Source organism: Streptosporangium sp. NPDC023615, assembly GCF_040640155.1.
In the GTDB taxonomy this organism is placed as follows: domain Bacteria; phylum Actinomycetota; class Actinomycetes; order Streptosporangiales; family Streptosporangiaceae; genus Streptosporangium.
In genome coordinates, this window is sequence record NZ_JBFABE010000005.1 from 1 (window position 1) to 57,536 (window position 57,536).

At 69.9% G+C, this 57,536-nt stretch carries 48 protein-coding genes, 4 tRNA genes and 1 pseudogene (1 of these 53 running past the window's edge); 32 read left to right on the forward strand and 21 right to left on the reverse strand.

From position 1 onward, the window contains the following. Nucleotides 1-327: hypothetical protein (locus AB0G16_RS05400; protein ID WP_362798978.1), on the forward strand; the 327-nt coding region annotated here is incomplete at its 5' end. A gap of 341 nt (nt 328-668) precedes the next feature. Here the strand turns inward: AB0G16_RS05400 and AB0G16_RS05405 are convergent. Further along, on the reverse strand, nt 669-1,805 hold the full coding sequence (locus AB0G16_RS05405; protein ID WP_362798981.1) for a pentapeptide repeat-containing protein: 1,137 nt from the start codon (nt 1,803-1,805) through the stop codon (nt 669-671). Between the two features lie 478 nt (nt 1,806-2,283). Here AB0G16_RS05405 and AB0G16_RS05410 point away from each other — a divergent pair, with 478 nt between their 5' ends. From AB0G16_RS05410 to AB0G16_RS05430, 5 genes are all read left to right on the forward strand, one after another. Next, the gene (locus AB0G16_RS05410; RefSeq protein ID WP_362798983.1) at nt 2,284-2,715 is read left to right on the forward strand and encodes a plasmid replication, integration and excision activator; all 432 of its coding nucleotides are present in this window, start codon (nt 2,284-2,286) and stop codon (nt 2,713-2,715) included. Nucleotides 2,716-2,823: 108 nt separating this feature from the next. Next, nucleotides 2,824-4,260, forward strand: a complete 1,437-nt coding sequence (locus tag AB0G16_RS05415) for an FtsK/SpoIIIE domain-containing protein (protein ID WP_362798986.1) — start codon at nt 2,824-2,826, stop codon at nt 4,258-4,260. Then, nucleotides 4,251-4,463 carry a hypothetical protein gene (locus AB0G16_RS05420; protein ID WP_362798989.1) on the forward strand — a complete coding sequence of 71 codons (213 nt, stop codon included), beginning with the start codon at nt 4,251-4,253 and terminating at the stop codon, nt 4,461-4,463. Before AB0G16_RS05415 ends, AB0G16_RS05420 begins: the two co-directional genes overlap by 10 nt. Continuing rightward, nucleotides 4,451-6,157, forward strand: coding sequence for a replication initiator (locus AB0G16_RS05425; protein WP_362798992.1), 1,707 nt, complete (start codon nt 4,451-4,453; stop codon nt 6,155-6,157). The genes AB0G16_RS05420 and AB0G16_RS05425 overlap by 13 nt, the downstream gene beginning before the upstream one ends. A 320-nt stretch (nt 6,158-6,477) precedes the next feature. Continuing rightward, entirely contained in the window at nt 6,478-6,933 is a 456-nt protein-coding gene (locus AB0G16_RS05430) for a hypothetical protein (RefSeq protein WP_362798995.1), read from the forward strand. A 953-nt stretch (nt 6,934-7,886) separates the two neighbouring features. Here AB0G16_RS05430 and AB0G16_RS05435 read toward each other — a convergent pair. After that, nucleotides 7,887-9,425, reverse strand: a complete 1,539-nt coding sequence (locus AB0G16_RS05435) for a recombinase family protein (protein ID WP_362798998.1) — start codon at nt 9,423-9,425, stop codon at nt 7,887-7,889. Between AB0G16_RS05435 and AB0G16_RS05440 the strand changes: the two genes are divergently transcribed. The 10 genes from AB0G16_RS05440 to AB0G16_RS05485 all read left to right on the forward strand — a co-directional run bounded on the left by AB0G16_RS05440 (nt 9,351) and on the right by AB0G16_RS05485 (nt 20,564). Continuing rightward, complete coding sequence (locus tag AB0G16_RS05440) at nt 9,351-10,280, forward strand: ATP-binding cassette domain-containing protein (RefSeq protein ID WP_362799607.1); 930 nt, start codon at nt 9,351-9,353, stop codon at nt 10,278-10,280. The genes AB0G16_RS05435 and AB0G16_RS05440 overlap by 75 nt on opposite strands. A 197-nt stretch (nt 10,281-10,477) precedes the next feature. After that, a complete protein-coding gene (locus AB0G16_RS05445; protein ID WP_362799001.1) occupies nt 10,478-11,194 on the forward strand; it encodes a hypothetical protein in 717 nt (238 codons plus the stop codon). A gap of 114 nt (nt 11,195-11,308) precedes the next feature. Then, on the forward strand, nt 11,309-12,022 hold the full coding sequence (locus AB0G16_RS05450; RefSeq protein ID WP_362799004.1) for a response regulator transcription factor: 714 nt from the start codon (nt 11,309-11,311) through the stop codon (nt 12,020-12,022). Continuing rightward, nucleotides 12,019-13,611: a HAMP domain-containing sensor histidine kinase gene (locus tag AB0G16_RS05455; RefSeq protein WP_362799007.1), complete on the forward strand. Its 1,593-nt coding sequence runs from the start codon at nt 12,019-12,021 to the stop codon at nt 13,609-13,611. The genes AB0G16_RS05450 and AB0G16_RS05455 overlap by 4 nt, the downstream gene beginning before the upstream one ends. A gap of 93 nt (nt 13,612-13,704) precedes the next feature. Further along, the gene (locus AB0G16_RS05460) at nt 13,705-14,139 is read left to right on the forward strand and encodes a hypothetical protein (RefSeq protein ID WP_362799010.1); all 435 of its coding nucleotides are present in this window, start codon (nt 13,705-13,707) and stop codon (nt 14,137-14,139) included. Between the two features lie 500 nt (nt 14,140-14,639). Then, the gene (locus AB0G16_RS05465; protein WP_362799013.1) at nt 14,640-16,988 is read left to right on the forward strand and encodes a rhamnogalacturonan lyase; all 2,349 of its coding nucleotides are present in this window, start codon (nt 14,640-14,642) and stop codon (nt 16,986-16,988) included. A gap of 239 nt (nt 16,989-17,227) precedes the next feature. After that, complete coding sequence (locus AB0G16_RS05470; protein ID WP_362799016.1) at nt 17,228-17,944, forward strand: ABC transporter ATP-binding protein; 717 nt, start codon at nt 17,228-17,230, stop codon at nt 17,942-17,944. Next, nucleotides 17,941-18,663 carry an ABC transporter permease gene (locus tag AB0G16_RS05475; protein ID WP_362799019.1) on the forward strand — a complete coding sequence of 241 codons (723 nt, stop codon included), beginning with the start codon at nt 17,941-17,943 and terminating at the stop codon, nt 18,661-18,663. The genes AB0G16_RS05470 and AB0G16_RS05475 overlap by 4 nt, the downstream gene beginning before the upstream one ends. Next, nucleotides 18,657-19,922, forward strand: a complete 1,266-nt coding sequence (locus AB0G16_RS05480) for a sensor histidine kinase (RefSeq protein WP_362799022.1) — start codon at nt 18,657-18,659, stop codon at nt 19,920-19,922. Before AB0G16_RS05475 ends, AB0G16_RS05480 begins: the two co-directional genes overlap by 7 nt. Before the next feature lie 15 nt (nt 19,923-19,937). After that, nucleotides 19,938-20,564: a response regulator transcription factor gene (locus AB0G16_RS05485; RefSeq protein WP_362799025.1), complete on the forward strand. Its 627-nt coding sequence runs from the start codon at nt 19,938-19,940 to the stop codon at nt 20,562-20,564. 138 nt (nt 20,565-20,702) lie between these two features. Here the strand turns inward: AB0G16_RS05485 and AB0G16_RS05490 are convergent, their stop codons facing one another. After that, nucleotides 20,703-21,182 (reverse strand): MarR family transcriptional regulator, encoded by a 480-nt coding sequence (locus AB0G16_RS05490; protein WP_362799027.1) that lies wholly within the window; start codon nt 21,180-21,182, stop codon nt 20,703-20,705. Nucleotides 21,183-21,257: 75 nt separating this feature from the next. On the opposite strand from AB0G16_RS05490, the gene AB0G16_RS05495 reads away from it, so the two are divergent. The 7 genes and pseudogenes from AB0G16_RS05495 (at nt 21,258) to AB0G16_RS05525 (ending at nt 31,344) form a co-directional block, all read left to right on the forward strand. Beyond that, nucleotides 21,258-23,486: an MMPL family transporter gene (locus tag AB0G16_RS05495; protein ID WP_362799030.1), complete on the forward strand. Its 2,229-nt coding sequence runs from the start codon at nt 21,258-21,260 to the stop codon at nt 23,484-23,486. Between the two features lie 143 nt (nt 23,487-23,629). Then, the gene (locus AB0G16_RS05500; RefSeq protein WP_362799034.1) at nt 23,630-24,613 is read left to right on the forward strand and encodes a BtrH N-terminal domain-containing protein; all 984 of its coding nucleotides are present in this window, start codon (nt 23,630-23,632) and stop codon (nt 24,611-24,613) included. Nucleotides 24,614-24,703: 90 nt separating this feature from the next. Then, nucleotides 24,704-25,669: a serine hydrolase domain-containing protein gene (locus AB0G16_RS05505; protein ID WP_362799037.1), complete on the forward strand. Its 966-nt coding sequence runs from the start codon at nt 24,704-24,706 to the stop codon at nt 25,667-25,669. Between the two features lie 489 nt (nt 25,670-26,158). After that, nucleotides 26,159-26,802 (forward strand): annotated as a pseudogene (locus tag AB0G16_RS05510) (response regulator transcription factor). An 82-nt stretch (nt 26,803-26,884) separates the two neighbouring features. Beyond that, nucleotides 26,885-28,519, forward strand: coding sequence for a nitrilase-related carbon-nitrogen hydrolase (locus tag AB0G16_RS05515; protein WP_362799040.1), 1,635 nt, complete (start codon nt 26,885-26,887; stop codon nt 28,517-28,519). Between the two features lie 192 nt (nt 28,520-28,711). Then, the gene (locus tag AB0G16_RS05520) at nt 28,712-30,478 is read left to right on the forward strand and encodes a hypothetical protein (RefSeq protein ID WP_362799043.1); all 1,767 of its coding nucleotides are present in this window, start codon (nt 28,712-28,714) and stop codon (nt 30,476-30,478) included. 239 nt (nt 30,479-30,717) lie between these two features. Continuing rightward, complete coding sequence (locus AB0G16_RS05525) at nt 30,718-31,344, forward strand: signal protein (protein ID WP_362799046.1); 627 nt, start codon at nt 30,718-30,720, stop codon at nt 31,342-31,344. Between the two features lie 312 nt (nt 31,345-31,656). On the opposite strand, the gene AB0G16_RS05530 is transcribed toward AB0G16_RS05525, so the two are convergent. Beyond that, on the reverse strand, nt 31,657-31,905 hold the full coding sequence (locus AB0G16_RS05530; protein WP_362799049.1) for a hypothetical protein: 249 nt from the start codon (nt 31,903-31,905) through the stop codon (nt 31,657-31,659). Nucleotides 31,906-32,723: 818 nt separating this feature from the next. On the opposite strand from AB0G16_RS05530, the gene AB0G16_RS05535 reads away from it, so the two are divergent. Then, a complete protein-coding gene (locus tag AB0G16_RS05535; RefSeq protein ID WP_362799610.1) occupies nt 32,724-32,960 on the forward strand; it encodes a tyrosine-type recombinase/integrase in 237 nt (78 codons plus the stop codon). Between the two features lie 107 nt (nt 32,961-33,067). Here AB0G16_RS05535 and AB0G16_RS05540 read toward each other — a convergent pair whose 3' ends face one another. From AB0G16_RS05540 to AB0G16_RS05565, 6 genes are all read right to left on the reverse strand, one after another. Further along, on the reverse strand, nt 33,068-33,250 hold the full coding sequence (locus tag AB0G16_RS05540) for a hypothetical protein (protein WP_362799613.1): 183 nt from the start codon (nt 33,248-33,250) through the stop codon (nt 33,068-33,070). Nucleotides 33,251-33,441: 191 nt separating this feature from the next. Then, on the reverse strand, nt 33,442-33,924 hold the full coding sequence (locus tag AB0G16_RS05545) for a hypothetical protein (protein WP_362799051.1): 483 nt from the start codon (nt 33,922-33,924) through the stop codon (nt 33,442-33,444). Between the two features lie 50 nt (nt 33,925-33,974). After that, nucleotides 33,975-34,048: transfer RNA gene (locus AB0G16_RS05550), tRNA-Phe, on the reverse strand. Nucleotides 34,049-34,076: 28 nt separating this feature from the next. Further along, a tRNA-Asp gene (locus AB0G16_RS05555) sits at nt 34,077-34,151 on the reverse strand. A gap of 101 nt (nt 34,152-34,252) precedes the next feature. Next, nucleotides 34,253-34,325: transfer RNA gene (locus tag AB0G16_RS05560), tRNA-Glu, on the reverse strand. A 91-nt stretch (nt 34,326-34,416) separates the two neighbouring features. Further along, nucleotides 34,417-35,931 carry a metallophosphoesterase gene (locus AB0G16_RS05565; RefSeq protein ID WP_362799054.1) on the reverse strand — a complete coding sequence of 505 codons (1,515 nt, stop codon included), beginning with the start codon at nt 35,929-35,931 and terminating at the stop codon, nt 34,417-34,419. 35 nt (nt 35,932-35,966) lie between these two features. Here AB0G16_RS05565 and AB0G16_RS05570 point away from each other — a divergent pair, with 35 nt between their 5' ends. Further along, nucleotides 35,967-36,317, forward strand: coding sequence for a metallopeptidase family protein (locus AB0G16_RS05570; RefSeq protein ID WP_362799057.1), 351 nt, complete (start codon nt 35,967-35,969; stop codon nt 36,315-36,317). Between the two features lie 169 nt (nt 36,318-36,486). Beyond that, entirely contained in the window at nt 36,487-37,782 is a 1,296-nt protein-coding gene (locus tag AB0G16_RS05575) for an MFS transporter (RefSeq protein WP_362799060.1), read from the forward strand. A gap of 1 nt (nt 37,783) precedes the next feature. Here the strand turns inward: AB0G16_RS05575 and AB0G16_RS05580 are convergent, their stop codons facing one another. Then, nucleotides 37,784-38,239, reverse strand: a complete 456-nt coding sequence (locus AB0G16_RS05580; RefSeq protein WP_362799063.1) for a PspC domain-containing protein — start codon at nt 38,237-38,239, stop codon at nt 37,784-37,786. A 118-nt stretch (nt 38,240-38,357) separates the two neighbouring features. Here AB0G16_RS05580 and AB0G16_RS05585 point away from each other — a divergent pair, with 118 nt between their 5' ends. Next, the gene (locus AB0G16_RS05585; RefSeq protein WP_362799066.1) at nt 38,358-39,515 is read left to right on the forward strand and encodes an acyl-CoA dehydrogenase family protein; all 1,158 of its coding nucleotides are present in this window, start codon (nt 38,358-38,360) and stop codon (nt 39,513-39,515) included. Nucleotides 39,516-39,583: 68 nt separating this feature from the next. Here the strand turns inward: AB0G16_RS05585 and AB0G16_RS05590 are convergent, their stop codons facing one another. After that, nucleotides 39,584-40,144 (reverse strand): 3'-5' exonuclease, encoded by a 561-nt coding sequence (locus AB0G16_RS05590; RefSeq protein ID WP_362799069.1) that lies wholly within the window; start codon nt 40,142-40,144, stop codon nt 39,584-39,586. Nucleotides 40,145-40,341: 197 nt separating this feature from the next. On the opposite strand from AB0G16_RS05590, the gene AB0G16_RS05595 reads away from it, so the two are divergent. Next, a tRNA-Lys gene (locus AB0G16_RS05595) sits at nt 40,342-40,414 on the forward strand. Between the two features lie 515 nt (nt 40,415-40,929). Here the strand turns inward: AB0G16_RS05595 and AB0G16_RS05600 are convergent. From AB0G16_RS05600 to AB0G16_RS05625, 6 genes are read right to left on the reverse strand one after another with little or no spacing between them, the layout of a single operon-like run. Further along, nucleotides 40,930-42,549 carry an ATP-binding cassette domain-containing protein gene (locus tag AB0G16_RS05600; protein ID WP_362799072.1) on the reverse strand — a complete coding sequence of 540 codons (1,620 nt, stop codon included), beginning with the start codon at nt 42,547-42,549 and terminating at the stop codon, nt 40,930-40,932. A 40-nt stretch (nt 42,550-42,589) separates the two neighbouring features. Further along, the gene (locus AB0G16_RS05605) at nt 42,590-43,933 is read right to left on the reverse strand and encodes a TldD/PmbA family protein (RefSeq protein ID WP_362799075.1); all 1,344 of its coding nucleotides are present in this window, start codon (nt 43,931-43,933) and stop codon (nt 42,590-42,592) included. Beyond that, nucleotides 43,930-45,318 carry a hypothetical protein gene (locus AB0G16_RS05610; RefSeq protein ID WP_362799078.1) on the reverse strand — a complete coding sequence of 463 codons (1,389 nt, stop codon included), beginning with the start codon at nt 45,316-45,318 and terminating at the stop codon, nt 43,930-43,932. Before AB0G16_RS05610 ends, AB0G16_RS05605 begins: the two co-directional genes overlap by 4 nt. Continuing rightward, the gene (locus AB0G16_RS05615) at nt 45,315-46,328 is read right to left on the reverse strand and encodes a ThiF family adenylyltransferase (protein WP_362799081.1); all 1,014 of its coding nucleotides are present in this window, start codon (nt 46,326-46,328) and stop codon (nt 45,315-45,317) included. Before AB0G16_RS05615 ends, AB0G16_RS05610 begins: the two co-directional genes overlap by 4 nt. Then, nucleotides 46,313-47,641 (reverse strand): ABC transporter substrate-binding protein, encoded by a 1,329-nt coding sequence (locus AB0G16_RS05620; RefSeq protein WP_362799084.1) that lies wholly within the window; start codon nt 47,639-47,641, stop codon nt 46,313-46,315. Before AB0G16_RS05620 ends, AB0G16_RS05615 begins: the two co-directional genes overlap by 16 nt. Then, nucleotides 47,631-48,614: a cupin-like domain-containing protein gene (locus AB0G16_RS05625; RefSeq protein WP_362799087.1), complete on the reverse strand. Its 984-nt coding sequence runs from the start codon at nt 48,612-48,614 to the stop codon at nt 47,631-47,633. Before AB0G16_RS05625 ends, AB0G16_RS05620 begins: the two co-directional genes overlap by 11 nt. A gap of 312 nt (nt 48,615-48,926) precedes the next feature. Between AB0G16_RS05625 and AB0G16_RS05630 the strand changes: the two genes are divergently transcribed. The 3 genes from AB0G16_RS05630 to AB0G16_RS05640 are packed head-to-tail and all read left to right on the forward strand — an operon-like array spanning nt 48,927 to nt 52,901. After that, on the forward strand, nt 48,927-50,384 hold the full coding sequence (locus AB0G16_RS05630; protein ID WP_362799089.1) for an FAD-dependent oxidoreductase: 1,458 nt from the start codon (nt 48,927-48,929) through the stop codon (nt 50,382-50,384). After that, nucleotides 50,384-51,634 carry an MFS transporter gene (locus tag AB0G16_RS05635; RefSeq protein ID WP_362799092.1) on the forward strand — a complete coding sequence of 417 codons (1,251 nt, stop codon included), beginning with the start codon at nt 50,384-50,386 and terminating at the stop codon, nt 51,632-51,634. The genes AB0G16_RS05630 and AB0G16_RS05635 overlap by 1 nt, the downstream gene beginning before the upstream one ends. Next, a complete protein-coding gene (locus tag AB0G16_RS05640) occupies nt 51,624-52,901 on the forward strand; it encodes a tetratricopeptide repeat protein (protein WP_362799094.1) in 1,278 nt (425 codons plus the stop codon). The genes AB0G16_RS05635 and AB0G16_RS05640 overlap by 11 nt, the downstream gene beginning before the upstream one ends. Before the next feature lie 176 nt (nt 52,902-53,077). Here the strand turns inward: AB0G16_RS05640 and AB0G16_RS05645 are convergent, their stop codons facing one another. Further along, complete coding sequence (locus AB0G16_RS05645) at nt 53,078-53,353, reverse strand: hypothetical protein (RefSeq protein WP_362799097.1); 276 nt, start codon at nt 53,351-53,353, stop codon at nt 53,078-53,080. Nucleotides 53,354-53,893: 540 nt separating this feature from the next. On the opposite strand from AB0G16_RS05645, the gene AB0G16_RS05650 reads away from it, so the two are divergent. Further along, a complete protein-coding gene (locus AB0G16_RS05650) occupies nt 53,894-54,700 on the forward strand; it encodes a cellulose binding domain-containing protein (protein ID WP_362799100.1) in 807 nt (268 codons plus the stop codon). Between the two features lie 238 nt (nt 54,701-54,938). Here AB0G16_RS05650 and katG read toward each other — a convergent pair whose 3' ends face one another. Further along, entirely contained in the window at nt 54,939-57,209 is a 2,271-nt protein-coding gene (gene katG / locus AB0G16_RS05655; protein ID WP_362799103.1) for a catalase/peroxidase HPI, read from the reverse strand. 15 nt (nt 57,210-57,224) lie between these two features. Next, nucleotides 57,225-57,536: the 3' portion of a Fur family transcriptional regulator gene (locus AB0G16_RS05660; protein ID WP_362799106.1), read on the reverse strand. It continues 120 nt past the right edge of the window; 312 of the gene's 432 nt are visible here — the last part of the coding sequence; its start codon lies beyond the right edge, outside the window; the stop codon is at nt 57,225-57,227.

Sequence of the window (57,536 nt, forward strand, 5' to 3'; positions counted from 1 at the left end):
CTGGCGGGGGGTAGTTGCCTGGATGAGGACTTGGCGCGGGTGATGAAGCGGCACGGCTACCGCCTGCGTCAGGTGATGACGTGGCGGGCCTATGACGATGAGTGGGCCTCTGACCTTGAAGGGGCGCTGCTGGCGGTGCGTGATCCTGACTTGCGGCATGGGTCGGTACACGTAGCCAAGACGGTCAAGTGCAGATGTATTGAGTGCCGCGTGCTGCTGCATCCCCCGGCGAAGAGGGCGGGTTATCTGGAGCGGGGTAGACCGTATCGGGAGTACGGAGCGGAGCGGGCCGGCGCCAATCCGCAGGACCCCGGAGGGGCCGCGTAGCGGTTGGGGCCTGCCAGTCGAAGCGGCCCCACATCGGGTGTTGGCTGTGATGGGGGTCGGTACGTCTTATGGGTGACGTACTGGGCGGGTGTATGTCATCGCGTCGGCTTGGGCCTGGGGCGGCTGCGCGTTCCCGGTCGGCGGGTGCGTTCGGTGCGGCGGGGGCTGGTGCGGTGGGCGGCGGGGTCTGCCCGTTCCCGGTGGGCGGGCGCGGGGCGGGACCGGCGGCCACGCCGCATGCCCGGTCCCGATGTCTGCCCGGCGGGGGCGGGCACGCCCCGCCGGGCGGCGGCGCGGAGCGCTGCCGCCCGTCTTGATACTGATAAGAACAATTCGGCAATTCAGAACTTGGTATCAGCATCGGTGAGGGCCTGAGCCCTGATCTCCTCCGAAGTCATTCCTTTAACGCCTCTCAGGTCCGCGTGCCTCAGGTCCGTGCCGATCAGGTTCGCGTGGCTCAGGTCCGCGCCGATCAGGCTCGCGCCTCTCAGGTTCGCGTCCCTCAGGTTCGCGTAGCTCAGGTTCGCGCGGCTCAGGTACGCGCCGAACAGGTCCGCGCCGAACAGGTGCGCGAGGCTCAGGTTCGCATCGCTTAGGTTCGCGTAGCTCAGGTTCGCGCGGCTCAGGTCCGCGCGGCCCAGTTTCGCGCGGCCCAGGTCCGTCTCGTTCATTTTCGCGTCCCTCAGGGTCGCGCCGAACAGGTCCGCGCCGAACAGGTTCGCGTAGCTCAGGTACGCGTAGCTCAGGTGCGCGTAGCTTAGGTTCGCTTGAATCAGGGTCGCATCGAACAGGTCCGCGCCGAACAGGTCCGCGCCGCTCAGGTTCGCTTGAATCAGGTTCGCATCGAACAGGTCCGCGCCGAACAGGTTCGCGCGGATCAAGTTCGCGCGGATCAAGTTCGCGTCCCCCAGGTCCGCGTTAGGGAAGCGTATTTGTGAAAAGTCGAGTGGTGTGTCATTGGAGGCGGTAAGGGTTTGTGCGGTGGTGAGGGCTGCATAGACATCGGCGGCCAGTCGCGTTTTGGGTGTTGTAATAAATTTTTTCGATGACCTTTTGTGGCACTGTTTTGGTGGTTTCTTCGTTGAGCAAAAGTCGTGGTTGCGGACGAATGCGGTGAGGAGATTGCGGATGGGGGGGCGGTCACGTTCGGAGTCTTTGGCGGTGCGTTGGAGGGCGTAGATGGCGCCGAGTCGTACGTCGGTGGCAGGGGAGGCGAGTTGTTCGACGGCCTTGGTGTAGCGGTCGGTGATCTGGCCTTCTTGGGTGGCTCTGAGGGTTTGGGCGGTGTAGGTGAATCCGTAGCCAGTGAACGTGACACCCAACAGCACACCGGCTACGGTGACGAGTGTGGTGAGTGTTTGAAGGGGGCGTTGGCGGCGGGCGTCGATGAGTTCTTGGCGTTCTTTGGCAGAGAGGGCATCGAGTTCTGCGCGGGTTGGTGGGGTAATGGGCGAGCGGCGGCTGAAAATGCGGCCCAACCATGGCGCGGTGGGTGGTGGCGGTGATGAAGTGGGCGGCTTGTTGTCTATTGGAATTGGGCGACGTGACAGGTTCGTGAAAGTGCGGGTGACTCTGCGCTGCGGGACTGGGCGGCGTGACAGGTTAGGGAAAGTACGGGGGGCGCGACGGTGCGGGCGCGGGTTGGACATGGTCCAACGGTAGGGAATGGGTGATCGGTAGGCATGGGAAGTGGTCATCCCGTTTGGGACGGATTGACTCGCGCCTTTTCGGATGGGGTGTGATGTGCATCACAGGGCAATCCCGTACTAGTAGGGGGTTGTGTATACCCCTGGTGAGGGCGACGCCCACTGTTACCGATGGGTCACATATCGGTCATGAGGGCGTCTACGGCACTTATGGATGTCCGTAACCGCAATCGGTACGCCGTGGGAGGAACCGGCGATAAGGCGTGGCCGTTGGATCATTCACACGTCGCCGATCAAAGGAGAGTCGCAATTGGCACTACAGGGACGCATCCCTGTACGGTTCGAAGACGTTTTTCCCTACGGTTGTTTCGTCGTCGGTCCGGTTACACCGGTCAACGACTACGACGCGAGCACGCCGGGTAAGCCGGTGCCCTCGCGTGACAAGGTGTCCGGTATGCCGGAGTGGAGTGTCCCGGTGCTGGACGCGGACCCTGAGGCCAGGGCCGCTAACAAGACGATCCCGATCAAGATCAGCGCACCTGAGATGCCGGTGCTGCCTGAGCTTCCCCCGGAGATGGCCGCTTTGGGCCTGTCGTTCATTCCCGTGGTTTTCGACGGGATGACAGTGACGCCGTGGATCAGTAACGAGCGGATCGCGTACTCATATCGCGCGACGGGGGTTCGGCCGGTGTCTCCGCCTGTCAAGGCAACCCCGAAGGGCCGCGACCCTATTAACCCGTAAGCGGGTTGGGCGGGGGCCGTCGATGGATGAGGGCGGCCCCCGCATTGTCGGCTCTTTCGTGATCCTGCGGCCTGTCCGCATTTCTCACCGACGATAGGAGGGGTTGTTTTGCTGCGCCGATTGCCGGGCTCGGAAGAGGTCGGCCTTGTTTCGACCACGCCTGAGACGGCGGTGGTGTTCGCGCCGACCGTAGTTCGCACTCCGGCCGTTATCACGCTGCTGATTCTGTTGTGGCGTTTGGTGGTGGGGGTGGTGCATCTGGTGGTGCGTCACCCGGTGGTGTGTTCGCTGGTGGCGGTGACCTCGGGGATGGTTTACGCGCTGGGGGCGCGGACGGCGCTGATCCTGGTGGGGGCGGTGATCTGCGCGGTTAGTACGTGGGCGGGGTTTTGGCCGGTGCTGGGTATGCGGGTGCTGGGCTGGCCGTTGGTGGCGTGGTGGCGGTGGGGGTGGGTGTATCGGCGTCGGTGGGGGTCGGTGCTGGCGGTGACGGGGCTGCGCCGCTCGATCGGCGGGCGCACCTACACGCCGGACCTGTTGCGGGTGTCGTGCTCGTCGTGGGCGGATGTGGTGACGGTGCGGATGCTGTCGGGGCAGTCGGATGAGGACTGGACGGCGCGGGCGCCCAACCTCGCGCATGGTTTCGGTGCGCCTTGGTGTCGGGTGTCGTCGCCTCGGCCGGGTCGGTTGACGCTGACCTTTCCCCGGCGTGACCCGTTGGCCAGGGTGTTGCAGGCGCGGCCGATTCCGGCGCGGCCGGTGGTGGGCACGGTGGATATCGGCTTGTGTGAGGACGGCACCCCGTACCGGCTGAAGGTTCACGGCACACACGTTCTGATCGCCGGGGCGACGGGTGCGGGTAAGGGCTCGTGGTTGTGGGGCACGGTGCGGGGCCTGCTGCCCGCGATGGATGCGGGACTGGCGCAAGTCTGGGGCCTGGACCCCAAGCGCATGGAGTTGAGTTTCGGCAAAGACCTGCTGAACGAGTTTGCCGCGACTCCATTGGAGTGCGTGGAGCTGCTGGAACGCGCGGTGGCCCTCATGCAGGAGCGGGCCAGCCGGTATGCGGGGGTGCGGCGCTCGCACGTGCCGACCGTCGATGACCCGTTCATCCTCGTCATGGTCGATGAGGTGGCGTTCTTGACCGCCTATCAGCCGGACAAGGGTCTCAAGGCGCGCACCATGGCGGCGCTGGCGACGCTGACCACACAAGGCCGCGCGGTCGGCGTCGGGGTGATGGCCGCGTTGCAGGACCCGCGCAAAGAGGTCATGAACATCCGCAACCTGTTCCCCGACAAGATCGCGCTTCGCCTGGATGAGGCCGAACAGGTGGACATGGTTCTCGGCGACGGCGCGCGGGACCGGGGGGCGCTGGCCGACCAGATCCCACACGATCCGGCAGACCCGTCGATCGGGGCAGGGATCGCGTTCGTGCGGTTGGAGACCTCGCCGACTCCGCTGCGGGTGCGGTCGGCCTACGTCAGCGATGACGACATCAAAAACATGATCTTGCGGTACTCGGACGTACGGGAGGCGTGGCGCTGATGGTGCGGGGCGGATATCTGGCCGAGTGGGGCTGCGCGTGCGGGGTGGTGGGTCACATCTTCGTGGATGTGCTGCGCGGGATGGCCGAGTGCCAGGGGTGCGGGCGGCAAGCGGTGCTGTATCCGATGGAGTTCGAGCACACGACGCCGGACGGGGCGGAGCTGGCGGGCGAGTTCGACCCGTACGAGGGGTGGGCGCTCTGACCGACACCGGGCATGAGGCGGGGGTGGTGTCGCGGGCGCTGCGGACGGTCCAGACGCTCGCGACGGAAGTGGTCGAACAGATCGCGATCGAGAACGGGGTGTGTCTGTACCCGATCCCGATGCGGGTGACCGACACGCAAAGCAGTGCGGCGGAGATCGTGCAGTTGCCGTGTGGGGCGACGTTGGAGAGCAAGTGTCCCCCGTGTGCTCGGCGGGCGCGGGCGTTGCGGGCGGTGCAGTGCCGTCAGGGCTGGCATTTGGAGTCTGAGCCGGTGCGGGATCCGGCGGCGGCGACCGATGATCAGCGGGACCTGGTGATGGTGCGGGCCGAGTGGGAGGGCTGGCGCGCTGAGGCGGCGGCGCTGGGTGAGTCAACGGAGGCGATTGATCGGGCGATCGCTGATCTGGATGAGGCGATCGAGGGGGCGGGCCTGCGGGGTGATGTGCGCGGGCGTGCGGGGGCGGTTGCGCGTAAGCGTTCGACGCGGCGGCGTCAGGATGCGCCGGATCTGCCTCGGCGGGTGATGCGGCGTACGACGCTGGGGCAGATGTTCACCGGGTCGGCTGGGCGGGCTTTTCGCCCGTCGATGTTCATCACGCTGACGCTGCCCTCTTACGGGCGGGTGCGTAACGGGGTGCCGGTCGATCCGGCGGCGTATGACTACCGGCGGGCCGCGCGGGACGCGCTGCACTTCGGCAAGCTGGTGGATCGGTTCGTGCAGAACCTTCGCCGGGTGGCGGGCTTCGACGCACAGTATTTCGCGAGTGTGGAGCCGCAACGGCGGCTTGCGGTGCATCTGCACATGGCGGTGCGGGGCACGGTGTCACGGGCGGATCTGCGGCAGATCGTCGCGGCGACCTATCACCAGGTGTGGTGGCCGTCGTGTGATGAGGTGCGCTTCTCTGGTGATCGTTTGCCGGCGTGGGTGGCCAGCGAAGACGGCGCTGCCCTGGATGGTGATCTGGAAGGCGCCGGGGCGTATGTGGACCCCTGCACGGGTGAGGTGTTGCCCTCGTGGGATGAGGCGCTGGATCGGCTGGATGCCGATGATGAGGCGGCTCCGCTGCATGTGGTGCGCTTCGGTGACCAGATGGACATGCAAGGCGTCTTGGCCGGGACGCCGGATGCTGATCAGCGGATTCGCTATCTGGCCAAGTACCTGACCAAGAGTCTTGGCGGGGGTATCGGGGCGGAGGATCACGAGCGGGCGGCGCATGCGGCGCGGCTGGTGGAGGCGCTGCGCTATGAGCCCTGCTCGCCTCGGTGCGCGAACTGGCTGCGCTACGGGGTGCAACCGAAAGACGCGAAACCCGGCATGGTGCCGGGCCGGTGCCGGGGCAAGGCGCACAAGCCCGAAAACCTCGGCTACGGCGGGCGGCGGGTGCTGGCCTCACGCAAGTGGTCGGGCCGGTCCCTGAGGGAGCACCGGCAGGAGCGGCGGGCCTGGGTGCTGGAAGTGCTGGGCCTGGCCGAGACGGGCGACGGGGGCCGGGAGGTGGGCCGCTACCTGTGGCGCCCGGTCCGGGCTGGGGATACCTCGCTGCCGACTCGGCGGGTGCGGCTGCTGCGGGAGGTGGCACGGGCGCAAGCCTGGCGGGCGCATCTAGCGGAGTTGCTGGCGCGGGCGAATGACCCGCCGCCCATGTCCGAGAGCTCCCTATCAGGAAATGTCGATGTCCTGATAAGGGGGTGAAAACACGGGACTTAACAGGTAGATATATCTGAATCCCAACACTTGGGAGGTGTGGCTGTGGGATTCGATTTCGAGAGGTTCATAGAAGGGATTTCGTGGTTTCACTGGGGGGTGTTCATCGTCTGCGGGCTGGTGATGCTCGTCAGTTCGGTGCGTAGGGCGGTGGAGTGGTGGGGCGATAGGGCATGGCGTAGCACGCGGGGGCTGTCGGAGTCGGACGCGAGGGAGTTGGAGGCCGACCAGCGGGCGCGGCGGGCATTGGATGAGAGTCGCAGTCACTACGACCACAGAAACCCATTTTAGAGAAAGGATCGGTATTCATGCTGGATGAGTGGGGCGCGGTAGATGAGTGGGCCACGATAATGGTCATTGCGTTATCGGCGCTGGTGATGTGGTCGCTGGTGATGTGGTTGAGGTATCGGCGAATCCGGGAGCAGCGAATCCAGCGCATGCAGTACCGGCGCCGGGGTCCGGTCCTGCCGTTGGCGTCACATCATCTGCCGTCATCGACCGGAACGACGTGGCCGGTGCGGACATACATCGTCGGAGTCATCAATGCCGATGAAGAGCCACAAGAAATGCAGGAATGGCGGGTGACCTGGCCGCAAGCACGTGACTGGGCGGCGGAGAGGTCCAAAAAAGCCGACGTCCGGGAAGCGTGGGTCATTTTCGATGACGAAGCGGGACGATCCTCGACGGTGTGGTCCTGGAAGAACGGGCAGGGGGTGAGCCGACAGGCGTACCCGTGGCGGTGGCAATCCCGAATCGACTCATAGCCCAACGATGGATACGCAGCCAAGGAAAGGGACGATGTAGGTGACGTTGGCGGTTGCACTGAGGACGATACAGACGCATTTCGCGGCGGTAGTGATCCGTAGCCGAGTGACTGAGAAAACGGCAGATCAATCAGCGCCCGAATCATCCACTATCGACAATTCAGGCAACACGTCGCCGAATGAGGCAGATCAAAGGACCTTCCTTTTTGAGGGGGGGACGCACCTAGAGGACGGGTCGGCGGGGCCGTCGTGGTCGCTGCATGCGACGTGGGATCAGGTGTCGCACTGGGCGATGGTGGAGTGTGAGCGGCCTGGGGTGGCTCAGGCGTGGGTGGGACACATGACGGGGGAAGGCCGACGTACCTGGGGTTGGTCGGCGGGGGTCTCTAGGCGGGCCACCGGGGAGGGAGAAGAGTAGATGGATCTCGTGACGTGGCTGACGTGCATAGCGCTCTCGCTGACGATCGGCCTCAAGATCCACTTTATTTTCCGGAGCGAGGAGGAAGAGGATGAGCGTGATCATCACTAGGTGTGCCTGCGCCCGATAGGTCCAGTCGGCAGGTGGTCAGGCGCCCCAGGGGGACGGGCGAAGCGCCATAGAGCTGCTCGGGTGGGTGGGCGGGTTGGCTCGAAATGGAGGCACACCAAACTCCTGACTACCGTCAGTAGTCAGGGGCACGTCAAGCACATGCGGCCAGTAGTGACAGGGAGGGGTCTGCGGCGGGAAGGGCTCGGTCAACGACACGCGGGGAAGGGATCGAGAGCGAAGACGGCAACGGCGAGTATGCGGAGTTCATCAAGGCCATGGTGGATGGCTGGCCTCCGCTGACCCAACGGCAGAGTGACCGCCTGGCGCTGCTGCTGAGAACAACGCGATAGCGTGAAACGTAAGGGGCCGCCCCCGCTGAGCATCAATCAGCGGGGGCGGCTTCATTGTTGCCTCGTTGCGGGGGTCACTTCCTCGGCGTGATGATGACCCGTTCATGGATGGGGGGCCTTCGTCCGCGTCCGACCGGAACCAAAGTGATCGTTGCCAGTAGCTTGATGATCTCGCGTTTGTGGCCCAACGTCAGACTCTCCCACGTCTTGGCGACGTCGGTGGTGGACACGAAGTCAGCCAGCGGGCTCTGTGCGGACGCCTCGGACAGGTCGGCGTGGATGGCGCTGATCCGTGCCTCTAGCGTTGCCGTGATCGTCGCAAGCTGGCTGGCATCGATCGCCCGTTGGCCAAACAGGAGGGCCGCGTCCTGCTTCTGTGCCTCAAGGGTTACCAGTTCATCCCGTAGTGCCTGGATGTCCAGATCGGGGCGTGTGGTGGGCAGTAGCTCGGCGACGTCTGCCCGTGACAGGCGCGCGATCATGACGTCTTGTACGTACCTGTCGGTCTCGATGGCCGGGGTGGAGCAGTGTCCCTTTGAGCCGCACCGGTAGTAGGGGCTTCCCGCGATGTATCGCACGCGGCCCGTAGAGCCGTCGTTACACAAGCCGCACTGAGCAATGAGGCTGTTTAACCACTTGGGCGTGTTCCCGGCGGCGGTCTTGCGCGCGGGGTCTTTAAAGATGGTGATGATCGCTTGGCGGCGGTCTTCCTCGATGATCGGCGTGTAGGCGTTCCTTTTTACGATCTCGCCGTTATAGACGGTGTGGCCGGACACGCGGGGGTTTGTCAGAATCTGGATGATCGTACGGGAGTGCCATCCCTGGATCTCGATCTCCTTGCCCTTGCGTCGCAGGGTCCGCCCGTCCGTCTCGGCTGGGGTCGGCACGTTACGCCGGGCAAGATCGGCGAGTATCTGATTCATCGGGATTCCGGCCAGTACCGCCTGTTCCCATCGCTTGATCTCGGCTGCCTCTTTCGGGTTGTGCTGGCTCATATCGAGAACGGGCCGGTCTTCATAGACTCGATCGGCCACGGGGGCTTTGGGGTTGACGCACACAGACCTAACACGGCCGGTGTCCACTCCCCACCCGTAGGGCCGGACTCCTCCGCCCCATACGCCTTGCCTGGCCTGGCGCTTGCGGGCGTCGGTGACTCGCTCGCCTCGGTGGTCGCTCTCGTACTCGGCGTTCAGCGTGTCGTTGATCAGGTCTTTGCGACCGGCGGCCTTGTTGAGGTTGTAGAAAGAACCCTTCATGCCGCTGTAGAGCTTGACGTTATGGGCACGCGCGATCTTGATGAATCGCGATACCTCCTCAACTGAACGGTGTAGGCGGTCGGCATGCCGGACGATGATCAAACCGATCCGGTCGGCTTCCATGTCGGCAAGGAGATTCATGTAATCCGGGCGCTCGACGCCGGAGAATGCCGAGACGTCATTGTCCACGTAGGAGTGAGAGATCGTCTCCCCTAGCTCGTCGGCGGACATTTCGTTCTCGTGCTGCTGGGTCTCTACCCCTTCGCCTGCGCCGCGCTTGTCGTGGGAGATGCGAGAGTAATCAACGGTCATCCTGCGCTTGGTCGTCTGGATGCTCTTTTCCAGTACGCGACTCACCAGTGCCCTCCCCGTGTCCGGCTTTTCTTTATATGCCCCAATTTATTAGCCGGGAAGACGACCACGATGCGAATGATCCTGGGGCTCGACGCCCCCACCGGCGGCACCGCGACGATCCGCGGGCGCCGCTACGCCGACCTTCCCTTCCCCCTGCGCGAGGTGGGGGCCCTGCTGGACGCCCGCGCGGCCCACCCCGGCCGCCGCGTCCTCGACCACCTGCTCTGCCTGGCGTACGGCAACGGCATCACGCGGAGCCGGGCCGAGGAGGTCCTGGAGTTCGTCGGCCTCCAGGAGATCGCCGGCCGCCGGGCGGGGACCCTCTCCCTGGGCATGAGCCAGCGGCTCGGCATCGCCGCGGCCCTGCTCGGCGACCCCGCGGTGCTGATGTTCGACGAGCCGGTCAACGGCCTCGACCCCGAGGGCATCAGATGGATCCGCACCCTGATGCGGGACCTGGCCGCCGAGGGCCGCACCGTGCTGGTCTCCAGCCACCTGATGAGCGAGATGGCGCTGACCGCCGACCACCTGGTCGTCATCGGCCGCGGCCGGCTCATCGCCGACACCGGGCTGGAGGCGTTCACGCGCTCGACCGGGCACCGGACCGTGCTGGTGCGCACCCCGGACGCCGACGAGCTCGCCCACCGGCTGCGCGACGCCGGCGCGTCCGTACGGCCCGGCACCCGGGACACCCTGGTGGTGGAGGGGCTGGAGGGCGCGGACATCGGCCAGATCGCGATGTCGCACCGGGTGGTGCTGCACGAGCTGACACCGCGCCGGTCCTCCCTGGAGGAGGCGTACATGGACCTCACCCGCGACAGCGTGGAGTTCGGCGTCCTGGAAGGAGCCGGGCGATGAGCGCGTCCCCCGCGTCTTCCGCGTCTTCCGCGTCTTCCGGATCTCCCAGGCCTTCCCGATCCCTAGGGTCCGCCGGACCTTCCGGGGCGGCGGGGGCTTCCGGATCCGCCGGCGGGCAGGTCCGGAGGCTCTCCGGCGGATTCATCGGCGATGTCCTGCGTTCGGAGTGGACCAAGTTCCGCAGCATCCGCTCCACCGTGTACGTGCTGGCCGGCGCGTTCCTGGTCGCCGGTTGCTACGCCTTCCTGTTCGGCACCGCCAACGGCCGGGCCTACGCGGCGGGCTCGGCCGCGGAGCGGGCCTCCTTCGCCCCCGTCGACTCCGCGTTCCGCGGTCTGATGCTCGCCCAGCTACTGGTCAGCGCGACGGGCGCACTCGTCGTGACCTGCGAGTACGCCTCGGGCACGATGCGGACCAGTGCCGTCGTCGTGCCGTGGCGCGGGCGCCTCGTCATCGGCAAGGCCGTCCTGGTGGCCCTGGTCATGCTCGTCTGCGGGCCGCTCGTCATCCTCGTCTCCGTCCTGGTCAGCCAGGCGGCGCTGGCCGCGCAGGGCGCTCCGAGCCTCGCCCCGGCCGATCCGGGCGTACCGTGGATGATCGCCGGCGGTGGGCTCTACATGACCGCGATCGGCCTGTACGGCGTCGCCATGGGTTTCCTGCTCCGCAGGACCGCGGGCGCGGTCAGCCTCGGGTCGTTCCTGCTGTTGCTCCCGGCCATGGCCCCGCTGTTCCCCGAGGGCGTGGCCGGATGGGTGCTGACCTACTGGCCGACCAGCGCGGGCGGGCGCGTCTTCGCGCTCGACCCCCCGATTCCCGGCGCGCTCTCCCCGGCGGCGGGTTTCTCGGTGCTCGCCGGGACCGTGCTGGCCCTGCTCGTGGCCGCGTCCGCCCTGTTCCGGTCGCGGGACGTCTGACGCCCGCCCGGCGCACGCCCACGGCACCCCGGACCCGGCGGGCGCGGCGTGCCCGTCCCTATCCTCGGGAGAAGGGCACGCCCGGAGAGCACCGGGGCCCGTGAAGGGGAACCCATGGACGACGGACACCGGCTGCTGGTGGTCGACGACGAGCCCGTGGTGCGGGAGCTGCTCTCGGCCACCCTGCGCTTCGCCGGCTACACGGTCGGCTCCGCCGCCACCGGGGCCGAGGCCCTGGAGGCCGCCTGGCACGAACCGCCGGACCTGGTGCTGCTCGACGTGATGTTGCCGGACATGGACGGCTTCGAGGTCATCCGCCGCCTCAGGGAACTCCCCGGACCGCCGGGGGGCGGCCGTCCCGGCCAGGTGCCCGTGCTGTTCCTCACCGCCCGCGACGCCGCGCAGGACAAGGTCAACGGACTCCGGCTGGGGGGCGACGACTACGTGACCAAGCCGTTCGACCTGCGGGAGCTGCTCGCCCGGATCGAGGCCGTGCTCCGCCGCAGCGGGGTGCTCCCCGACGACCGGACACTGCGGGTGGGCGACCTGGAGGTCGAGCCCGACGGTCACCGGGTGACCAGGGCCGGACGGTCCGTGCGGCTGTCGCCCACCGAGTTCCGGCTGCTGCACTACCTGATCCTGAACGCCGGGAAGGTGGTCTCCAAGGCGCAGATCCTGGAGCACGTCTGGCGCTACGACTTCGCCGGCGACTCCAGCATCGTCGACACCTATGTGAGCTACCTGCGGCGCAAGGCCGACACCGTCGGACCCAAGCTCATCCACACCGTGCACGGCGTGGGCTACGTGCTGCGCGAGCCCCGGCCGTGACGGGGGCCGCGGCGCGGTCGAGGGGGCTGTCGCTCCGCGCCCGCCTCCTGCTGATCACGACGGCCCTGCTGGCGGCCGGGCTGGCGGTGAGCAGCGTGGTCGCGATCGCCACCCTCCGGTCCCACCTGATCGACCGGGTCGACGAGCGGCTGGTACCGCTCGCCACGGTGCTCTCCCGGCTGTCGCCGGAACTGCTCCCCGCGTCCCGTTCCGGCGTGCCGCGGACGCGGTCCCCGATCGGGCTGGACCTGTTCGACCGGGCGTACGTCGCCCTGCTCGCCCCCGACGGGACGCTCCGGGACCACCGGATGCTGCCGGACGGGGACCCGGGCCGGGGGCCGCTGCTCCCGGCGCTCGACGCCGCGGCCGTCACCCGGTCCGGGGGCAGGCCCTTCGACGTACCGGGAAGGGCCGGCGACGGGAGCTGGCGCGTCCTCGCGGTGCCGCGGGCCGCCCCGTGGCCGTCGCCGGACGGGGCGGCGGTCGGGTCGCCGGACGGGGCGGCGGTCGGGTCGCCGGACGGGGCGGCGGCGCGGGGCGGCGACGGCGTCGTGGTGGTGGCCGTGTCGCTGGAGGGGGTGAGATCCACTCTCGGCCGGTTGGCCCTGGTCTGCCTGGTCACCGCGGTCGTCCTGCTGACCCTGCTGGCCGTCGCCGGCTGGTTCGCCGTACGCGCGGGGCTGCGGCCGCTGCGCAGGATCGAGGAGACCGTCGCCCTCGCCGAGGGCGGCGACCTGTCCCGCAGGGTTCCCGGCCTGGCCGCGCCCGGCACCGAGGTGGGTCGCCTGTCGGACGCCCTCAACGGCATGCTCGCCCAGCTCGAGAGGGCCTTCGCCGACCGGGAGGAGTCGGAGGCGCGGATGCGGCGCTTCGTCGCGGACGCGGGCCACGAGCTGCGCACACCGCTGTTCGGGATCAAGGGCTTCTCCGAGCTGCACCGGATGGGCGGCCTGCCGGACGTCGACCGGGCCATGACCCGCATCGAGAGCGAGGCGGGGCGCCTGGTCCGCCTGGTCGAGGACCTGCTCCTGCTGGCCCGGCTGGACGAGGGCGAGAGCGCCCTGCGGATGGAACTCGCCCCCATGGACCTGCGGACGCTCGCCGCCGACGCCCACCACGACCTGCTCGCGCTGAGTCCCGCCCGCCCGGTCGCCCTGACCGGCCCGCGCGGCGGCCCCGCCGAGGCGGCGCCGGTCCTCGGGGACGAGGCCAGGTTGCGGCAGGTGGTGACGAACCTCGTCGCCAACGCCGTCACCCACACCCCGCCGGACGCCCCGGTGCGGATCGGCGTCGGCACGGACGGGGAGGAGGCCGTGCTCGTGATCGAGGACGGCGGCCCCGGGATGACCGCCGGGCAGGCGGCCCGCGTGTTCGACCGCTTCTACCGGGTGGACGGTTCACGCAGCCGCGACGCCGGGGGTGGGGCGGGCCTGGGGCTGGCCATCGTCCGCTCCATGGTGGCCGCGCACGGCGGCCGGGTGGAACTGCGCACCGCCCCGGGCCGGGGCGCCCGCTTCCGGGTGATCCTTCCATCGCACCCCGGACGCGGCGACCGGCCGGCACGCCGCCACCCGGAGCGCGATCCTTGACGTGACCTTGGAACACGAGGGCGATTACCCAGGGTGATTACGGCGCACGAGGTCACATGCCAGTCAACCCTCAACAGTCACGGGAGCAACCTCATGCACACCCGAACCATCACGACGGTGGCCGCCCTCGGCCTTCTCGCCACCCTCACCACGGCCGGCGCGGCCACCGCGTCCGTGTCCGTCGCCCCGGCCCCCTGCGCGCAGGAGCATCTCGCGCTGCTGAACGCCGAGGACGCCCTCGTCAACGTCGACGCCCGTCCGGAGGTCAAGGCGGCCCACGCCGCCCTGGTGAAGGCCGGCGGCACGGCGAACGTCGAGCAGCTCTCCCAGAGGATGGCCCTGCAGGAGCTGGGGATCAAGACGCCGTCGCTCGACGCCTCCACGAAGAAGGCGGTGGACGCCTACAACACCGCCCGGACCAGGTACGTGCAGGTACGCGAGGCGACGCTGCTGAAGATCGCACCGCAGCGGCAGAACGCCAGGAACGCGCTCAAGCGGTGCCTCACCATGCACGCCGGCCGCGGCTGAGCGTACGACACGGGCACGGCGTGTGACACGGGCCCGAACGCGTGACACGAACAAGGTCTGCGACACGGGTCCGAACGCGTGACACGAACAAGGTCTGCGACACGGGTCCGAACGTGTGACACGGGCCCGAGCGCGTGACACGGGCCGGAGTCCCCGGACACCGGGGATCGGGACGACGTCCTCCCGGTGGGCGGGGACTCCGGCGGCCCTCCGGCGCTCGGAACCTCGGCGGTCTCCCGCCCGGAGGGGAACCCGGAAAGCGCTTACCCCATATGTCCTCATTAATACTTAAAAGTCCATTTATCAAGGACAAGCGAGCAAAAAACGCTTCTTGACAAGGCTTTACGGCGCCAATAGCCTCCGCCTTATTGTATCGATTTAATCCGCCTGGAGACGCGAGTGAACCCCCGGACCCGCCGATCCTCACGCATCGGGCGGGCACGGGTGGTAGCGCGGAAGGATCACGTCCCCGAGCGGTCCTGACCCAGGGAGCCCCTGACATGAGTCCCCCCGGCGGCATCCGCCGCGCCCTCGTCGCCGCTTCGGCCGCGCTGCTCTGCACGATCCCGCTCGCGGTCCCGGCCGCCGCCGACGGCGACGGCGGCCTCGCGGCCGGCCACGACCGGCACGGCAGGGGCGTCCAGCTCGAACGCCTCGACCGGGGACTGGTCGCCGCGGCGACGGGCGAGGGGGTGTTCCTGAGCTGGCGGCTGCTCGGCGACGAGGCGTCAGGGCACGGCCCCACCGGCCTGACCGGCACCGACTTCCGCGTCTACCGGGACGGCCGGCCGATCGCGACGGTCACCGACAGCACCAACCACCTCGACACCGCCGGCACGGCCGGCTCCGAGTACCGGGTGGCCCCGATCGTCCGCGGCCGGGAGGGCCGGCGCAGCGCCCCGGTGTCCCCCTGGTCGGGGGCGTTCCACGACCTGCCGCTCCGCAGGCCCGCGGACGGGGTCACCCCCGCCGGCGAGGCGTACACCTACGCGGCCGGTGACATGAGCGTCGGCGACGTCGACGGCGACGGACGCTACGAGTTCGTCGTCAAGTGGGAGCCGTCCAACTCCAAGGACGTCTCCCAGCGCGGCTACACCGGCAACACCTACCTCGACACCTACCGGCTCGACGGCACCCTGCTCTGGCGGCTCGACCTGGGCGTCAACATCCGCTCCGGCGCGCACTACACCCAGTTCCCGGTGTACGACTTCGACGGCGACGGCCGCTCGGAGATGATGGTCAAGACCGCCCCCGGTACGAAGATCATTCGCTACGGCGCCCGCGGCCAGGTGGTCTCCGAGCGCCACGTCACCATGCCCGCGAAGGACGTCAGGGCCGGGTACGCGCACACGGACGACTACCGCCTCAGCGCCGCCGGCTACTTCGACCACCTGGTCGAGATGTTCATGGGCTGGCACGAGCACCCCGAGGTCGTCGCCGGACGCTGGCCGGCCACGCTGGAGCAGGCCCTCGGCCTCGAACCGGCGTACACCTACCCGCTCTCCCGGCAGGACGCCACGAAGCTCGCCGACCACTTCGTGGACGTGTACGCCCCGGGCCGCAGCGCCAACAACCGACTGCGCGAGTTCGCGGGCTTCGTCGTCGACGGGCCGGAGTACCTGACGGTCTTCGACGGCGCCACCGGCCGGGAACTGCAGACGGTCCGCTACGAGCCGGGGCGCGGCGACGACGGGCTGATGTGGGGCGACTACGCGATGAGCCGCATCGAGCCGGGCAACCGCGTCGACCGGTTCCTGTCCGCGGTGGCCTACCTCGACGGCAGGCGCCCGCACGCCGTCTTCGCCCGCGGCTACTACACGCGCACCGCGCTTGTGGCGTACGGCTGGAACGGCAGGAAGCTCACCAAGACCTGGTCGGTCGACAGCGGTCACGTGCCGATGGCCAACCCGTTCAACGCCTCGCCGCACGGCGGGGACGGCACCGACCCGGAGTTCGGCACCATCACCACCCAGGGCTTCCACTCGATGAGCGCGGCCGACGTGGACGGCGACGGCAAGCAGGAGATCGTCTACGGCGCCGCGACGATCGACCACGACGGCGACCTGCTGTACTCCTCGTTCGCCGAGGCGCCGCCGCAGAGCAACGTGCCCGGCCAGCGGGTCCGGCTGGGGCACGGGGACGCCATGCACGTCGGCGACCTCGACCCCGACCGTCCGGGCCTGGAGATCTGGACGGTGCACGAGGGCGGGGCGTGGGCACCGTACGGCTGGGCGATGCGCGACGCCGCCACCGGCCAGGTGCTCTTCGGCGGCTACAGCGGCGTGGACACCGGACGCGGCATGGTCGGCGACATCGAGCCCGGCGTACGCGGCATGGAGGCGTGGTCCTCGATGCCGCCGAACCAGGCGGTCGAGGCGGGCCTGTGGTCGGCCCGCGGCGAGTACCTGGGCAGGAGCACCCCGGGCACGAACATGAGCATCCGCTGGGCGGCCGACCTGACCACCCAGGTCGTCAACGGCACCGCCACCACCGTCCTGCAGACCCCGACGATCGACGACTGGAAGCGCGGCAGGCTGCTCACCGCCGAGGGCACGCTGACCAACAACGGCACGAAGGGCAACCCCGGGCTGGTCGCCGACGTCCTGGGCGACTGGCGGGAGGAGCTGCTGGTGCGCACCGCCGACAGCACGGCGATCCGCCTCTACCTCAGCACCGAGGTGACCGGCCACAAGCTCTACACCCTGATGCACGACCCGCAGTACCGGGTGGAGGTGGCCCGCCAGCAGACGACCTACAACCAGCCGGCCTACCCGGGCTTCTACCTGGCCTCCGACACCGACTGGTCCCGCGTCCCACTGCCCTCGCCGCGGTTCCCCGGACGCGGCTAGGCGGTCGGTTCGCCCCGGCCGGCACGCGGACCGGCCGGGTGCGGAGCAGGTGGGACCGGGCGGCCACGGCGCCTCAGGGGCGGCAGCACCCCTGAGGCGCCGTTGCGCTCGATCGTCGCCGTCGTCTCCGCCCCGCCGGCCCGCGGACGGCGGTTCCCCGCAAGCGCTCCTGAGCCGGGACCGCCCCATCAACCGTTCGGTGGATTTCGGAGGCGCCGCCCCGCGCTGATCATCGAAGCATGACGGTTATCGAGATCGACGGCCTGCGCAAGAGCTACGGGACCGGCACGGCGGTGGACGGTGTCTCCCTGCGCGTGGAACGGGGAGAGATCTTCGGGATCGCCGGCCCCAACGGGGCGGGCAAGACCACGGTCGTGGAGTGCGCCACGGGGCTGCGGCGGCGGGACGGCGGCACCGTGCGGGTGCTCGGCCTGGACCCGCGGAGCGACCGGCGCGAGCTGCTGCGGCACGTCGGCGTCCAGCTCCAGGAGGCGGCCCTGCCCGACGCCATCAGGGTCGACGAGGCCCTGCGGATGTACGCCTCCCTCTACGACGAGCCCGCCGACTGGCGCGCGCTCATGGACGAGTGGGGGCTGACCGACAGGAGGCGCGCCCGCTTCGCGAGCCTGTCCGGCGGCTGGAAGCAGCGGCTGTTCATCGCGCTGGCCCTGGTCGGCGACCCGTCGCTCGTCTTCCTCGACGAGCTCACCACGGGCCTGGACCCCATGGCCCGCCGTACGACGTGGGGCCTCATCCGCGCCATGCGCGAGCGGGGCGTCACCGTCGTGCTGGTCACCCACTTCATGGACGAGGCCGAGGCACTGTGCGACCGCGTCGCGATCGTCGACCGGGGCCGTGTCCTCACCCAGGGCAGCCCCGCCGAGCTGATCGCCCAGGGCCGTTCCGACTCCCTGGAGAACGCCTACTTCGCTCTCACCGGGAAGGACATGTCATGAAGGGCATCACCCAGGTCATCGCGGTCGAGCTCAGGCTGGCCGTGCGCGACCCCATGTCGGCGTTCTTCGCGCTGGCCTTCCCGGCGCTGATGCTGTGGGTCAAGCTCCGCACCGGCAGGCCCCTTCCGGGCGGGCTGCCGGCCGTCGACGCCACGGTGCCGATGTTGAGCGTCTTCGTCACCGGCCTGGCCGCCCTGGTCATCCTCCCGGCCACCCTGGCCCAGTACAGGGAGCGCCGGGTGCTCAAGCGGCTGCGCGCCACTCCCGCCTCGCCCGCCATGCTCCTGGGCGCCCAGTGGGCCGCCCACATGCTGCTGGCCGTCCTGGGGACGACGCTGCTGATCGTCATCGGGCTGGTGGGCTACGGGCTGTCGGCACCCGCGAACGTGCCGGGCGTCCTGCTCGCGTGGACGCTCGGCGCGCTGAGCCTCAGCGCCATCGGCCTCCTCATCGGGGCGCTCGTCCCCGGCGGCCGTACCGCGACCGTGATCGGGCTGAGCGTCTTCTTCCCGATGGTCTTCCTGTCCGGCGCCATGATCCCCCGCGAGACCATGTCCGGCTCGATGCGCGCGATCGGCGACCTGACCCCCATGGCGCCGGCGGTCGAGGCGATCCGCGACGGCTGGGCCGGCAACGCGATGTCCCCGGTCACACTGGGTGTCATGATCGCGATTTTCGTCGTCGCCGGCGGTGTCGCCGCCAGGGTGTTCCGGTGGTGACCGGTCCCGGCGCCTCCCGGTGGGCCCGCGCCTGGACCGCCCTGCCGTACCTGTTCGTCCTGCTCCCGGCGGTCTTCGCCCTGTCGCACGACTGGAGGCCGGGGACGGCGGCCCTGGCGGCGGGCGCCGGAGCCTGGCACTGGCTCATGGTCACCGCGCGCCCCGGCCGGATCGAGCGGCCGGCGGCGGTGATCGTCTACTTCGCCGTGATGCTCGCCCTCGTCGGGGCCTTGATCAGGATCGACACGCTGTTCACGGTGACGGGCCTGGTGATGTTCATCCAGTCCTTCGCCCTGATCCCCGGCCGATGGGCGTACGCGGGGGTGACCGCGACGGCCGGCGTGCTGGTCGCCGCCCGCCCCGAGTCCGGCCGGTCGCCGGACGAGCTCCTCTTCTCCTTCCTCGTCGCGGTGCTGGTCGCCTCCGCGACCGGCCTGATGACCCAGGCCGTGCGCGACCAGAACGAGAACCGCAAGGCGATGATCGTCCAGTTGCGGGAGACCGGGGCGGAGCTGGCCGCGCTCGCGGAGGAGAACGCCGGCCTTCAGGCCAGGCTGCTGACCCAGGCCCGCGAGGCCGGCGTGCTCGGGGAACGGCAGCGGATGGCCAGGGAGATCCACGACACCATCGCGCAGGGCCTGACCGCCATCCTCACCCAGCTCGAGGCCGCCGACACCGCGGCGGACGACCCGGCCGCCGTCCGCTCACGCCTGGACACGGTACGCGCCATGGCCAGGGAGAGCCTGAACGAGGCCCGGCGGTCGGTTCAGGCGCTGCGCCCGGCGCCGCTGGACGAGGCGCAGCTCGCCACCGCCCTGCGGGGGGTCGCCGCGACCTGGTCACGGACCACCGGCGTTCCCGCCTCGGTGTCGGTCACCGGAACTCCCGTCCCCCTGCACGCGGAGGTGGAGATCACCCTGCTGCGGGTCGCGCAGGAGGCGCTGGCCAACACCGCCAGGTACGCCGCGGCCGGTAGGGTCGGGCTCACCCTGTCGTACATGGAGGACGTCGTGGCCCTGGACGTACGGGACGACGGCTCCGGCTTCACCCTCGGGGCTCCGGGCTCCCCGGGCGGGGGCGGCTTCGGGCTCGTCGCGATGCGCCAGCGGGTCACCCGGCTGGCCGGTGACCTCGCGATCGAGTCGGCCCCCGGCCAGGGGACGGGGATCTCCGCCACCGTCCCGGCCATCCCCGCCGCCCCGGTCGCGCCCGCCGCCCGGGAGACGCGATCGCCCGGCGGCCCTGGAAAGGCGGTGTGAGCCGTGCCGATTCGTATGATCATCGTTGACGACCACCCGGTCGTCCGTGACGGCCTGCGCGGGATCTTCGCCGACGACGACGCCTTCGAGGTCGTGGGCGAGGCGGCGGACGGGCCCGAGGCTCTCGCCGTGGCCCTGCGTACCGGCCCCGACGTCGTGCTCATGGACCTGCGGATGCCCGGGATGAGCGGGGCGGAGGTCATCGGCCGGCTGCGCGAGCAGAACCCCGGCGTCCACGTACTGGTCCTGACCACCTTCGACGACGACGCCGACGTCCTGCCCGCGATCCAGCGCGGCGCGACCGGCTACCTGCTCAAGGACACCCCGCGCGCCGACCTGCGCCGCGCCGTGCAGGCCGCGGCCCGCGGCGAGACGGTGCTCTCCCCCTCCGTGGCGGGCGTGCTGGCGCACCGGGCGCATGTCCCGGAGAAGCAGGCGCTGAGCCGCCGGGAGTTCGAGGTGCTCGGGCTCGTCGCGCGCGGCGCGACCAATCGCGAGGTCGCCGCGAGACTGTTCATCACCGAGGCGACGGTGAAGACGCACCTGCTGCACGTCTTCGCCAAGCTCGGGGTGAACGACCGGGCGGCCGCGGTCGCCGCGGCGTACGAGACCGGCCTGCTCAGACCCGCCGCGGGGACCTGACCGGCGGACCCCCGCGACCGGCTCGGGCCCGCGACCCCGGCGACCGGCTCAAGCCCGGCCCCGGCCCGCGGCCCTCACGACCTGTTCCGGCCCGCGTGCCCCGGGGTGTGACCCCCCGGCCCGCGCCCGGGGCCGCGGTCAGGGCGGGCGCGGCGTGGTGCGCAACAGGTCGAGCTCCTCGTTCATGGCGTCGAGGAAGGCGGCCGCGACGCGCAGCTCGTCCGGGCTGAAGCGCCGCAGCGCGTTGCCCGTGCCGCGGCCCAGCGGGCGGAAGAAGGCGGCGGCGAACTCCTTGGCCGCGTCGAGGTAGTGCAGGTGGATCACGCGCCGGTCGTGCACGTCGCGCACCCGGCGGATGTGCCCGGCCCGCTCCAGCCTGTCCAGGCACGCGGTCACGGCGCCCGAGGTCAGGTTCAGCTCCTCCCGCAGCCGGCTCGGGGTGATCGGCGAGGGGGCGTCGAAGATCCTGACGAGGGCCTGGACGTCGGTGATGTGCAGCCCGTGCTCGTTGGCGAACTCGTGGGCGATGCGGTTGAACTCGGTGTTCATCCGGCGCAGCCGTACGGCGAAGGAGTACAGGTCGATGCCCTCCCCGCCCTCCCCGCCCTCGCCGGTCATGAGGCCATGCTACATTAACTCAATCATTGGCTATCTCAATCATTGAGTTATCCGGCGTCACGGAAGGACGGCCTCATGGCGCGACGATCGATCCGCCTGCTCGTCCCGGCACTGCTGGTGCTGGTCTGGCTGGCCGTCGGCGGCGGGCTGGGCCCGTTCGCCGGCAGGCTCGCCGAGGTGTCCACCAACGACCAGGCCGCGTTCCTGCCCCAGAGCGCGGAGTCGACGCGCGTGCTGGAGACGCAGGAGAGGTTCCGCGAGGGCGCGACACAGCCGCTCATCGTGGTCTGGACGACGGACGGCGGGAACGGCGGGGGCGGCGGGGACGTCACCCCGGGGCAGACCACCGAGGCGACCCGGGCGCTGGCCGCGCTGCGCGGGACGGAGGGCGTCGTCGGCACGCCCACGCCCGCCATCGGTTCGGACGACGGCCGGGCGTTGCAGGGCGTGGTCCAGCTCAGTCCCGATCTCGACGACTCGCTCGGGCAGACCCTGGAGCGGATCGGCTCCGCGGTGGCGGTCGACGGCCTCCAGGCCCGGCTCGCGGGACCGGCGGCCACCCGGGCCGACCTGTCCGACGCCTTCGCCGGGATCGACGGCCTGCTGCTCGGGGTGGCACTGATCACCGTGCTGGTCATCCTGCTGGCCGTGTACCGGAGCGTGTTGCTGCCCTTCGTCATCATCCTCGGCGCGGTCTTCGCCCTGGGACTGGCGTGCGCCATCGTGTACGTCCTGGCCGACCGCGACATCGTCCGGGTCGACGGCCAGGTGCAGGGCATCCTGTTCATCCTGGTCATCGGCGCGGCCACCGACTACGCGCTGCTGCTGACCGCCCGCTTCCGGGAGGAGCTGGCCGCGACCGGCGACCGGGTCGCCGCGGGCCGTGTCGCGCTGCGGCGCTCGTTCGAGCCCATCGTCGCCAGCGCCGCCACGGTGGCCCTGGCCCTGCTCGCGCTGCTGCTCAGCGGCCTGACCAACAACCGCGCGCTCGGCCCGGTGGGCGCCATCGGCATCGTGTGCGCCGCCCTCAGCGCGCTCACCTTCCTGCCCGCCGTCCTCATGCTGCTGGGCCGCGCCGCACTGTGGCCGACCAAGCCACGCCCGGCGGACCTTCCCGCCGACCCGGCCGGCCCGCCGGCGGACCACCCGGACGGCTCCCCGGGCGACCGTCCGGCCGACCATCCGGACGGCTCCCCGGCGGGCCACCCCGCCGACCGGCAGGCCGCCACCGGGGCACGCGGGATCTGGGGCCGCGTGGCCGCCCTCGTCGACCGCCGCCCGCGCCTCCTCTGGATCGCCACCATCCTGCCCCTCGCCGGCCTCGCCCTCTTCGCGCCGCAGCTCAACGCCGCCGGCGTACCGCTGGACGAGACCTTCGTGAACGACGCGCCGTCGGTCGCGGCACAGGCGGCGCTGAGCGAGCACTTCCCCGGAGGCTCGGGACAGCCCGCGGTCATCGTCGTCCCGGCCGAGCGTGCCGCCGCCGTACGGGAGGCGGCCCGAGGCGTCGAGGGCGTTTCCGACGCCTCGGTGGTGAGCCGGAGCGGGCGCCCCGGCGACTCCCCCAAGGTCGTCGACGGGCTCACGCTCGTGGAGGCGACGCTGGACGACGCGCCGGACGGCGACGCCGCCCAGAAGACGGTCGAGCGCCTGCGCACCGCGCTCGCCTCCGAGAACGGCGTCCTGGTCGGCGGGTACAGCGCCCAGCGCTACGACACGACGCAGACCGCCGAGCGGGACACGCTGCTCATCGTCCCGATCGTCCTGGCGATCATCCTGCTCATCCTGATCGTCCTGCTTCGCTCGCTGGTGACGCCCCTGCTCCTGGTGGTCACCGTGGCCCTGAACTTCGTGGCCACCATCGGTGTCTCCACGCTGGTCTTCACACACCTGTTCGGGTTCACCGGCGTCGACGCGTCCGTGCCCCTGTACGGCTTCGTCTTCCTGGTCGCGCTGGGGGTGGACTACAACATCTTCCTCATGTCCAGGGTGCGCGAGGAGACCGCGCGCCACGGGGCGCGGCGGGGCGTGCTGCGCGGGCTGGTCACCACCGGCGGAGTGATCACCTCCGCGGGTGTCGTGCTCGCCGCCACCTTCGCCGCGCTGGTGGTGATCCCCCTGGCCTTCCTCGCGCAGATAGCCTTCATCGTCGCCTTCGGCGTCCTGCTCGACACCCTGGTGGTGCGGTCCCTGCTGGTGCCGGCGCTGGTACGCGACCTGGGCCCGCGAGCCTGGTGGCCCGGCCGCCTGAGCCGTACCGGGGCGCGGGAGGAGTCGCGGGAACTGACCGGGGCGTCGCGGTGACCTCCCGGCCCGGGTGACGGGCCCGGTCCCGGCTGGACCCTCCCACCGTGGGAGACCCCATGCTGTTCCCAGCGGTCGGTCGTGGAGACGCCGGGGACGGCGCGCGGTGCGACCGCTCACCGCGCCGGTCCGGGGAGAGACGCATGACCATCGTGAAGGACGTCGAGGCCCGCGGCACGCACCACTGCGAGACGACGGCGCTGGGGGTGCTGTTGCGGCACGAGGGGCTCGACCTGTCCGAGCCCATGCTGTTCGGGCTGGGCTCGGGCCTGTCCTTCGTCTACTGGGACGGCAAGAACATGGCGTTCCCGTTCCTCGGGGGCCGCGTCAGGCCGTTCGACCTCACCAGGAACCTGGCCGCCAGGCTGGGGCTGACGCTGACGGTCAAGGAGACCACCTCACCGCGCAGGGCGTGGGAGAACGTGGCCGCCCCCATCGACGCCGGCCGGCCGGTCGGGCTTCAACTCGACTGCTACCACCTGGACTATTTCCGCTCCAGGACGCACTTCGGCGGCCACGTCGTCGCCATGTACGGCTACGACGAGCACGACGCCTACCTCGTGGACACCGAGCAGCAGGGAGGAGCGGTGCGCACCGGCCTGGCCGGACTCGCCCTGGCGCGCGCCGAGCGCGGCCCCATGACCGCCAGGAACCGATCCTTCACCGTCACCCTGCCGGCCCGGCCGTCCTCCTGGCAGGACCGGATCATCCCCGCCGTCAGGGACTGCGCCGACGCCTTCCTCGCCGCCCCCATCGCGAACCTGGGCCACCGCGGCATCGAGAAAGCCGGCAGGCAGGTCCCCGGATGGCTGCTACGCGCCGGCGACCCGCGGCGGGACCTGCCGCGGGCCGCCCTCCTCATGGAGAAGGGCGGCACCGGCGGCGCCCTGTTCCGCGCCCTCTACCGCGACTTCCTCGACGAGTGCACCCTGCTGTTCGACGACGGCGGCCTCCGCACCGGTCACAGGCTCTACGCCGAGGCCGCCGCCCTGTGGACGGACGTGTCCGCCCTGATCGCGAAGGCCGGCGAGAGCGGCGACGCCGGGTACCTTCAGCGGGCAGGCGCCGTCCTCCACGACCTCTCGCGCGTCGAGAAGGACGCCATGCGGGTGCTGCGCCGGTTGTAGCCGAAGGGAGGACCGTTCCCTCCCGCGACGAAGGCGCCCCCGTCCCGCCGGCCACTGGCGGGTCAAGACGCCGGACGGTAGAACAAGATCATGGACAGTCGCGCGCTCACCGACCGCCTCGCCCGCGCCGTCGAGCAGGACCGGGTACCCGGCCTGCACGCCGTCGTCGTCGCCCACCGCGGCCGGGTCGTCCTGGAGCACTACGGCGAGGGCGAGGACCTCAGGCTGAACGAGCCGCTCGGCCACGTGCGCTTCACCCCGGACACGCTCCACGACGTCCGCTCGGTCACCAAGGGCGTCGTCGGTCTCCTGTACGGCATCGCCCTGGCCGACGGCCGCGTACCCGAGCCGCGCGAGCCGCTGCTGCGGCACTTCCCCGAGTACCCCGACCTCGCCGAGGACCCCCGGCGCGCCGCGCTGACGGTCGAGCACGCCCTCACGATGACACTCGGCCTGGAGTGGAACGAGGACGCCCCCTACACGAGCGCGGCCAACGACGAGGTCGCGATGGAGCTCGCCCCCGACCGCTGCCGCTACGTCCTGGAGCGGCCGATCGTGGAGGAGCCCGGCGTCCGCCGCTCCTACTGCGGCGGCGCCACGGCGCTGCTGGCGCGGCTCGTCGAGAAGGGCACGGGGTCGGCACTGGCGGACCACGCGCGCGACAGGCTGTTCGAGCCGCTGGGGATCACACGCTTCGAGTGGGTGACCGGCGCGGACGACACGGCCCTGGCCGCCGCCGGGCTGCGGCTGACCCCTCGTGGCCTCCTGGCGATCGGGCGGCTCGTCCTCGACGGGGGGCGCGGCATCGTGCCCGCTTCCTGGCTGGCCACGGCACTGCGCCCGCACGTGCGGCTCGACGAGGACTCCTGCTACGGCTACCACTGGTACACGGGCCGGGGGTGGGCGGCCGCGTCCGGCAACGGCGGCCAGCGGATCCACGTGGCGCCCCCGCTGGACCTCGTGGTCGCCGTCACCGCCGGCCAGTACGACAGCCCCGGCCGGCAGACCGCCTCGGCCGTGCTCGACGAGGTGATCCTCCCGGCGATCGAACGCTGAACCGCACCGGTCCCGTCCACCGCCCGATACCGAGGGCACGCCCCGTCGTCCCACAGGAGCGCCGCGTTGCCGATCTCCCCGTCGCCGCCCCCGACCGCGTGGGGCGCCGGCCCTCGCGGCGCCTCCGGCCGCCTCGCCCTCGATGTCACGATCGCCGGCGCGGTGCTGGCCGCCACCCTCTGGCCCTCGCTGACCTGGGCCTCCGGCGGGTGGCGGGAGGTGGTGCTGGCCGCCGGCGCGTCGGTGCCGCTGCTGTGGAGGCGGCGCGCCCCCGTCTCCGTCGCCGTCGCGGCGGGCGCGGCCACGACCGGGCTGGCCCTGGCGCACGCGGTGCCTCCGCTGCCGTACGGCGTGCTGGTGGCCACCTACACGGTGGCCGCGCTGAGCCCGCTGCGCTGGCAGCTCGCGGCGGGCGCCTGCTGGGCGGTGTCACTGGCGGTGTCCTTCATCGTCCCCGGCGAGCCGCTGGACTCCTTCGGCCATGTCGGGATGGCGTTCGTCACCGCGTACGCCCTCTTCTCCATGATCCTGGACGCGCAGCCCGGCATCACGGTGGCCGGGGAGGCCGCCGACGGGGCCGAGGCGATCCGCTCGGCGGCCGAACTCCGTCCGGACGTGGTGCTCATGGACATCCGGATGCCGAACACGGACGGGATCGAGGCCACCCGGCGGATCTGCGCGTCCACCGCCGCCCGCGTGCTGGCGCTGACCATGTTCGACCTGGACGAGTACGTGTACGCGGCCCTGCGCGCCGGGGCCAGCGGGTTCCTGCTCAAGGACGCCCACCGTGACACCCTGGTCCAGGCGGTCCGGGTCGTCGCGGCCGGGGAGGCGCTGCTGGCGCCGACCGTGACCCGGCGGCTGATCGAGACCCTGGCCAGGCACGGTCACCCCGTCCCCCGTCTGAGGGCCGGCTCGACGAGCTGACCGTCAGGGAGCGGGAGACCCTGGGGCGGGTCGCGCGGGGGCTGTCGAACGCCGAGATCGCCTCCGAGCTCGTCGTCAGCGAGCACACGGTCAAGACCCACGTGAGCAACCTGCTGGCCAAGCTCGGCCTGCGCGACCGCGCCCAGGCGGTCGTCTTCGCCTACGAGGCCGGCCTGGCCGTCCCAGGGGGTCACTCCCAGGGATGAACGCGGGTTCACTCCCGGCGGCGATCCCCTCGGGACCCCCTCCCGGGCAGCATCGATCCCGATCCGTGAGGAAGGGCATCCGATGCGTCCGTACACCACTCGTTCGACCGGTCGTTCGACCGGTTCCCGTCCCGGCCGTCCCCGCGTCGCCCTCATGGCGGCGGCGACGACGTCGCTCTCGGCCGTCCTGCTGTACCTCGGCACCGGCCTGCACCCCGTCGCCTGGCTCACCTGGCTGGCGCCCCTGCCGGTGCTGCTGCTCGCGCCGCGGGTGCCCGCGTCCCTGGCGGCGCTGACGGCACTGCTCGCCTGGGGCGCCGGCGGGCTCACCACGTGGACGCTGCAGCGGGACCGGATGGGATTGCCGCTCCCGGTCGCGCTGCTCAACCTGCTCGTCCCGGCGCTGCTGGCCGTCGTGGCCGTGCTGCTCTTCCGCACCCTGCTGCGGCGGGACCGCCCGTGCCTGGCGGCGGTCTCGGTGCCCGCGACCTGGGTGAGCGCCGAATACCTCGTCCCGGTCCTCACCCCCAACGGGGCGATCTGGAGCCTGGCCCCCACCCAGTCCGACCTCCTCCCGGTGCTCCAGCTCGCCTCGCTGACCGGGGGGTGGGGTGTGACGTTCCTGGTGACGGGCCTGCCCGCGGCTCTCGCCGCCTCCCGCCGAGGACGCCCGCGGATCGCCGCCGCGGCGCTCGTCCTGGTGGCCCTGGTCGCCGGCCTCGGGGCCCTGCGGCTCGGCCTCGCCCATCCTGACGGGCCCGTGCGGACGATCGCCCTGCTGGCCTCCCGGCAGCAGGGGGACTGGGCGCCGGCGGACACCCCGCGCGGGCGGGAACGGCTGGCCGAGGTGCTGGCGCGTCTGCGCGCCCTGTCACCGGGCACGGACATGGCGATCCTGCCCGAGGGCGGCTTCGTCACCACGTCGGACGACCTTCCCCTGATCACCCGCCCGCTGGCGGCCCTGGCACGCGACCGGCGGCTGGACATCGTCGCGGGGGTGATCGTCACCGACGCGAACCGCAACACCGCCATGGTCTTCCCCGCCGCCGGCGGCGAGCCGGGCACCTATCTCAAGCGGCACATGGTGCCCGGTGTGGAGTCGTACACGCCGGGCGACCGGCTGCTCCTGCTGCCCGGCGCGGGGGTGGCGATCTGCAAGGACCTGGACTTCCCCTCCCTCGCGCGGGAGTACCGCCGGCGCGGCGCGGAGCTCATGCTGCTGCCCGCCTGGGACTTCGACCTCGACGACCGTCAGCACGCGCGCACGGCGGTGCTGCGAGGCGTGGAGAACGGCTTCTGGATCGCGCGAAGCGCCGCGAACGGGAACCTGACCGTCAGCGATCCGTACGGTCGCGTCCTGGCCGAGACCACGACCACGAGCCGCGCCGTCGTGACGCTCACCGCGACCGTCCGTACGGGAGGAACCGGCGCGTTCGCCACCTACGGCGGCGACTGGTTCGCCTGGCTCTGCCTGGCGCTGACCGCCCTGTCCCTCGTCACCACCCGCCGGCCTTCGGCGAGGAACGGACGTGTGCCCGAACCCCTGGAAGGTCGTCGGACGCGGCGAGTGAACCGTCCCCCTTCTTCCATCCGCGTCGGAGCGCTCCAGGCGCACCTTCGGGAAGCGATTCGGCTTCTGAACGAACGTCGGCATGGCACGATGGATGATCGGCGTACGGTTTCCGGAAGCGGTGGGGAAGTCCCGAAAACCCCTTGACGGGAATCCCCGCCTGTTCGTGGAAACCACGTCTTACGCCGGACGCCACCTCCATTCCCCTTGAAGGCATCGAATTCCGATTGTCCGGATCGGCTGCGCGGAGCGTCTCATCCGCCGTGGTCTGTCCAGGTCACCACGGCGACCCGCTCGGCGGACGGCGCCCCCGGCCGCAACCGAAGATCGAGGAGTCCCATGTCCTTCGCCGAGCACATCGCACCGATTCTTCGTGCGGCGCTGGAGGTCCTCCGGGAGGCCGACCGTCCGCTGCGGCCCGACGAGGTGCGGGAAGCGGTCACCGAAAGGGTCTCCGTCACTCCGGAGCACCAGGCTCCCGACGCGCACGGTCAGCCGCGCTGGTGGGCACAGCTGGGGTTCCGGACGGGAGAGGCGGCGTCGCTCGGCTGGATGAGCAAGAGGAACGGGTGGTCGATCACACCCGCCGGGGTCCAGGCACTGGAAAGCTTCCCGGGCGTCGAGCTGTACCGGGAGCTGGGCCGTCAGTACCGGGCCCGGCGGATGCCCGTCCAGGGTCGCGCGTATGCCGGCTCCGGGCCCGACCACGCCCCGCCGGCGTTCGAGCAGTTCCAGCGGAACCTCGAGTACGCCCGGCAGCTCGTGCACGGGGGCCGCAGCCTGGAACGGCTCAAGGTGGGAGCCTTCGACGTCAGCGATCTCTACCGAGCCGCCTGGACCCAGGCCGTCGCGGCCCTGGACCACTGGGTCACACGGGAGATCATCGACCGGGCGGTCGCTCTCGCGCTGCAACCGGGGGTGGCGCGTCCTCCCAGGTTCAGCAGGCTGTCCATCCCCGTCGAGCTGTTCGAGAGGGTCCACCACCACGACGAGCCCCTGGGTGAGGCCTTCCGCGCCCACGTGGAGCAGGTGTTCGCCCACATGACCTTCCAGAACCCGGAAAAGATCAAGGAAGGGTTCGGCCACGTCAGCACGGTCAACCTCTGGGTGAGGGTGGCGGAGATCCTCACCGGCCAGGACCCGGCGATGCCGATCACCGCCGACGGCGTACGCGGTACGTTGCGTGAGATCGCCTGGCGCCGGAACAACATCGCGCACACGGCCGACCACGACCCGGACCGGCCGGGGCAGAAGGCGGCCATCGGCGCGAGCGAGGCGGAGGAGACCATCTCCTGGCTCGAATCGATCGCCGTCGCCATCCAGCAGGCACTCGGCGACCCGCTTCCGGTCACGGACTACGACGCCGCGCCGGTCGACGCGGGTTCCCTCGGAGCCGCCCCCCCGATGACCGGTGAGCAGCGGACGCCGCCGTCACGTGGATGGGACCGGTGGGACGAGGACAGCCTTCTCCACGCGATCGAGCGCTACTGTCTCAAGGACGTGGCCGGCACCCTGCTGGCGGTCTACCGGCACGCGGAACGTCACCCGTCCTTCCGCGGGTACCACTTCGGCGAGGCCGAGTACCTCTCCGTCACGACGCGGTTCGATCTCGGGACCGACGAGGCGGCGGTCTGGAGCATCTACACGGGCGTGAGCAACTCGGTGCTCTCGATCAACTTCGAGTGGATGCGCAACCGTGGGGCCTCCCCGGAGAGGCTGGCGCGACTCGCCGACGCCCTGAGTGTCCTTCCGGGATGGGCGCAGGTTCCCGGACAGCTCCTCGCCGCGAACTACGCGAGGCGTCCGTCTCTCGCTCCGGCCGCGCTCGCACGACCCGGGGCGCCGGAAATCGTGACCGCCGCACTCGACGATCTCTTGGCGGTGAACCCGCGCTTCCGGATCCTTCCCCCTCAGCCTCCGACGTGGTACAGGAACCCGAAGAGCACGGCCGCCCGGGGCGGGTGCAGCCAGCACGGGACTCCCCCGTGTCACGATGAGATCGTCGCAAGCGTCGTTCTCTCCAACGCCCGTAGCGACGACAACCGGTGGGCGGTCTGCCGACGCGGCCTCGAGCAGATCAAGGCCGGTTTCCCTTCCTCCCGATGAGGACACCCGCCGCACGACGTCCGCCCCGCTCCCCTCGAACCCGGCGCGGACGACGTCGAAACAGAGCGCGTCATCCCCCTCTCCTCGAACGAGAACCAGAAGGCGAAGGCGAGGGATTCGCGGGCGGTGGGCGGACGGCGCCGGACCGGCGTGAAGGGCACCCCCGCCCCGGAACCCTCGCCCCGGAGCCCCGCACGAGCAGCCGGCAGCGCGACGCCCGTCGGGCCTATGATTCCCGGATGCCTCCCAGATCCGCCGTCCCGCTCCTGCTGTCCGCCGTTCTGCTCACCGGTTGCGGTACGGCCCAGGAGAGCGCCGCGGACGAGGCCGGCACGGCCTCCTCCCCCACGCCCACCGCCTCGGCGGCGGGGACGATCCAGGGACGCTGGTGGACCTGGGCTTCCTCGGAGGGCGAGAGCACGAACCCCGTGGCGGACACGACCGGCGAGTTCTGCGACCGGAACCAGCCGGAGGACGTGTGGTTCCTCGCCGGGACCTTCGGCGGCACCGTACGGCGGACCTGCACGGTGCCCGCGGGGCGGCCGGTGGTGTTCCCGCTGGTCAACCTGGCCGGCTCGGAGGCGGTGTGCGAGGAGTTCATGGCCGTCGCCGAAGGCAGGGCCACCCTCGACGGCGAGCCGGTCACGCCCGAACGGGTGGAGGAGGGCGACGTCGCCGTAACCGGTGTGGCGGGCAACCCGCTGACCGGCGAGGAGGGAACGACCGTCTCCCACGCCTGCGGTCTGTGGGTACGTCTCCAGCCGCTGCGGCCCGGCCGTCACACGCTGAGCGTTCGCGGGTCCTCCGGTGACTTCCGCACGGGGGTCGACTACACGCTCATCGTGGGGACCGGGCAGCGGGCGTGACCCGAGTAGGTGGCCGAGCAGCCCCGGGGCCGCCGTCACCCCCCGGGCGAACTCGCCGCCGTCGGGCTGGCCGTAGGTGCCGCCGTACCCGGCGTTCAGGGTGCCCATGAACGCGGGCAGCCCCGCCGACAACTTGCCCCAGTCGTCGAGAGCGTTCTGGTAGGCGATGTCACCGGGCCCCGACGAAGTAGGCGATCGGCTTCGTCAACCTGCGGAGCTGGTGGTCGTCGGCGTCGTTCAGCGACCCGCTGCTGAAAATGGTGGTCGTGGTGATACGGGGGGTAGGCCTCCAGCCCCCCCAGGAGAAGCCCCCTACGGCGATCTTGCCGGTGTCGAACCCGCCGTGTTCCGGACGGCCACCCGCAGGTCCGCGTACCGCGCGATGAAGGCCTCGTAGGCCGAGGCGAGGCCGGCCAGATCGTAGGCGGCGGCCGGGCCGTGCGGGCCGGTCTCCTCGTCGGAACGGGCGCGCATCACCGACCATCGGCTGCCGTCGACGTCGCTCAGGATCTCGCGCGCGCCCGGGCCACCGAACCGGAGTCGGATCCGGGCCGGATCCACACGCTGTCGTACAGCCGCGCGAAACCCAGTGCCCCCAGGACCTTGCGGACCGCGTACCGTGGCGCCTGACCGGACTGGGGATCGAGAAGGAGACGGTCACCCGGTCGCCGGTCCACCGCGGCGGGCGCGATGGACTCGCTGATGCCGAACCCCCCCGAGCATCGCGACCACCGCCATCGACGGAAGGTCGGCGTCCGAGGAGTCGAGGTACTCACCGAGCGACGTCGTCAGCGGGTGCTGCGGGTTGGGGCCGGCCTGCGCCCGCGGGGCCCCGACACCGTCCGGGGACACATGGACACTCACGTCATCGGCTTGCCTCACGACAACACCCTCGCCGAACGACTCCGGGCCCTGCGGTTCCGTCCGACCGGCGGTGGCGCCGCCCTGCCGGGAGTACATCGCGGAAGCGCGAGCCCCGGACGGATCGGCCCGGCTCCACACCGACGAGCAGCTCGGCCACGGTGATCGCGGCGACCGCCACATCGTCGGCATCCCCGATCACCGCGTCCACGGAGGCCCTGCCCCGCTCCGCCGCGATCAACACGCCGGTGTCCAGGATCAGACGTCGGGCCACGTGCTCCTCATCCCGTCGTCGGCGGTCTCCCGGGCCGTCGCGACATCGGCCTGGAAATCGGCGTCCAGCGTCCCCGCGGCTCTGGCCAGGAAGGCTTTGACCATACGTCCCGGCGCCGTGGGCGCGGGACCGATCACCGCGATCCGCTTGCCCCCCCCGAGTGACCACGATCGTCTCCCCTCGCTCCGCCTCGTCCAGAACGAGCGCGAAGCTTCGAGATGCCTCCGTAGCAGTCATCACCTTCATGAAATCAGATTGTCTGATTTTTCATGTTCGCAAAGCCGTCGGCCTCGGGGACACGCGCTTTCACGGCCTTCGCCACACTTGCGTGGTTCTGCCGCTCACCCTCGGCGTCCCGCCCCAGGTCGTCCGCGGCATCGTCGGCCACAGCGACATCGAAGTGACCATGACCGTTTACACCCACGCCTCCCTCGACGACAAGCGCCACGCCCTCGGGAAACTCGGAGACGCCCCAGGTTGAATCAACCGACCGTTGATGCCCCATCCTCAAATCAGGACGGGGCATCACGCCGTTGACGACAATCCCGGATCGGCCCACCGGATGGTGAACATCTGGGCTGTAGAGGATCACCTCAGCACGACATCCACCCTGTTCTCTTCGAGGACGGTGTGGATGACGTCGAAGTAGGTCGTGTTGGCACCTGCCCCCTCAAATGAGAAGGCGAGGGATTCCCGAGCAATATGCGAACGGTGCCAGACCAGCGCGAAAGGCGCCTCCGCTCCGAATCTCCCACGCAGGCAATCGCTCAGCGCGTCGAGATTTCAGCCGAAGTAACCCCCCGGCCCGTTGACCGCTTCCCCGATCGCCAGGTAGAAACTCGCCTTGTCGGTGACGTGTGTTCCGTCGAGATCGTAGGTGTGCCCCGATGGGCGATCAGGGTGTTCTGCCCGCCAGCGGTTGTTGTGGAAGACGACGGTCAGCCACTCTTCTCTGTCCGCCCCTACGTAGCCGGCCCACTGGTTGATCCGGTCGGGCCCGGCCGTACGCCAATGCTCCCAGACATGCCGCGTACGGGAAGAGGGGACGTCATCCCGCAGTGGGCGACCAGGTCCACCCGTTCACGGCCGAGCGGTGAGGGCCGCCAGCCGATGACCTCGCCCATCCAGAACTCCGCGAGCGGATTCCCGGCCGTATCGAGCATCCGCAGCGCACCCGGCCCCAGCGGATTCCTCAGGCGGTGGCGCTTGGACCCGCTGAGGTAGTCACGCATCCGCGGGGAGGGGAGGCAACCCAGGATTTCGACGGTCCCACGTTCGTCGTCGTCCAGCGCCTCGACGAAGACGCCTTCGGCATCAACGCAGGAGCCACACATTTGCCCGTCTGCGTCAATCAACAGAAATTTCGGCTGGACATCATCCACGTGTCTCACGCTCACCGGTAATCGGATGACGTTGCTGTCAGCGTTGCTGTCATCGAAGATCAAAAAAGCCCCGAACGATAATCGCTCGGGGCGTTTGTGCTGCTCGGCTGCTGTGGTCAGGGGCGGGGTCGAACCGCCGACCTTCCGCTTTTCAGGCGGACGCTCGTACCGACTGAGCTACCTGACCTCGGTGGTGGATCGAACACCTACCAGAGCGGTCCTGACGGGACTTGAACCCGCGACCTCCACCTTGACAGGGTGGCGAGCACTCCAAACTGCTCTACAGGACCTTGTTTCGGGGCTTTTGCCCCGTCTTTCTTGCCTTGCTTAGCCTACCAGTTTTCCGGAGGTCTTCGACCTGCCGTTTCCCCGGTGAGCCTTGGCTCAGCCGTGCCCCCAACGGGATTCGAACCCGTGTCGCCGCCTTGAAAGGGCGGTGTCCTAGGCCACTAGACGATGGGGGCTCGGGACTCGCGTCCCGTTCCTTCGCCGTGCTCCGCTGGAGACCTCTGAAGCATAGGGGACTTTTGCCCCGATGCCAAAGCGGTTGGCGGTCTACGGCGTCGGTGTGACGCTGACGGACCCCGTTGGAGACGGGGCGGTCGTCGGCACAGGAGAAATTGTACGGCCAGGGTCGGTCTCCACGTGACGTTGGATCTGAACCGACTGCTCGCCGAGCCCCCCGAGGGTGATGTCGTCCCAGGCCCGCAGCCGATGCGTCTGCGCGTCGAAGTACAGGACCGAGGCCTCGACGGGGGTCGGCTCGTCGTGTTCGAGCGCCCGCAGGCCCGCCCCGCCGGTGGATCCCTGCACCAGGACGCGCGTCCCGGACGGCAGCAGTTCGGTGGAGCGCACGTGCGAGTGGCCGGTGAGGACCAGCGAGGTCGCGCCGGAGAACCCCTTGGCGATCGTGGGGTCGTGCACGGCGACCAGGTCGACCTGCTTGGGGAGCCGCGCCAGCCCGTCGGCGTGCGAGCGGCCCAGGGCGGCCAGGGATTCGAGGTCGGAGTCGACAGGGACGGACTTGTCGGGGGTGAACCGGGGGTCGCCGAGGCCGTAGACGCGCAGTCCCGCCACGGTCGCGGCCTGGCCGTCGAGGACGACCGCCCCCTTCTGCCGGGCCACGGCCCGCTGGGTGGTCACGGAGTCGTGATTGCCCCTGACGAAGACGTACGGGACGCCGAAGGTAGCGATCTCCTCGACGAACCTGTCCTCGGGGCCGGTGCCGTGGTCGGTCATGTCACCGGTGTCGATGATCGCGTCGATCTTGAACTGGGCGGTGACGGAGCGGATGAGGTTCCAGGCGATGGGGCTGAGGTGGATGTCGGAGACGTGCAGCACCCGGATCGAGGTGGGGTCGGCGTCGTAGACGGGCAGGGCCGAGACCACGTCGTAGAGCTGGGAGACGTTGTTGACCAGCTTGGCCAGCTGCACCCGGTAGGACTCGAACCTGGTCACGATCGACTCGGCGTCGCCGACCAGGGAGGGCGCCCCGGCCAGCAGGCCGGTGTACTTGGGCTCCACCACCGAGTCGGGCCGGAAGGTCAGGGCGATGGCCGCGCCCGTACCGGCGATCCCCACGGCGACGCCCAGCAGGCCGGCCAGGGCCGGTCCCGGCCGGCGGAAGACGACCAGGGACGCGACCAGGGCGCCCGCCAGGCCGCAGAACGCGGCGCGCAGGATCAGCGTCCTGACCCCGGCGCCCAGTTCCTCCTCCAGGAGCGCGGGGAGCCGGTCCGCGGAGTACCTGGGGTCGTCCAGGAAGCCCCGGGCCCGGTCGGGGTTGATGTTCTCCAGGGTCACACGCAGGCCGACCGGGGCGCTGTGGGTGTCGAACAGGAGCGTGCCGAAGGGGTGGGCGTCCACGACGGTCTCGCCGCTCCAGGAGGGCTCCGCGGCCATGCCCAGCTCCACCGGCCCGACGTTGGCCCGTACGGTCCCGCCGAGCATGATGCCGAGCCAGGCGCCGGCCAGGGCGACGGCGGCGACGGCCACGGTGCGCGCGAGGCCGCGGCCGATGCGCCCGCCGGCGAGACGGCGGGCCCGGGGAGTCAGATCAGTGAGTTTCATGCGCCTCCACCCCTACCCCCGGATACGCGGGCAGAATGACGTGTGTGATCGAGATCTCGCGGGAGAAGTTCGAGGAACTCGTGGCCGAGGCTCTGGACACCATCCCCCCCGAGCTGACGAAGGTCATGGACAACGTGGTGCTGGTCGTCGTGGACGATCCGCCCGAACCAGGGCTTCTAGGTCTCTACACCGGTATTCCACTCACGGAGCGAGGGGACTGGTACGCGGGGGTGTTACCCGATCGGATCGAGATCTACCGGGGGCCGATCTGCGCGATGTGCGACACCGAGGACCAGGTCGTCGAGGAGGTACAGATAACCGTCGTTCACGAGATCGCTCACCATTTCGGGATCGATGATGACCGGTTGCACGAGCTGGGTTGGTAGGTACCCCCGAAACTCATACCAAATACGGCTGTTCTCGAAATGTCACCGCTTATCGTTACGGTTTGCATGCGCTTGATTGCTTTCGGTTGCGCGGCGGCCCCGCAGAAGGCACGGTAGGTCACACAGCGACCACCCACAGTCAGTGTGCCTGCGAACTCAGCGGAGTCCTATGGCGGCCACCAAGTCCGGCCGACTACCCGGTCGGCACCGCCGTCCGGCGGAACGCCGAGCGACCTATGGCGAGGTCATCGCCGTCAGGGAGTTCCGCGCGCTCTGGATCGGCCAGGGGTTCTCCCTCCTCGGCGACCAGCTCTCGCGGGTCGCCCTGTCCGTCCTCGTCTTCGAGCGGACGGACTCCCCCCTGGCGACCGCGTCGGTCTACGCCCTGACCTACCTGCCGCCGATCGTCGGCGGGCCGTTGCTCGCGGGTCTCGCCGACCGCTACGCCCGGCGGCGCGTCATGATCGCCTGCGATCTGCTGCGGGCCGTCCTGGTCGGGCTCATGGCGGTCCCGGGGGCCTCGTTCGCGACGTTGTGCGTGCTGGTCTTCTGCGTGGTGCTGCTCAGCGCGCCGTTCTCGGCGGCGCGGGCGGCCCTGCTGCCGGAGCTGCTGGCGGGCGACCGCTACGTCGCGGGCTCGGCCCTGCAGAACATGACCAACCAGGGTGCGCAGATGCTGGGCTTCGCCGTCGGCGGCGTCCTGATCATGAGCATGGGCCCGTACCGCGCGCTCGCCCTGGACTCGGCCACCTACCTGGCCTCCGCCCTGATCATCGTCTCGGGGGTGCGGCGGCGTCCCGCGCCCGTCCCCGCCGACGAGAACCGGCCCTCGATGTGGAGGATGACCCGGGCCGGCGCCAGGCTGGTCTTCGGCGACCCCCGGCTGCGGACGCTGGTGCTCTTCGCGTGGCTCTGCGGTTTCTACGTGCTGCCCGAGGGGATCGCGACCCCGTACGCCGACGAGCTGACCGGTGATCCCCGGCGTCTCTCCCTGGTGACCGGCCTGCTGATGGCCGCCATGCCCACCGGGACGGTCGTCGGCGCGTTCCTGTTCAGCCGCTACGTCAGCCCGTCGAACCGGCTGCGGTCGATGGGCTGGATGGCGATGCTGACCTGCGCGCCCCTGATGGTCTGCGCGGTCAGGCCGCCGCTCGTCGTGGTCCTGCTGCTCTGGTTCGTCTCCGGTCTGGGCGGGGCCTACCAGCTCGCGGCCAACGCCGCGTTCGTGCAGTGCGTGCCTGCGGGGCAGCGCGGCCAGGCCTTCGGGCTCGTCCAGTCGGGCCTGCTGGCCTCCCAGGGCATCGGCATCCTGGCCGGCGGGGTCGCGGCCGACCACCTCGGCCCCGAGAACGTGGTGGCACTGGCCGGCGCGGCCGGACTGATCACGTCGGCCGCGCTGACCGTGCTCTGGAGGCGGTCCCGCAGGGAGATCATCGAGAGGGTCCGCGCGGAGGCGGACACCTGACTCACCCCTGGAAGCGGGGGTCGTCGCCCTGCCTCGGCGCCTGGTAGGGCGTCGGGGAGACGACGGGGTCGGGGGCGGGAGGGAAGGGCTCCTGGTGGGTCGGGTAGTCCTGCCCGGCGTGCGACCCGGTGTGCGGCCCGGCGTGCCGGTTGGTGGCCTTGGCCCAGCTCTGTTCGGCCTTGGCCCTGGCGTCCAGCCAGATCGGGTTGTCCTTGTTCTTGTCGATCGCGTCCTGCAGGACCGACCTCTCCCGGCCCTCCTCGGGCAGGAGCACCCAGCCGATCGCGTAGACGGCCACGCCGAGCCCCCCGAAGAAGGTGGCGACGGCCAGGACCGCGCGGATGATGTTGGGGTCGACACCGACGTACCGTCCGAGGCCGGAGGCCACACCGGCGACGATGCGCCCGTCCCTGGTCCGCTGGAGCTTCTTGACGCCTGAGAAGTGGTTTTCGTTCATATATCGAGAATGCCCGGTCAGAGGGCGCCGTCACATCGGGATTCCCCCTGGCACGACCCTGACATGCACCCCGCCCGGGACCGCAATACCCTGACAGGGCCGACGAGAGAGGGACACCATGGACGATCTCCTGCGCATCGACGACGAGCTCTCCGAGGAGCAGCGGCTCATCCGCGACACCGTACGGGACCTCGTCTCCGACCGGGTGCTCCCGCATGTCGGCGACTGGTTCGAGGAGGCCGCCTTCCCCGCCCGCGAGCTCGCCCCGGCGCTCGGCTCGCTCGGCCTGCTGGGCATGCACCTGGACGGGTACGGCTGCGCGGGCCTGGACGCGGTCTCCTACGGCGTGGCCTGCCGCGAGCTGGAGGCCGGGGACTCCGGGCTGCGGTCGTTCGTGTCCGTGCAGGGCTCGCTCGCGATGTTCCCGATCTGGAAGTACGGCTCGGACGAGCAGAAGGAGGAGTGGCTCCCCCGGATGGCCGCGGGCGAGGCGATCGGCTGCTTCGGCCTGACCGAGCCCGACCACGGCTCCGACCCGGCGGGCATGCGTACCCACGCCGAGCAGGACGCCTCGGGCGACTGGATCCTCAACGGCTCGAAGACGTGGATCACCAACGGCTCGATCGCCGACGTCGCCGTGGTCTGGGCGCGGACCGAGGAGGGCGTCCGCGGCTTCGTGGTGCCGGCCGGCACTCCCGGCCTCACCGCCCCGGAGATCCACAAGAAGATGTCGCTGCGGGCCTCGGTGACCTCCTCGCTCTTCTTCGACGACGTCCGCCTGCCCGCGTCGGCCGTGCTGCCGGGCGTGCGAGGGCTCAAGGGCCCGCTGTCGTGCCTTTCGGAGGCGCGCTTCGGCATCGTCTGGGGCGTGGTCGGCGCCGCCCGCGCCTGCCTGGAGACGGCCGTCGACTACTCCACGTCCCGCGTCCAGTTCGGCAGGCCCATCGGCGGCTTCCAGCTGACCCAGGAGAAGCTCGCCTGGATGTACGTCGGGCTGGGGCAGGCGCAGCTCACCGCCCTGCATCTGGGACGCCTCAAGGACGCCGGGACCCTCACGCCGCGTCAGGTGAGCTTCGGCAAGCTCGCCAACGTCCGCGCCGCCCTGGACATCGCCCGCCAGGCACGCTCCATCCTGGGCGGCAACGGCATCACGCTGGAGTACCCGGTGATCCGGCACATGAACAACCTGGAGAGCGTGCTGACCTACGAGGGCACCCAGGAGATCCACACGCTGGTGCTCGGCGAGGCGCTCACCGGCATCGCCGCCTATCGCTGACCCCGCCGGCCGTGGCCCCCGCGCCCCCGCCCCCCTACGGGAGCGGTGTCCACCTCACCGCCGGCCGGTCAGCGCGGGCGGGGAAGCCTCTGGGGCAGGCCGGACGGCCGCCACCCGGGGGTCTCGGCCGCCCTGCGGAGCTCGTCCTCCCAGGAGGCGCCGCTCGCCAGGAAGAAGCGGAGCAGCTCGGCGGTGGCGCGGGCGTCGGCCAGGGCGGCGTGGGCGCGGGTGAGCGGGATGCCCGCGCGCTCGCAGCACGCGGCCAGCGTCCACCTGCCGTCCGGCAGGAAACCGGGGGCCAGCTTCTGCGTGCACAGGGCCTGGCTCACCCATTCGCTGCCGGGGAGCTGCCGCAGGAAACGCAGGTCGAAGGAGGCGTTGTGGGCCACCAGGACCCGCCCGGCTACCCGCCGCCAGATCTCGTCCAGCAGCTCCTCGATCACCGGCGCGCCCATGACCATGGCGCCGGTGATGCCGTGGACGTGCACGGCCCCGGTGGGACGGCCGGGATCGACCAGCGAGTGCCACTCGTCGACGGTCTCGCCCCGGGCGTCCAGCGAGACCAGCGCGATCTCGCAGATCCGGTCGCCCCTCGACGGGGAGAATCCGGTGGTCTCCACGTCCACCACGACATACCCTTGCCGTGTGGAGACGGTGGAGACAGTGGAGACATGGGCGCCGCGGACGGTTTCAGGCCCCGAGCTCGTCATGCCCGCCACTCTAGGAGCCGCCCCGGCCCTCCACCTGCCGTTCCGCAAACAGGTGACCATGAATGGGCCTGGCGACGGACGTTAGTGGACACTATCCTCGGTACGCTGTCACCTGCGGGGCGTTAGCTCAATGGTTAGAGCTGCGGACTTTTAATCCGTAGGTTCTGGGTTCGAGTCCCAGGCGCCCTACTATTCACCCCCTGTCTGACCTGCGATTTCTCGGACCGGGCAGAGTCTTGGCGCGCAGCGGGCCGCCGATTGTCCGCTCGCGGGCACGGACCCGGCACACGGAAGATCGTTCATTGCCGTTCCCTCAGGTCAGGCCCCGCGGACGGGCATGGGAGGACCGCGGCCGAAGGCCTCGCCGGGCCGCCTGTACCGCTTCGAGATTCATGGCACCGGGCCTGAGGCGGGAGTTCTCCGAAGCGGCCACGCGGCTCGGTGGCACTCGTCGACCGGCCCGTCGAGCGCCTTTCGGCGTTCGCCCCGGCCCTGGAACAGTACGACGGCCCGCTCGTCCTGATCGGGCGGCCGCCGCGCGCGGGACCGGTGCGGTCGCTGACCGTCGTGGTGATCGGCATACGTCGGCCGGCACCGAGCGCGGTGACGTTCGTTGTAGATCGAGGACCGGTCTTGCCCGTATCGGCATGTCGGGCCAACCCGCAGGTCAAGCTCTTTGCGATGACTTCCGGAGCGGTACGGGTTCAGCGGGGGCGTTCCACACGGCGCTCGTCCCAGACCGGACGAGGGGTCTCCCGGACGTTGCCGTCGGAGCCGAAGACCAGGTAGCGGTCGAAGGAACGAGCGAACCAGCGGTCGTGAGTGACGGCCAGGACAGTTCCTTCATACGATTCCAGAGCTTCTTGGAGGGCTTCGGCGGATTCGAGGTCGAGGTTGTCGGTGGGCTCGTCCAGGAGGAGAGCGGTGGTGCCGGCCAGCTCCAGCAGGAGGATCTGGAAGCGGGCCTGCTGGCCGCCTGAGAGCTTGTCGAAGGGCTGGTCGCCCTGGCGATCCAGGCCGTAGCGGCGCAGGGCCGACATCGCGCCGCCGCGGTCCCTGGCGTGCTCGTCCCACAGGATGCCGGTCAAGGTGCGGCCCATCAGTTCGGGGTGGGCATGGGTCTGGGCGAAGTGGCCGGGATTCACTCGGGCACCCAGTTTCCACGTGCCGGTGTGAGCGACGTTCCCATCGGCCAGTAGGCGCAGGAAGTGCGACTTGCCCGAGCCGTTGGAGCCCAGGACGGCGACCCGCTCGCCGTAGAAGATCTCCAGGGAGAACGGTTTCATGAGGCCGGTCAGCTCCAGGTTCTCGCACACCACCGCGCGCACGCCGGTGCGGCCGCCGCGCAGCCGCATCCGGATCTCCTGCTTGCGTGGCGGTTCCGGGGGCGGTCCCGCTTCCTGAAACTTGCGCAGCCGGGTTTTGGCCGCCTGATAACGCGAGGCCATCTCCTCACTGCGGGAGGCGTATTGCTGCATGTCCACCACCAGACGCTTGAGCTGGGCGTGCTTCTCATCCCAACTCCGCCGCAGCTCCTCGAACCGGGCGAAGCGGGCTTCCCGCGCCTCGTGAAACGTGTCGAACCCACGGCCGTGCACCCAGGCCGTGGAGCCCGACGGGGCCGGTTCCACCGCCACGATCCGGCGGGCGGCACGGGCCAATAGCTCCCTGTCGTGCGAGATGAACAGCACTGTCTTACGGGTCGCCTCCAGTTGCTCCTCCAGCCACCGCTTACCGGGGACGTCGAGGTAGTTGTCGGGCTCGTCCAGCAGGAGGACGCTGTCGGGGCCACGCAGCAGGGCCTCCAGCACCAGCCGCTTCTGCTCTCCGCCCGACAGGGTCCGCACCAGACGGAACTGCGCCTTGTCGTAGGGCGTTCCACAGGCGGCCATGGTGCAGATGTCCCAGACCGCCTCCACCTCGTAACCCTGGACCTCGGCCCAGTCGCTGAGGGCCTGGGCATAGGCCATCTGCGCGGGTTCGTCGTCCACCGTCATCACCCGGTACTCCGCGGAGTCGACCGCGGCCGCGGCCTCCCGGATGCGTGGTGGCGCCACCGACACCAGCAGGTCGCGAACCGCCCGCTCGTCTCGCACCGAGCCAACGAACTGGGGCATCACACCTATGCCGCCGCTGGAGGCGACGGTGCCGCCGTGCGGCTGCAGTTCGCCCGACAGCAGTCGCAGCAAGGTCGTCTTCCCTGCACCGTTGGGGCCCACCATCGCCGCCGTCGCACCCTCACCCAGCCGGAACGACACGTCGTTCAAGAGCAGACGCCCGTCCGGCAGGTAGTACTCGATGTGCGAAGCCTCAAGATGTCCCATCAACCGAGATCCTTACATACGCTTCGAAGCCCGGGCGACGTCACAGGGAGCCCGGGCGGACCGTCAGTCCTGTGATCAGCAGGGTGGGACCGCCGTCGCCGACCGGGATGTCCTGGCCGAACTTGCCGCAGGCAGCGGGGCTCCCCATCGCCGGATCGTTTCCGATCCCTTCGATGTGTGAGATCGTCTCGGCCACGCGGCCTTCGACCACGCAGTCAGCGACCTGCTCCGCGAGCGCTCCGTTCCGGATCCGGTAGGCCTCGGCGACTCCGACGGCGAACCGGCCGTCGTCCGATACCTTGCCCGCGCCGAGCCGCACCAGGTAGAGGCCCTCACCCGCTCCTGCGAGGAGGCTGTCCGCGCGATCCGGCCCCGCCTCCACGCAAAGATTGCTCATTCGAGGTATGGGCTGCCACCGGAAGGACTGCCGTCTCCGGCTGCCGGCACCGTCGATGTGGCAGGTGACCACCCCGTCCTGGACGACTCTTCTCCGAAAGGCAGGATGACCGGTGTCGTCGTGGGTGTAGCTGCCCCACCCATCCGGCACGAACGGATCATCCAAGACGTTCAGCGGGAGGGGGCAGATCTGGTCTCCGGCCGTCCACTTCACGCCTGCCGCTCCGCTGGACGCCACATCGCTCTCCAGCGGGTGGCCGAGAAGCTCATGGGCGAGTGCTCCGCTGGAGCCGCTCGCCGCGACGACAGCCATCCGTCGCTCCCGTACGGCGGGAGCGTCGCGTTTGGCTCTGGCGACCCTTCCTGCCTCGGCTGCGTGCGCCACGGCCTGATCGGCCCACCGCGTCCATCGCGACCGGTCACGTGTTCCGGCACGCCTGTACCCATTGGCCGGCCCGGCCATCGCCCGGCATTCGAGGAGGTGGTGCTCCTGAGGGGAAGAACGGTGCCAGCCGTACGGCCCAAGGGTCAGGAAGGACCGCAGGGATCCGGAGTAATCTGCTTTGAACCCGCTGAGGGCCGCGCCGGCTGCGCCTTCCGTTGAGAGCAGAAGATCCGCACATGTTCTCTCCCAGCCTGGCGAGAACCCGACAAGGTCGGATCGCCATTCGGTGAGGACGCGCTGAAGCAGGCCGACCAGCCGCGAAGAGCCCAGCGCCTGGACGCCGGCCCTGGCCGATACCGCGGCGAGTCCGCCCTGGACATGCGCGGTGGACAGCCCGTTCGCACCGAGCCCGGACGTCTTCCCGCAGTGGTCCACCGTGATGGCGAACCCTTCCCTGGCCTCTTCCGGCTCTCTTTCGAGCACACCGCCCGCCAAGCGGTACGCCCGCTCCCTGGCGGACTCCGCGAAGATCTCGATCGCTATGCCGTTCCTGTCCCGCAGTCGCTGGAGCCGCAGGCACAGCTCATCCGCCGCAGCCTTCATGGACGAACGAACCCGGCCATCCGGAACGGTGCCGCCGTCTCCACGAACAGGGCGAGGCCGTCCCGGTCGGCCGCTCGCACGGCTCTGCCGACGATCTCGCGTACCGACTCCAGGTCGGAGGGCAGGGGCTCGACGTCCGCGAGCTCCGCCAGGAACTCGATCTGCCGGCAAGTGCAGTCCTCGAGGGCCGTCGCCACCAAGGCCCGAATCCGCTCCACCTGCCTGTCGTCCAGCTCCACGAGCAGTCTCCGAACGGCTTCGACCGAGTTGAGGTTGACATCCGGATCGAACTTTTGCAGGGCCGACACCATGGCGAGCTGGGCTGGGGCCGGTGACTCCGACGGGTGGTCCACCCTGCGATAGCCGACCCGGAGGTTGAAAGGGAAGAAGGCTCCCAGGGCCGACTGCGCCACCAGCGTTTTCGCGCCCCCCTCGCTCGGCCACATCAGGGAGTTGAGCGAGAGCCCGCGGAAGGCCGGATGGACGATCACCCGCTCCTGGCTGAGCAGCCGGGCGTTGATCGCCTTGAGGGTGGGCAAGATCTCGAACCCCTGGGGGAACGGCCGGCAGAAGACCTTCACCGCGGCGATCCGGTCCCCGGCCTTCACCGTGCGGACCTCGGTGACCAGGTTGTCCCAGTCGATCCATCGCTCGTCGTCGGACCGGTAATGGTACGAGGCGAGACGGTCATAGTCGGCGCGGTCCCCCCGGCCCTCGGTGAACTCCTCGGCGATCCACCGGGCGAGTCCCGGGCCCGGCGGCGGCAACCGCACCACCCCGCCGTCGAAGTCCAGATGCACATGGTCGTCCGGGCACACGAACTCCGCGAGATCGTCGTGGGCCGTCGCCACGACGGCGTCGACCCCCGTGGTTCGGCATGCCTTCTGGAAACCGTGTGCGATGACCCGGGCCGTTGTCCGGTCGAGGGTGGAGCAGAACTCGTCGACCGCGATCACCGCGCCTTCGAGCCGGGCGAGCCGGGCGAGCCGGGCGAGGGTAAGCCGGTGGAACTGTCCCTCGGACAGGTGCTCGGGCTTGGACATCATCAGCCGCGGCTCGCCCAGGCCGAACCGGCCGAGCCATGAGACGTTCCGCCGGACCTCGCCGTCGAACAGGTCGATGACCCGGTCGCGCGGACCGATCTCAGGAAGATCTTCAATGGTCCGCACCCGTCCGGTGCGCCGCAACTCGCGCAGCAGGCTCGATTTCCCGGTACCGCTGAAGCCGGTGATCAATGTGATCCCATCGAGCCGAAGTTCGACAGAGGCAACGGTGACGCCCTTGTACGCGGTGTCCACGCCGAAAAGGTCCCTCAGCTCTCGTGCGCTTCCCGACAGCGGGGCGTCCCATCTGCCGTACCGCACTTCCACGGGGGGAAAGTTCACTTCCAGGTCCTCTCCTCACGCACGCCAGGGCGTTCCAGGTCCAGGACGAGCCTGCGATCGGCCGTCCCTTCCGGACGCCGCAGGATCACTCCGTTCAGCCACGCGAAGACCATCCAGGCAGCCGCCACGGTGTTCACCGGGGCGAGGGAGGCACCCATGATCGGATCGTGGACCGATCGGCCGGCAACCGTGCCCACCCGATCCATCTCTTCCGTGAACGGCACGGTGCCGTCCGCGGTGAGCAGCGGCCCCACCGCGGCCTCGGTGAGTCCTGCGGCCGCGAAGAGCACGGGGGTCCCGTGCTCGCGCGCCACCCGTGCCACCAGAGCCGAGAGCGTCCCCGCGGGGCGGTCCGCGCAGCAGAACAACGTCGTGCCCGAACCGCCCACCAGGCCGTTGTCCTCCAACGCGGCCCGGGTGTCCACGAAGGCGTTCAGAGTCGAGACCTCGGTGGCCGGGTAGCGCTCGGCGAGGAAGTCGCCGAGCGCCTCGGCTTTGGGCCTGCCGAGGTCTGAGCGCCGGTAGGTCAGCTGCCGGTTGAAGTTCGTGATCTCCACGAGGTCGTGGTCCACGAGCGCCAGCTCCCCCACGCCCATCGCGGCCAGGTGTGTCGCCGCCAGGCATCCGATACCCCCGCAGCCCAGGATCACCGCCCGATGCGCGGCGATCGTCGCCTGCGGCTCGTCCGGGCGGGAGCTGCGGTGAGCGAGCCAGCGCAGTTGCCGGGTGAGCTGGCCGGGCTCGTCCGTCGGCGGCTTGGCGACGAGCATGCCGCGAGCCGCCAGTTCGCGCAGGAGCTCGGGGTGGCGGTCCTCAGCCCTGTCGAGGTCGTACCAGGACACGCCGGAAACGAGCTCCCTGACCCAACCCGCGAGCCCCTCGCCCCCGCCGTCGACCCGGAACCCGCGCTCGCCGTGAAAGGTGAGAGTTCCCTCCTCGTCCGAGGTGACAGTCACCTCTTCGGTGAGCATCATGCCGACGGGGAATTTCTCTCTCAGCTCAGTGAGCATGCGGACCACTCCCAGGGAAGACGGGCGGACCGGGCCAGGCAGATCCCGGGTACCTCGGCGATCGGGACGCAGACCGCCCTGTCCGCGATCATCGTGTCGAGCTCGTCCGCCGCACGTCGTGCCTCGGCGAGGTGGTGCGGGCGGGCGTCGAACGCGTACAAGGTCTTGTCGAAAGCGGGGAACAGGTTCGTCGCACGGACGAGATCGAGGAAGGCCAGCCCGCGGTAAACCCCCAGCAGGTCTCCGCGCATGGCCCGGAACAGGTTCAGCCGGAGCTCTCCGGACTCGGCTCTCCTCTCGTACCGGTCCGGTACCAGGCGGATGTTCATCCCCGCGTCGCGGAGAACGCACGCCACCGCCCTGGCGATCTCCTTGTTCGGGTAGTAGGTGTCGTAGAGGAGGCGATAGCTCCTTCCCGGACGAACGGGGCGTGAGGACGGCGCGGCGGTCCGCCGGTTCACCGCGAGCGCGTACGCCGCGTCGAAGCCGGATGCAGGCAGGAAGCCGGACGTCCTCAGCAGCGGTCCCGGCAGCAGATCCTCCAGGGGCGGTTCCATCAGGGCCCGGTGTACGGCCCGCCGCACGCGGAGGCCTGAGTCGCCGGCGAGGTCTCCTTCGAAGCACAAGGCGACGAAGACGCCGATCTGCCGGACCTGGAGTTCCTCTCCGCCCCGGAACTCCGGAAGCCGCGCGTACGGAAACGCGGTGTCGGAGGTCACGTCTATCTCACCGGATACGAAACGTGCCACGTTCAGGTCAGGGCTTTTGAGCCTGCGGACGACGATTCGGCGACGCGGGTGTTCGTCCGCCAGGTTGCCGGTCGGCTCGAGTGCGAGCACGCGCGGGGTGGCTCTGACCAGCCGGTACCGGCCCGCGCCTTCGTGCAGATCCGTTCCCGGGGCCAGCCCGGGCAGTGCGAGCAGGCCGGGGAACCCGAAGTCCGGGGTGTGCAGGTGGATCTCCAGGACGTCTCGACCGGCCACGTCGACCCGGCGGACGTTCCGCAGCCAGTAGCCGACGACCGTTCCGGACCCGGCCGCGCGGACCAGCGCGTCCCGGTAGTCCGCAGCGGTCAGCGCGCTTCCGTCCCGTCGTCGCAACCCTCGGCGAACGGTGAACCTGTACCGGAACCCGTCATCGACGGCGTGGTCGACGGCCCCTACCTGGACGGGGGATTCGCCGGGCCGGTTCGAGGCCAGCAGGGGCAGCGTGGTGAGGGCGGCCAACTGAAGACCGCTATGGTCGGCGAGCAGGGACGGGGCAAGGGTCTCCGGCATGGAGTCGAACGCCATCCTGATCAGATCAGTGTCCAAGGCCGGTCAGCGTCCGACGGTAATCCGTCAAGCCCGCGGTCACCTCGTCCGTCCACACCAGTTGACGGTCCCGGAACTCCGCGCTGTCCAGCTCACTGGTGCGGCACTCCCGCTCCCGCCATCTGCGTACGTGCTCGTTCCGAAGCTCGCGCAGCCGCGTCAGCGGCTCGGTGAGCCGGGACTCGAACCGCTCGAGGAAGGAAAGCAGCCTCCGTTCTTCGGCGAAGTTGGCGGTGAGCATGAGGTTGCGGTCGAGGTTGCGCACCTCGTGGTACCAGTCGCCCGGAATGTACAGCGTCTCCCCGGGACCGAGGACGACTTCCAGGAGCAGGCCGGTATCCCCGTCCGGCAGGATCCTCGACAGCGTCTTCTCATCCCAGAGGCTGTCCCCCCTGGCCAGGGCTCCGGAACGGGAGGGGTGGAGGAGACGCAGCGCCTTGCGTCCGAAGATCATGGCTAGCCAGGCACTGGTGGAGAACGTGTCCGTGTGCAGTCCGGTCGAGCACCCCGGTTCCCCGAAGAACAGCCACATGCGCCCGAACCTCACCTGCTCGGGGAGCCGATCGATCCAGTCGTCCGAAAAGAGCGCGGGGATCTGGAAGAAATCCGAAAGCTCGGGGTAATCGCGGGTGAAGTTCCACTCGGCCAGGTAGAGGCGACGCCCCGCGCAGTCCGGGTCGGGATCGGTCTCCCGCCAGTAATTCAAATAATTACCCAGTGTGTCCCGCTCGACACTGAACTCATATTCCGAACCTGGGGGATAGCTGCGCACCGGGACCGGCGCGTCGCCGTAGCGCTCTGCGAAGAAATCAGCACTCCAAGAGGTGCCCGCAGGCCATCCACGCTGCATTCCACGGAACAGCACCGGCTCGCCGAAGTCTTCAAGGCATGAGTCGTCGCCTGCGTCAACAACCTGTACCGGGCGGGCCTGGATCCTCAAGACAAGATCTCCAATGCTTTCCAGCTGGCACATTGAAAATGCCTCCTGCGGCATGCCGCAGGAGGCTGAACCTCTAGCAGCGGCGGGCGAGGCCCGCCACCATGTCCGGGCTGCTCAGGTCGGTGAAGCGCAGCTCGACGGACTCACGGTCACCGACCTGCTCGACGGTGTCCTTCTCCATGCCCTTTTCCATGTTCAGCTCCTTCTTCCCACTGTAGTAAAAGCGGGAACCGCCGCACGGCGACTCCTCCGCCTATAACCGTTCGGGACGGTAGCAATCTGTCGCGGACACAGTCAATACATAAAACATTTGACTCGAACACCCTCGTGCGATAGATCTGCTGGGTGAACTCCTCGGATGTCCTGTTCGCAGGAAATGGAATCCTGGCACTCTCGGCGGCCTTCGAGTTGATTCGAAGAAGCCCATCGACCCGTATCTCGATCGTGGGACCAAGATCTCGGACGGGGGCTGGAACATCCGCTTCAGGGGCGATGTTGAACTGTTTCGCCGAGGTCACCAAATACACCCTGATCAGCGAAGCGTCCCGGGCGAAGTTCGCGATGTGCCGGGACTCCCTGGCCCTCTGGCCGACCTGGCTCGACCGGGTCGAGGAGGCCGGCGGCCTGCCTCCCGTCCCGACGAAGGACGGCACGGTCGTGCTGGAGAACACCGTGTCGGGAGATCTCGATTCCGAGAACTTCGATGCGATGATCGCCGCAGCGGCCGAGTTCGGAGCGACGCACGAAGTCACCGACCCCCGGAAGATCGCGGGGTTGGCCCCCACCCCGTCCGCCCGGCCTCTGCGTGCTCTGTTCCTGCCTGACGAGGGGGCCGTCGAGAGCGGATCCTTCTACTCGACGCTGACGGCCGCGCTCGTGGCCCGGGGTGTCGCCTTCGTGGACGGGGAGGTGAAGGCACTGATCCGGACAGCCGATCGGGTGACCGGCGTGCTCACGGCCGACGGCGAGTCCTGGAGCGGAGACACGGTGGTGGTGGCGGCAGGCGCGTTCACCACACCGATCCTCGACACGGTGCTGGACCCGGCGGACGTCCAGCCGGTCTTCGCCGGCGCCGGTATCTCGCTGATCACGCATCGGCCGAACGCGCGACCCTTCGACCATGTCGTCCGCAGTGTCACCCGGGCCGGCTCCTGCGGCCTGCACGCGATCCCGATGCCCGACGGCCGGGACTATGTGGGCGCCACCAACCTGATCTTCGCGGAGCCGCGCACCCGCACTTCCGCCGGCCTGTCCCACTTCCTCCTGCAGTGCGCGATCGATCAGCTCAATCACTCGTTCTCCTTCGCGGAGATCGACGAGTGGCGGATCGGGAACCGCCCGGTGTCGCTGGACACCTATCCGCTCCTCGGACGGGGACCGCTCGAAGGTCTCTACATCGCCACCGGCACCTACAGGGACGGCTTCCACAACTCGCCTCTCATCGCCAGGATCGTGGCCGACGACCTCCTCGGCGCAGAGGACCGCTATGAGCACCCCTTCGACCCGACGCGCCGGCCGATCGGCTCCATGTCGGTGGAAGAGAGCGTCGGGGAGAGCTCGTACCAGGCGGCGTGCACCGGTTTCGAGGCATCCCTCGTCCTGCCCCGGCTGTGGCGCCATGACGCGCTTCCCGCGATGTTCATCCCAGGGATGGCCCGAATGTACGAGGACCTGGGAGTGAGATTCGGTTTCTCTCCAGATATCGTTCCGTTCCTGGTCTCGGGCGCATTCAGCGAGACCGGATCCGACCGGGAGGCCTACCTCAGGGTGAAATCACTTCTTCAGCCAGGGCAAGCCGTCTGATGACCGGTCCTCTTCGCACCGCTCCGGCGGATCCTCCGGCCGCTCTCGCCCAGCGGATCGTCTTTCCCTTCTACGTCTACGCGGTGCTCAGCAACACGCTGCTGCAACGCGGCGTCTTCGTGCTGTACCTGGTGCACCAGGGGTTCTCCGCCGCGCAGATCGCCCTGCTGCAGACCGTCCTCTACCTGTCCAGCGCGCTGGCGGAGATCCCGACCGGGATTCTGGCCGACCGGTTCGGCCGGCGGTCCAGTATCGTGATCGGGCAGTTCCTCAGCGGTCTGTGCGTCTTGGGCCAGATCCTCCTTCCCGGCGGGTTCCCGGTGTTCCTCGGCCTGTTCCTGCTGCAGGGCGTGGCATTCGCCTGCGTCTCGGGAGCCGAGACCGCGCTCCTCTACGACCTGCTCCGGCAGCGCGGCTTGAAGACGGAGTACCTCCGCGTCAAGTCCCGGTACGCGGCATTCGGAGCGACCACCATGGGACTCGCCATCGCTCTGGGAGGTTTTCTCCAGCGATTCTCCTGGGAACTGGTCTACTCCGTCTCAGGCTGCGCGCTGATCCTGGCTGCGGTGCTCCTGCTGACCCGCGTCCCGGAACTACGCGGAGCGGAGACGGACGAGGCCGAGGACGAAGGATCACACGATCCCGTCCCGTCCCGGCGGGGCGCCCTGATGTCGATCCTCACACCCCGGCTGGCCAGCCTCGTCATCGTGTCGGGACTGATGCACGCGACGACCACTCCGTACTTCATCTTCACCCAGGGAAGCCTGAGCGACCAGGGCGCTCCGACCGCGCTCGTGGCGCTGGTCATCTCCGTCGCCTATCTGGTCAGCGGAACCACCCCGCTGCTCGCTGTGCGTGCCGCCGAGTGGATCCCCCTGCGCGCCCTCGTCCCGCTGACGGTCCTGGCCCTGGCGGCCGGCCTGGCCTTGACCGGGGTGGGGAACCCCTGGCTGACCGCCGGCCTCTTCCTTCTGGTGATCGGTGTCCCCGACATCACCGCGGTCGTCATCGACAACGTCTTCAACGAGGCGGTTCCCTCCCGATTCCGGGCAAGCCTGCTCTCAGTGATCACTTTTATCGAGTCCGCTCTGATCGGACTCGGTTACCTGGCCATGGGGTGGCTGATCGACCGGTTCGGGTCGTCGGGCGGCGTGGCCTGGTACGCGGCGGTGCCGATCGCGGCGTTCGTCCTGTGGCTGCCCGCCCTGCGCAAGGGCAGATGGACCAGGGAGGACGCGGTTGCCCGCTGAGTCGGCGAAATCCGTGACCGGGCTCCTCGACGAAGCCGCGCGGAACTTCCTGCACGGCCGATACGACCTGGCCGAGGCCATCTATCGGGAGGCAGCGAACCTCCTCGAGCCGCACAGCCTCTCGGTGGAACTCGCCCGAGCCCTGAAGGGCATGGGCGACGTCGCGCGCATGCGCGACGACCACTCCACGGCCCGTGATCGCTACACCGATGCCGCCGCCCTGTTCGCCAAGGCCGGGAATCCAGCAGGACAGGCCTCCGCGTTCAGGGGGCTTGGGGACCTCCGCGTCCTCCAGGACGACTACGAGGGGGCCGGCCGCTCCTATCGGAACGCACTTGAGCTGTCCCGGTCCTCCGGCGACGACACGGGGGAAGCCGAGGCGTTCAAGGGGCTCGGATATCTGGCCAAGACGCAAGGAGACATCGCCGCAGCCGAAGACAATTACGGCGTGGCCCAGCGCCTCTTCACAAGGTCGGGAGACCTCTTGGGCGAGGCCGGTGCCGCCAAAGGACTCGCAGACCTGGATGCCATGCGGAGCAACCACGAGGCCGCCCGGAACGGTTACCGAAGGGCCCGCTCGGTGTACGTCCGTGTCGGATATCGCCTCGGTCAAGCGTACGCGGCCTTCGGTCTGGGGGACATCGCGCTCCGACTCGGTGACTTCGACTCCGCCGGGCGGGAGTACCGGGAGGCGCTAGATCTTTGCGAGACCATCGGTTACCGGCTCGGCTGCGCGAACGCGGCGAAAAGCCTGGGTGACCTTGCCCGTCTCGCCGGAGAGCCGGCCGCCGCTCAGACCGCCTACACCGACGCCTACGCCTCTTACCAGGAGCTCAACGATCGTCTCGGTCAGGCGGGAGCGCTCCTGGGGCTGGCCACCGTCCGCCTGACTGCCGGCTTCTCCCGGGACGCAGAAGAGGCGTACCGGGACTCCCACCGCCTTTACCGAGCGATAGGAAACGAACTCGGGGAATCCCACGCGCTCCTGGGCCTGGCGCGGACAGCCGAGGAGCGCGCCGACCCGAAAGAGGCTTCCTCCTACTACGCTCTCGCGGAACAGTCCTACCGAAGGGTAGGCCACGTGGGACTGGCCGCCTCCTGTGAGGCCGCCAGGAAACGGACCGAGTTCGTGTCGACGGCCAACCCGAGCTCCGCGGTTGACAGTCACACGGACAGCCCAGAACGGCATCTGGCCGGGCGAGATGAAATCACCGGCTCATTCCAATCGTCACGAAACACCGTGGCCGCTCCCGTCAGGGATACGTAAGCCGCTGTCATGAGACGGCGCCGCTTTCGGGCCGCCGATCGAGACCTGGAGGTCGTCCGCTCGTCACGCACCACCTTGCCCTTCTTGTCTCGGGCGCCGTGCGAGCGCCGTGCGAGCGCCGTGGAGCGCCGTGCGAGCGCCGTGCGAGCGCCGTGCGAGCGCCGTGCGAGCGCCGGTCAGCGCTCCCGAAGGCGCCACCACCACCAGTGATCACTCGCCGATTCACGCATCAGCACCGGGTCCGGCAGAGTGCGCCGCTCGAGCTCGCGATCGAGTCGCTCCAGCAACCGGCCGAGATCTGCCCGGGCACCTTCGGGCAGGCGCCGCATGACCTCTTCCAGGCGATCTCTGGCATCCTCGATCTCAAGGCCGGGTTCCCAGACCTCGGACGCATCCAGGTAGCGGCCGGGCTGCTTGAAAACCCGCGCGAACCGGCTCAGTGCCTCGGCCACGGCGTCGGGCCACATGTGCTCGGTCTCGACGCGGCGGACAGCCGCCCGGGTTCGGGCGGACACACCCCGGATACGTCGGACGGGCACGTTCTCGGGAGGGATCCACCGCTCGGCGCGCAGGATCTTCGGGCGCCTACGCGGCATCGCCCTTTCGGATCGACGTCATGCCGGCATCCTTTCACCACAGGCGCCACCGCTCAAAAGGCGACGGGTCGCGCCCCCGTCCCGCTGGTCGCCGCGCGGAGACAGCCCGCTGACCGCCGCACGGGGCACCGGCGGCTCACCGGCCGGGCCGCCGGGCCGCCGGGCCGCGTGAATCTTTCATGGGTCCCGCCTGCCGCCCCACTTGGGCGGCGGGTGCGTGGGCGGCGTTTCCCGAGGTCTGAAAGGCCCTTTCCCGGGCCGCGTACGAACTCCGGGAGGAATGACCGCACGGGCGCCGGCGGTGTCTGTACATCCTCCGAGAACCGTCCGAACCTGGAACCGCCGACGTGGACGGACGGCGGCCGACGGGGTGTCCCAACGGGAGGATGATCATTCGTGAGATTCGGCAAGGGCTCGTCACGGAAGAGGGTTCTGACGTCGGCCGGGGCCACCGTGCTCCTCGCGGCCGGGGCCGTCATGGGGGTCACGGCCACCGCCGCCGACGCGGCGGCCGGTTGCGCCGTGACCTACACCTCGCACACCTGGGGTACCTCGTCGGGTGGCTTCGCCGCCTACATCGACATCACCAACACCGGGGACCCGCTCTCGGGCTGGGCGCTGACCTTCACGTTCCCCGGCACCCAGCAGATCACCAGCAGCTTCAGCGCGCAGTGGAGCCAGGACGGCCGGCTGGTCACCGCGAGGAATCCCAGCTGGGGCGGATCGATCCCCTCCGGGAGGACCTTCGGCATCGGCTTCAACGGGTCCTGGACCGGCGGCAACCCGCCGCCGACGGACTTCGCCCTCAACGGTGTGCCGTGCACGGTCAAGCTGGTGCCGAGCCCCACCCCTTCCCCCACCCCCACCCCGCCCTCCCCCGAGCGGCTGCGGATCCTCGTCTCCCCCTCCAGGCTCACGGTGCCCGAGGGCGGCACGGCGAGCGTCCAGGTACGGCTGAGCCGGCGGCCCCCGGGCAACGTCGTCGTGGGCACCGCGCGGGTCTCCGGTGACACGGACCTGTCCGCCGGACCGCCGCTGACCTTCACCCCGGACGACTGGGACGTCCCGCAGCCTCTCACCGTGACGGCGGCCGAGGACGACGACGCGGTGGACGGTCAGGCGACGTTCGACACCCGCAGCAGCCAGATCACCGGCAGCAGCGCCGTCCTGTGGAACGCCGTCGAGCAGGACGACGACCGGTAGCGCTCCGCCGGGTCGCCGGCGGCGGGCGGGGCACCGGGCGGCCCGCCCCGGCGTACCGGGCTCGGTGTCGCCTTCGCCGGGAGCGATGGGGACAGCCGCCCCGGGCCGGCACGCCGAGACGGCGGCGTTCTCGGGAAACGGCCGCTCGCGGATGCCGGGGAGGCGGTGACGGACGAGCGACGACGGACGAGCCCGGCCGGGCGTGGTGGCTCGGCCGGGCTCGTCGGGCGGGAACGGATCAGGCGAGGTCGAACCGGTCGAGCTCCATGACCTTGGTCCAGGCCGCCACGAAGTCCGTCACGAACTTCTCGGAGGCGTCCTGGCTGGCGTAGACCTCCGCGAGGGCACGGAGCTGGGAGTTGGAGCCGAAGACGAGGTCGACCGCGGTGGCGGTCCACTTCACCTCGTCGGTGTTCACGTCACGGATCTCGTACACGTGCTCCTCGGACTCCGACGCCTTCCACCGGGTGCCCGGGGAGAGCAGGTTGGCGAAGAAGTCGTTGGTGAGCACGCCGGGCCGGTCGGTGAGGACGCCGTGCCGGGTGCCGCCGACGTTGGCCCCGAGAGCGCGCATGCCGCCGACCAGGACGGTCATCTGCGGCGGCGTCAGGTTGAGCATGTAGGCGCGGTCGACGAGCAGCACCTCCGGCTGGAGCTTCACGCCGTCGGCCAGGTAGTTGCGGAACCCGTCGGCGCGGGGCTCGAGGACCTGGAAGGACTCGACGTCGGTCTGCTCCTGGGTGGCGTCGGTGCGGCCCGGGCGGAACGGCACCGTCACCGTCACGCCGGCCTCGCGTGCCGCCTTCTCGACGGCGGCCGAGCCGGCCAGCACGATCAGGTCGGCGAGCGAGATCTTCGCGCCGCCGGCCTCGTTGAACTCACGCTGGACGCCCTCGAGGGTGTCCAGGACCGTCGCCAGCTGCTCGGGCTGGTTGACCTCCCAGTTCCGCTGCGGCTCCAGGCGGATCCTGGCGCCGTTGGCGCCGCCGCGCTTGTCGGTGGAGCGGAAGCTCGCGGCGGAGGCCCAGGCGGTGGAGACCAGCTGGGCGGTCGTGAGGCCGGACTCCAGGACCTTGGTCTTCAGGGCGGCGATGTCGTCTTCGCCCACCAGCTCGTGGTCGACGGCCGGCACCGGGTCCTGCCAGAGCTGGGGCTCGGGGACCCACGGCCCGCGGAAGCGGCTGACCGGGCCCATGTCGCGGTGCAGCAGCTTGTACCAGGCCTTGGCGAAGGCCAGCGCGAACTCCTCGGGGTGCTCCAGGAAGCGGCGGGAGATCTTCTCGTACGCCGGGTCGACGCGCAGCGACAGGTCGGTCGTGAGCATCGTCGGCCTGTGCTTCTTCGACGGGTCGTGGGCGTCGGGGATGATCGCCTCGGCGTCCTTCGCGACCCACTGCTTCGCGCCGGCGGGGCTCGTGGTGAGCTCCCACTCGTAGCCGAAGAGGATCTCGAAGAAACGGTTGCTCCACTGGGTCGGCACGTCGGTCCACGTCACCTCGAGACCGCTGGTGATCGTGTCACCGGCCTTGCCGGTGCCGTACGTGCTCAGCCAGCCCAGCCCCTGCGTCTCCAGCGGCGCGCCCTCGGGCTCGGGGCCCACGTGGCCGTCCGCGGGTGCTGCGCCGTGGGTCTTGCCGAACGTGTGGCCGCCGGCGATGAGGGCGACGGTCTCCTCGTCGTTCATCGCCATCCGCCTGAAGGTCTCGCGGATGAAGTACGCCGCCGCGGCCGGGTCCGCGTTGCCGCGGGGACCCTCCGGGTTGACGTAGATGAGGCCCATCTCGGCCGCGCCGACGTCCGGCGTCATCTCGTTGTCGGCGACGTAGCGCGCGTCACCCAGCCAGGCGTCCTCCGGGCCCCAGAAGATCTCCTCGGGCTCCCAGATGTCCTCGCGGCCGAAACCGAAGCCGAAGGTCTTGAACCCCATGGACTCCAGGGCGACGTTGCCGGCGAGCACGAGCAGGTCGGCCCAGGAGATCTTCTGGCCGTACTTCTGCTTGACCGGCCACAGCAGGCGGCGGGCCTTGTCGAGGTTGGCGTTGTCGGGCCAGCTGTTGAGCGGGGCGAAACGCTGGGAGCCGTCGCCGGCCCCGCCGCGACCGTCGTGGATGCGGTAGGTGCCCGCCGCGTGCCAGCTCATCCGGATCATCAGGCCGCCGTAGTGGCCGAAGTCGGCCGGCCACCAGTCCTGCGAGGTGGTGAGGGCCTCGGTGATGTCCCGCTTGAGAGCCTCGACGTCGAGCTGCTCGACCTGCTTGGCGTAGTCGAAACCCTCCCCCAGCGGGGTGCTCTTGGAGGAGTGCGAGCGCAGGATCGACAGGTCGAGCTGGTTGGGCCACCAGTCCCGGTTCGTGTGCGGGCGACCGCCGGTCTTCGGGGTCGGCGAGTCGATGGCCGGGTTCTCGCTCTCGCTGCCGTGCGCGGTCACGGAGTCGTGCGCGACCGGGCAACCGCCTGCTGCACCCCCGCTCTTCGGGTCGAAGACGGTCGCGTCGTGGTTCTCGGTCATGAAAATCCTTCCGGATCAGCTGGCGGTGGAACAGTTGAGGCACACGCCCCAATAAATGATCTCGGCCTCGTCGATCGCGAAGCCGTGATCGTCGGACGCGGTCAGGCAGGGCGCCTCACCGATCGCACAGTCGACGTCGGCGACGACACCGCACGACCGGCACACGATGTGGTGGTGATTGTCGCCGACCCGCCCCTCGAACAGGGCCGGGCTGCCCGGCGGTTCTATGCGGCGGACCAGCCCCGCGGTGGTGAGCGCGTGAAGACCTTCGTACACGGCCTGGAGGGAGACCTGGCCGATGCGGTCACGCACTCCCGAGGTGAGCGC

What these genes read in the sequence shown, in the direction of transcription:
- AB0G16_RS05525 (WP_362799046.1), top strand. Translation starts at nt 30,718, where the DNA reads ATGCCTCCCAGATCCGCCGTCCCGCTCCTGCTGTCCGCCGTTCTGCTC.
- AB0G16_RS05505 (WP_362799037.1), top strand. Translation starts at nt 24,704, where the DNA reads ATGGACAGTCGCGCGCTCACCGACCGCCTCGCCCGCGCCGTCGAGCAG.
- AB0G16_RS05460 (WP_362799010.1), top strand. Translation starts at nt 13,705, where the DNA reads ATGCACACCCGAACCATCACGACGGTGGCCGCCCTCGGCCTTCTCGCC.
- katG (WP_362799103.1), bottom strand. Translation starts at nt 57,209, where the DNA reads ATGACCGAGAACCACGACGCGACCGTCTTCGACCCGAAGAGCGGGGGT.
- AB0G16_RS05475 (WP_362799019.1), top strand. Translation starts at nt 17,941, where the DNA reads ATGAAGGGCATCACCCAGGTCATCGCGGTCGAGCTCAGGCTGGCCGTG.
- AB0G16_RS05450 (WP_362799004.1), top strand. Translation starts at nt 11,309, where the DNA reads ATGGACGACGGACACCGGCTGCTGGTGGTCGACGACGAGCCCGTGGTG.
- AB0G16_RS05615 (WP_362799081.1), bottom strand. Translation starts at nt 46,328, where the DNA reads ATGCTCACTGAGCTGAGAGAGAAATTCCCCGTCGGCATGATGCTCACC.
- AB0G16_RS05495 (WP_362799030.1), top strand. Translation starts at nt 21,258, where the DNA reads ATGGCGCGACGATCGATCCGCCTGCTCGTCCCGGCACTGCTGGTGCTG.
- AB0G16_RS05485 (WP_362799025.1), top strand. Translation starts at nt 19,938, where the DNA reads ATGATCATCGTTGACGACCACCCGGTCGTCCGTGACGGCCTGCGCGGG.
- AB0G16_RS05635 (WP_362799092.1), top strand. Translation starts at nt 50,384, where the DNA reads ATGACCGGTCCTCTTCGCACCGCTCCGGCGGATCCTCCGGCCGCTCTC.
- AB0G16_RS05500 (WP_362799034.1), top strand. Translation starts at nt 23,630, where the DNA reads ATGACCATCGTGAAGGACGTCGAGGCCCGCGGCACGCACCACTGCGAG.
- AB0G16_RS05600 (WP_362799072.1), bottom strand. Translation starts at nt 42,549, where the DNA reads ATGGGACATCTTGAGGCTTCGCACATCGAGTACTACCTGCCGGACGGG.
- AB0G16_RS05565 (WP_362799054.1), bottom strand. Translation starts at nt 35,931, where the DNA reads ATGAAACTCACTGATCTGACTCCCCGGGCCCGCCGTCTCGCCGGCGGG.
- AB0G16_RS05470 (WP_362799016.1), top strand. Translation starts at nt 17,228, where the DNA reads ATGACGGTTATCGAGATCGACGGCCTGCGCAAGAGCTACGGGACCGGC.
- AB0G16_RS05515 (WP_362799040.1), top strand. Translation starts at nt 26,885, where the DNA reads ATGCGTCCGTACACCACTCGTTCGACCGGTCGTTCGACCGGTTCCCGT.
- AB0G16_RS05605 (WP_362799075.1), bottom strand. Translation starts at nt 43,933, where the DNA reads ATGAAGGCTGCGGCGGATGAGCTGTGCCTGCGGCTCCAGCGACTGCGG.
- AB0G16_RS05570 (WP_362799057.1), top strand. Translation starts at nt 35,967, where the DNA reads ATGACGTGTGTGATCGAGATCTCGCGGGAGAAGTTCGAGGAACTCGTG.
- AB0G16_RS05580 (WP_362799063.1), bottom strand. Translation starts at nt 38,239, where the DNA reads ATGAACGAAAACCACTTCTCAGGCGTCAAGAAGCTCCAGCGGACCAGG.
- AB0G16_RS05625 (WP_362799087.1), bottom strand. Translation starts at nt 48,614, where the DNA reads ATGTGCCAGCTGGAAAGCATTGGAGATCTTGTCTTGAGGATCCAGGCC.
- AB0G16_RS05585 (WP_362799066.1), top strand. Translation starts at nt 38,358, where the DNA reads ATGGACGATCTCCTGCGCATCGACGACGAGCTCTCCGAGGAGCAGCGG.
- AB0G16_RS05430 (WP_362798995.1), top strand. Translation starts at nt 6,478, where the DNA reads ATGCTGGATGAGTGGGGCGCGGTAGATGAGTGGGCCACGATAATGGTC.
- AB0G16_RS05465 (WP_362799013.1), top strand. Translation starts at nt 14,640, where the DNA reads ATGAGTCCCCCCGGCGGCATCCGCCGCGCCCTCGTCGCCGCTTCGGCC.
- AB0G16_RS05490 (WP_362799027.1), bottom strand. Translation starts at nt 21,182, where the DNA reads ATGACCGGCGAGGGCGGGGAGGGCGGGGAGGGCATCGACCTGTACTCC.
- AB0G16_RS05535 (WP_362799610.1), top strand. Translation starts at nt 32,724, where the DNA reads ATGAAATCAGATTGTCTGATTTTTCATGTTCGCAAAGCCGTCGGCCTC.
- AB0G16_RS05575 (WP_362799060.1), top strand. Translation starts at nt 36,487, where the DNA reads ATGGCGGCCACCAAGTCCGGCCGACTACCCGGTCGGCACCGCCGTCCG.
- AB0G16_RS05520 (WP_362799043.1), top strand. Translation starts at nt 28,712, where the DNA reads ATGTCCTTCGCCGAGCACATCGCACCGATTCTTCGTGCGGCGCTGGAG.